A 57,671-nucleotide genomic window follows, 5' to 3' on the forward strand; every position below is an offset into this window, starting at 1 on the left:
TCCAGAGGCGGTGCGGGGCGCCATCCGTCCCGAGACCAGGGCCCTGTTCGTGGAGTCCCTCACCAACCCGCTCCTCAAGGTGGCAGATGTCGCGGCCCTCTCGGCGCTCTGCCGCGAGCGGGGGCTCCTTTGTATCGTGGACAACACCTTCCTCACTCCCTATCTCCTGCGGCCCCTGGATCTCGGGGCCGACGTCACGGTCTACAGCGGCACCAAGTACCTGTCAGGGCACAACGACACGGTGTCGGGGCTGGTCGCGGTCAGGGATCAGGTCCTGGCCGACCGGGTCTACTTTCTCCAGAATTCCGTGGGCGCAGTGCTGGGGCCCCAGGATGCGTGGCTCACCATCCGGGGGATGAAGACCCTGTCGGTGCGGCTGGACCGCCAGCAGGAAAACGCCGGCCGGATCGCCGAATGGCTGGCGCGGCATCCGCGGGTGCGGCGGGTCTTCTATCCGGGGCTGCCGGACCATCCGGGACACGAACTGCTGGCGCGCCAGGCCCGGGGCTTCGGCGCCATGATTGCCTTCGAGGTGGACGACAAGGCCCTGGTGGAGCGTGTGCTTCTCAATACGGAGCTGATATCCTTCGCGGAAAGTCTCGGCGGCGTTGAAACCCTGATCACCTTCCCCCAGGTCCAGACCCATGCGGACATCCCGCCGGCGGTCCGGGAGCGGCTCGGCATCAATGACGTGCTCCTGCGCCTTTCGGTGGGGATCGAAGATGCGGACGACCTCATCGCCGACCTGGACCAAGCGTTTGGAGGCGGAAGCCAGAGACCAGGGCCCGGAAACCGGTAAAGGCTTTCAAATCGCTTATCGAAAGGAGTCCTGTATGAAATTCGGCACCCGCATCATCCATACGGGCCGTGAGATCGATCCGACCACCGGAGCGCTCTCGGTTCCCATTTACCAGACGTCCACCTATCGGCAAGAATCGGTGGACCATTTCGGCAAGTACGATTACGCCCGCTCGGACAACCCCACCCGCGAGGCCCTGGAAGAGACCGTGGCCCAACTGGAGAACGGGACCCGCGGGTTCGCCTTCGCCTCGGGCATGGCCGCCATCTCCTCCACGCTACTCCTGTTTTCGCCCGGGGATCACCTGGTGGTCTGCGAGGATGTCTACGGCGGCACCTTCCGGGCGCTGACCCAGCTTTTCAGCCGGCTGGGGGTCGAGTCCACCTTCGTGGATGCCACGGACACGGCCGCCATTGAGGCGGCCTTCCGCCCGAACACCAAGGGCCTCTACCTGGAGACCCCCTCCAACCCCCTCATGAAAATCACCGACCTGGCCGCTGCGGCCCGCCTGGCCCGGGAGCGGGGGGCCATCACCCTGGTGGACAACACCTTTATGACCCCCTATCTGCAGCGGCCCCTGGACCTGGGCTGCGACGTGGTGCTCCACAGTGGTACCAAGTTCCTGAACGGCCACAGCGACGTGATCTGCGGCTTTGCCGTGGTAAGGGACCCGGAGTTGGGGCAGCGGATCAGGTTCATCCAGAACGCTTTCGGCGCTATCCTGGGCCCCCAGGATTCATGGCTCGTGCTGCGGGGCATCAAGACCCTGCGGGTCCGGATGGAGGAAAGCCAGGCCGGGGCGATCAATATTGCCGGCTGGCTGGCTGGGGAAAAGCGGGTGACCCGGGTCTTCTACCCCGGACTTCCCGGTCACCCGGGTCACGACATTCATGGCCGGCAGGCGTCGGGGCCCGGCGCGGTCCTGTCGTTCACCCTGGATACGGTCGAGACCACCCGCCGCCTGCTGGAGGGGATGCGTCTGGCCGCCTTTGCCGTGAGCCTCGGCGGGGTGGAAAGCATCATCTCCTATCCCGCCAGAATGTCCCATGCGGCCATGCCGCCGGCCGAGCGGGCCGCCCGGGGGATCGGCGATACCCTGGTACGGCTTTCCGTGGGGCTTGAGGATGCCGACGATCTCGTGGCCGAGATGGACCGCCTGATCAACGGCTGACAGAACTCTCCATCGACAGGGGAACTTGACGAAAGGACCGGCGTTTTTGTCTGGCATCAGTTTTTATCTATTTCCCACTCAACTTCCTGCGGGTTTCGCCGATATCTGTAACAAGGTGCACTGTGGTCCGCTCCCCCGTCCCTTATCACGCAGTGGGGCATCAGCCAGGTGAGCTTTCCTTGAAAGGACAGAGGCGGTAATGAAGATTCGGAGCACCCTCACGGCCGGCTGTTTTGGCTTTGCCCTGCTCACGGGGCTGGTCGGCTATTTCGGCGGCAGCGCCATCACCAGGATCAGCGGCGAGTTCGACGCGGTAACGCGGGATGGCCTGCCTGCCATCAAGACTCTCCACGACATCCGTTATGCGGGAGTGCGCATTGTCGCCTCCACCAGCGAGTTTGCGCTGGTGAGCATGGTCGGCCGGGACCGGGCCGCCCGCCAGCAGGCCGAGGAAGAAAAGGAGCTCCTGGAACAGGGAGCCGGCCTGTACCAGTCCGCGTTTTCCACCCTGAAAGACCTTTCCGAGCGTTTTGACCCCGAAGCACAGCAATATGTCCAGGAAATCGACCGGGCCGGCAAAGATCTCATGGCCCTCAGCGCCGAGTCCATGGAGACGGCGCGCCGCGCCGGCGCCCATTCGGCGATTCTGGAGGTAAAGGAGCGATTCGAGGCTTCGGAGAGACGCTTCCTCGACGTTGTCAACCGTGCCATCGCCCTCGAACGGCGGCAGCTCGCCATGCGCCAGCAGGAAGTCCACAACGCCATCACGTTTGCGCTGTTCACCCTCAGCGCGGCATCGGCAGTGGCGTTCGTCTTTGCCGTGGCTGGCGGCTCTTTGTCGGCGATATTGATTTCACGCCCCATAGCGCTTCTGCAGGAAGGGGTCGAGCGGGTCGGGCAGGGAGTCCTCGACACCCGCATCGACATCAGCAGCACCAACGAGATCGGCAGGCTTGCCAACGCCTTCAACCGCATGACCACGGAGCTCCGGACGGCCAAGGACGAAATCACCACGGCGCGCAACTACCTGGACAACGTGATCTGCTCCATGGTCGACGCCCTCCTGGTGGTGGATACCAACGGCACGGTCATGAACGTGAACCCCGCCCTCTGCGGCCTGCTCGGCTACCGGGAGAACGAGTTGATCGGCCGTTCCTTTTCGACCATCCTGGCCGACGGGGACCACGGACGGAGCATCATTGCCGAAATGGCCGAACAGGGTCAGGTTCCCGACCGGGAGCTCCTCTACCGGAGCCGCCAGGGGGATATGATCCCGGTGGTTCTGTCCGGCGGCGCCATGCGGAACCAGGACGGCGAGGTGTGCGGCATCGTCTGCATCGCCCACGACATGCGGGAGCGTAAGCGAAGCGAGGAGGAAATCCGGCGTCTCGCCTACTTTGATCCCCTCACCGGCCTGCCGAATCGGGCGCTGTTCCAGGACCGCGTCAGCCACGCCCTGGCCGTGGCCAGCCGGGAGGAGGGGACGGTGGCGCTGCTGTTCCTGGACCTGGACCGGTTCAAGGACGTCAACGACACCCTCGGCCACGCCATGGGTGACCTGCTCCTGACATCGGTGGCTGACCGGCTCAAGGCTCACGTGCGGGTCAGCGATACCCTGGCCAGGCTGGGCGACGACGAATTCGTGGTGATCCTGACCGGCGCGCGGGATGAGCGTGGGGCGAGCATCGTGGCCCAGTCGCTCCTGGACCTGCTCACCCCTCCCTTCGACCTGGAAGGGGAGGAGGTGTTCATCTCCACCAGCATCGGCATCGCCCTGTTCCCGTCCGACGGCGAGGACGGCAACGTCCTCCTTTCGCGGGCCGATATGGCGCTGCATGCCGCCAAGGACGCGGGCCGCAACGTCTATCGTTTCTACAGCGACGACATGAACCGCTCCGCCCAGGACCGGCGGGGTCTTGAGGACAGTCTGCGGCGCGCCCTGGCCAATGGGGAGTTCTATCTCGATTATCAGCCCCAGATCGATATGCATACCGGCGGGGTCTTCGGCGTCGAGGCGCTTCTGCGCTGGAATCACCCCGAGGATGGCCTCATCCCGCCCGGGCGCTTCATCCCCGCAGCCGAGGAGATGGGGTTCATCCGCCGCATCGGCGAGTGGGTCATGCGGGCTGCCTGCCTCCAGTGCCGTGCCTGGCAGGAGTCGGGCCTCCCTCCGGTCAGGGTGGCCGTGAACGTATCGGGGCACCAGTTCAACCAGCCCGGGTTCATCGACATGGTCGACCGGGTCCTGGAGGATACCGGCCTCGATCCCACCCTCCTGGAGCTGGAGTTGACCGAAAGCACCCTGCTCGAAGGCGCCCGGGACACCATCATGACCCTTATCGACCTGAAGGTGAGGGGAATTCATCTGGCCATCGACGACTTCGGCACCGGGTATTCGTCCCTCAGCTACCTGAAGCACTTTCCCATCGACCGGCTCAAGATCGACCGCTCCTTTGTCCGCGACATCGTCTCCGACCTGGACGACCGGGCCATCGTTGAGGCGATCATCGCCATGGCCCACAGCCTGGGGCTGCGGGTCCTGGCCGAAGGGGTCGAGCGGGAAGATGAGCTGGAGCTGTTGCGGGAGCGGGGATGCGACGAGGTGCAGGGGTATTACTTCGGCAGGCCCATGTCGGCCCGTGACGTGGAGGCGCGCCTGAGGGCGTCGTCGCCCGCGCGCGGGACCGCGCCCCTACGACTGATAGCCAGGGCCGAAGAGGGGTAGCACTCCTCGCAATACTGGCCGAGGTGCCATATCCGCCACTCATGTCACCTACAGTCGTCCCACGAACATGAACGTCCCCTGGGGTATTCCTGGTTATCGTAGACGACACCAGCGCCCCACCACATCTTCCATCCCCGCATGGTGTACATAGAGGGGTAGTAGTCGAAAAGCAAAGGCAGTTAAAGAAAAAACAAAACGCCGTGTGTGCCCTACTCAATTCCCCTAACATCACTAACACCTTTTCATAAATCAATTACCTTCCTTGTTCAATCAGGAAAACCCCTATACCCTGTGGCCGCGGGGCCGCGTTTCAGGCGATGGTTGACGGGAGTCGCTTCGATGGCTCTGATGGTTCGGGCTGCGAGAGATTGCAGAACCAGGATCATTATCGGAATAGCACGCAAAAGTTGGCTGATTGAGCATAATTAATGGTAAGTGTCCCTCCAGCCACGGCGTCAAAAAGAGACGTTTTTGCAAAAATGCAAAAACAACTGGATTTTTTTATGGTGTTTACATACTATTCTCCGTGACTCCGCACAGATGGAAGAGGTCCCATGCGTCGGTATCTGTTCAGCTTCATGACCAATCTAAAACTTCGCTGGAAGATGCTGGTGCTGGTGATGCCGCTGGTGATCATTCCCATTTTCGTGGTGGGCGGAGTGATCGGCTACATCTCCACCAAGCAGGCCTACCGGGGGATCACCCAGACCTCCCGGGACGACCTGGAGCACATGGCCAGCTTCACCATCGATCTCCTCAATTCCCACTACCAGCAGTTCCAGGTCTACAAGCAGGACAAGATGCGGACCGTGCACCTGGAACTGGCCACCCTCACCAATCTTTCCTACAACCTGGTCGAGGCCCAGGACCGCCAGTACCGGGCCGGCAAGGTCGATCTGCCCACCGCCAAGGAGGAGGCCCGCAAGGCCCTCAAGCGGGTCAGCGTCGGCATGACCGGGTATATCTACGCCATGACCACCAAGGGGCTGCTGGAAGTCCACGTGGCACGTGAAGGGGAGAACGTCTACGACGAGAAGGACGAGAACGGCCGCCCCTTTATCCGGATCATGTGCGAGAACGCGCTCAAGGCCAAGCCGGGTGAGGTGCTCTATATCGTCTACCCCTGGCGCAACGAGGTGCTGGGAGACAAGTACCCCCGCAAGAAGGTGGTGGCTTACCGATACTTCCCCCAGTGGGACTGGATCATCGCGTCGGGCGGCTATCTGGAGGAGACCTACGAGGATGTGGCCTTCGAGCGCCGCTCCTTTGCCGAGCTGAAGGAGAAGATCCGGAGCAAGAAGGTGGGGGAGACCGGCTACATCTTCTGCATGGACGATACGGGGACCTTTACCGTTCACCCCTCGGGCGAGGGGCAGAATTTCCTCAATGCCGTCGACTCCAGCGGCAACAAGTTCATCAAGGAGATGGTGGAGAAGAAGCGCGGGTGGATTCGCTACCCCTGGCGCAACAAGGGAGACGCGTCGCCGCGGATGAAGCTCGTGCGCTACGACTACTTCAAACCCTGGGGATGGATCGTGGCAGTCGGGTCCTACGAGGACGAGTTCTACCGGGAGGCCAACAAGATCCGGGGGCGCATCGTCACCACCATGACGCTGCTGACCATCCTCACCGGACTCGTGGCAACGGGGCTGGTTTTCCTCGCGGCCAAGGTGTTCACCGACCCCATCAACTACATGATCGACGTGATCAGAAAGGTCAAGAAGGGGCGGCTGGACGAGCAGATGGAAGTGGACACCGGCGACGAGTTGGGCGAGCTTGCCGGCGCCTTCAACCGGATGACCACCATCATCCGCCAGAACAAGGAGATGGAGGCGAGCCTGGCCCAGCAGGGGAAGATGGCGTCGCTCGGCGTCCTCTCCTCGGGCGTTGCCCATGAGATCAACAATCCCCTGGGGGTGATCCTCGGCTATGCCTCGTACCTGGAGTCGAAGATCACCGAAGGTGACCCGACCTACAAATATATCCACGAGATCAAGCGCGAGAGCAAGCGGTGCAAGAAGATCGTCCAGGATCTCCTCTCCTACGCCCGGACCCCCAAGCCTGCCCTGGAGTCCACCGACATCAATGACCTCCTGGGGCAGATCGTGGGGTTTGCCGCCAACCACACCGACATGCACCACGTGACCGTGGTCCGGGAGTTCGCGCCCGACCTGCCGCCGGTCATGGCCGACGGGGACCAGATCCGCCAGGTGGCCATCAACCTGATCCTCAATGCCGGCTCCGCCATGACCGCCGGCGGCGTCCTCACCGTCCGGACGTTCCTGGACCAGGAGCAGTACGTGAACATCGTGTTCAGCGACACCGGCTGCGGCATTCCCCGCGAGGACCAGGAGCGGATCTTCGAGCCGTTCTTCACCACCAAGACCAAGGGGACCGGCCTGGGGCTCGCCATTACGCGCCAGATCGTGGAGATGCACCACGGTCGCATCGCCATCGACAGCGAGGTGGGGCGCGGCACCGACGTCACCGTGCGCCTGCCCCTGGAGCCGGAAGAGCTGTAGCGTTCATTACCGTTGAGAGGTGCCGATCATGTCAGACAAAAAGCGCATCATGCTTATCGATAACGAAGAAGGGCTCTGCCGCATGATGGAGGCGGTGCTCGCCGACAGCGGCTATGCAGTGAAGGGGTATACCCGTTCCTTCGAGGCGGTGGAGGAGTTCAAGGCCGGCGACTGGGACCTGGTGGTGAGCGACATCAAGATGCCCGGCATGGACGGCCTCGAGGTGCTCCAGCGGATCAAGGCCAAGGATCCCCTCATCCCGGTCATCATGATCACCGCCTACGCCACGGTGGAGACCTCGATCCAGGCGCTCCGGCGGGGGGCCTACGACATGGTCACCAAGCCCTTCGAGCCCGAGGAGCTCCTCTACCGGGTCAAGAACGCCCTCAAGCACACCCAGCTTCTGGAAGAGAACCGGGAACTGCGGGAAGAGCTGGTGGGCAAGTTCCGCTTCGACAACATCATCGGCGCATCCACCGGACTCAAGGAGGTGCTGGACAAGGTGGAGAAGATCGCCATCCGCGATACGTCGGTCCTGATCACCGGCGAGTCCGGGACCGGCAAGGAACTCATCGCCCAGGCCATCCATTACAATTCGCTGCGCAAGGAAAAGAAGTTCGTGGCCATCAACTGCGGGGCGCTGCCCGAATCGCTGCTGGAGAGCGAGCTGTTCGGCTATCGCAAGGGGGCCTTTACCGGCGCCAAGGAGAACCGCCAGGGGCTCCTGGAGGCGGCCGACGGCGGCACGCTCTTTCTGGACGAGGCGGGCAACCTCCCCATGAACGTGCAGAAGACGCTGCTCCGCTTTCTCCAGGAGCAGGAGTTTCTGCGCATCGGCGACACCACCCCCACCAAGGTCGACGTGCGGATCATCTCCGCCACCAATGCCGAGCTGAAGGAGGCGGTCAAGAGCAGTGCCTTCCGCGAAGACCTCTACTACCGGCTCAACGTGCTGAATCTTCATCTGCCCCCCCTGCGGGAGCGGCGGGCCGACATCCCGCTGCTGGCGGCCCACTTCATCACGCTGCAGAACAAGAAATTCGGCACCGCCATCAAGGGGCTCGCCCCGGACGCCCTGGAGGCGGTCATGGAGTTCTCCTGGCCCGGGAACATCCGCCAGCTCAAGAACGTGATCGAGGCCTGCACCGCCATGGAAAACGGCGACTATCTCTCGCTTCCGGTCCTCTCCCAGTTCATCGAGATCCCCCTCCTCGCGGGCGGGGACGAGGAGGGCGTTGCCGGCGAGCTGGAAGAGAGCGACTACTCCCAGGCCCTGTCGCGCTTCGAGATCGACTATCTGAAGGGGCTCCTGCGCAAAAATCACGGCAACGTGGAGGCGGCAGCCCGCGATGCGGGGATGAACATGGCCACCATCTACCGCAAGCTCAAGAAGTACAATATCCGCCGTGAAGACTATGTCTGACGGCCCGTGGGGGCCCCTCGGGGGCGCTCTCCCCTGCCGGCCGCACGATGACGTTCACTCCGTTCTCACCGTTGAGACGGGTTTGCATTTCTGCAAAACCTTCTGCCGCGGCCGTTGCAGCCCTGCAATCCTTTACGCCGATAACCGGAACGCCCTGAAATCATGAGGTATTGCCGGGGCGTCCTCCGCCGGCGGCACCCCCCTGCCGTCTCCGTAACCTCCCCGGCGGTCCCGGTACCCTTGCACGAGTGCAAAAACGACGTTCTAGCCTGTTCCTCCCCAGCGCCTCCCATGGTTCCCATTGTCATAGATAACGTATTGAAAATACACACTTAAAAAAACAATAAAAGCCTATTCACGTAATTGGTATACAGGTTGCTCTAGGGATAGGCAGTTACTCCTTCATTGCATGGGACAGGGTCGGGGATGGTGACGACCAGATGATCCGGCTCTCATCCCATGCGCGTCAATCGGACCGGACACGGTTTAAGAGATAGAGGTATCCATGAAGGACGGAATAGTCTGCCCCTTCTACGGTAAGAGCGATGACATCTGCGATGTGGGCTGCGGGTACATCTCGCCCCACGACGTCAACATGATCATCAAGTTCTGCAGCTGCCGCTACCGCGAGTGCATGAAGTACCAGGAACTGGCCGAGCGGTTTCCCCACGACATCCTCACACCCGTCAAGTGTTGACCATACAAGGAGGAAGACACCATGCTGTACAACATGAGCCTGTATCTCCACGGACCGTACATTCTCTATGCCCTCACATTCGTTGCAGCGTTAACGGTTATATCGTTCGTAAAGGAGAAGAGAGATGAGCGAAAAAGAGCTTGAACTGCTGGCAAGGATCGAGGAGCTCGAGCGGCACACCTGGCGCAACAGCGCCATCCTTCGGGCGGTCGCCATGGTTGCTGGTACGGCCATGATCGGCATCATCGTCGCCTCCGGCGTGGTCGGCGGCGGTCACGGCAGCCACTGGACCGGCCCCGCGTGGAACACCATGTGGCTCTACGGCCTGTTCGCGGCCAATGCGGTGTCCATGTTCTGGACCACCCACAGGGATTAGGAGGAACACGCCATGCCAATGAGTATCAAGAACGCAATCCTGCTCTTCGTGGTGGTGACCCTCTGTGCCGCCTTCAGCATGAGAATCTTCCAGGGACTCGACGAGATGATGGGCGACCAGTACTGGGTGGTGGACGTCTCCCAGGGCGACCACGGCTGGTACGGCATGGGGCTGTTGCCCCACGTGGTGAAGATGCCCAAGGATGTCGTCAAGGCCCTCAACACCGATGCCGATCCGGCCAACAACGTGGAGATCTACGCCCAGGCGGGCGATTTCGCAGGCGATTCGGTCTACGGCATCTGTTTCGGGATTCCGCTCATCATGTTCCTGATCTGGTTCGCCTTCATCATAGGCTTCCCGGACCGGGTGGACCCCTATCTGTTGCCGCGCAAGATCTTCACCATCGCGGTGATCATCACCTGCTCGGTGGTGGTCAACCTCTTCCTGATGAGGATCACCGCCGACTTCGCCACCGACCCCATGGCGCGCATCGCCAACGTGGCGGGCAACCACGCCTCGCTCCTGTTCCACAACGCCGGCATCTGGTTCGCCATCCTCTTCTCGGCCCTGGGGACCCACAGCCACTCCATGCACGAGGTAGCCGCCCCTGACAGCCGCCAGTGGCAGACCCAGGCCAATGAGAAGTTCTCCTGGATGTTCATCCTGCTCGGCGCCGTGACCGTGCTGGAAGTTTCCCTGGTGAACAGCAAACTTGCCCTCCCCGACGCGGCGGTGGACTACTCGGTCTGGATCATCTGGGTGGTGATCTTCATGCGGATGTTCGGCTTCTCGCCCCGCTACTGGATCAAGCGTGGCCGCGGCATCTCCATCATGGTGGTCGGCACGGCGCTGACCCTGGGCGCCTTCTACCTGCTGGAGCGCGCCACCGGCACCCTGGGCGCCGGCTTCGCTTCGCCTGTCCTGGCCAAGGCCCTCGGTGTCGAAAACCAGAACATCGGGCTCTCGCTCATGATCTCCATCTACCTCATCTTCTGGATGGAGTTCGCCGCGGCAATCCGCATGAACGGGCCGGTTAAGAAGCCTGTGGAGCAGAAGATTCCCTAAGCAGGCTCACAAAAGCGTACTCCAAAGGCGACGGTCAAACCGTCGCCTTTTTTTATGGCTGCACTGTAGACCTGATGCCGATCAGCCGATATAACTACACTAGTAGACTCCATGTTAGATGCAGACGCGACAAGGGAGACGATTATGAACGGCTGCAAGATTCTCAGTGTTTCGTTTTCGGTGATGATGGCGCTGGTAGTGCCGGAACTGGCGTTGGCCGTCCCCGCCGAGCCCACTGTCCTCGATATGCAGCAGGAGGACGGCACAGCATTCAGGGCCCGCAAGTGGGGCGACGAGTCCCGGCACGGTTGGGAGACCGACTTCGGCCACACAATCGTGTTCGATGGCAAAAAACGCGGCTGGTACTATGCCGACCGGGCGCCCGATGGCGGGCTCATGAGTTCAGGGAGGGCCGTGGGGCGTGATGCTCCTCCCGCACATGTGCCCAAAAGGCTTCGGCCTCCTCGGGGGATCGTAAAGCAGCTCGACCGCGAAGGGCGGTTCGCGCCTCAACTCAAGTCGCCATCCGATGCAACGGCGCCTTTGCGTGTCGTTCAGGAGTCTGCGCTCCAGCCCGCACCGCCGTCGAGCGGCTCGACCAATCTCCCCGTTATCCTCGTGAACTTTTCCGACCGTACAACGACCAACACCCCTCAGGAATTCCAGTCGCTCCTGTTCGGGACCGGCACGTACAGCCTCAAGGATTACTATCAGGAGGTCTCATCCGGCAGCTTTACCCTTTCCCCCGGCCCGGCGGGTATCGTCGGCTGGGTCCAGGCGCCCAACACCCATGACTACTATGGCAGCAACAACGCCTCGGGTGACGACATGTGGCCGGGCGATCTGGTGTATGAAGCGGTCCAGGCCGCCGACGCAACGGTCAACTTCGCGAATTACGACGGGGACGGCGACTGCTACGTGGATGCGGTTGCCATCGTCCACCAGGGGACCGGCGAAGACCAGGCGGGAACTCCCGCCACCGACATCTGGTCTCACCGCTGGACCCTGAGCAGCGCCAAATCCTTTGAAAGAAGCAACTACGGCACCTATACCACCAACGACGCCTGCACGGCTAATCCGGGCACCATGGTGAAGATCAACGACTACATCATGCAGCCCGAGCGCTACGGTACGGGAATTGCCACGGTGGGCGTGTTTGCCCACGAGTTCGGCCACGTGATGGGTCTCCCTGACCTCTACGACACGGACGGTTCATCCGAAGGGGTGGGCGAGTGGAGCCTCATGGCCGCCGGCAGTTGGACCTACCTCTCGCGCCAGGGGGACCGTCCCTCCCACTTGGATCCCTGGAGCAAGTACAAGCTGGGGTGGGTGGCCCCCCAGAAGGTGACGTCGGCCCAGGCAGGGTTCAGCTTTGCCCCCGTGGAAACGACCGCCGCGGTGGTGCAGCTTCTTGAAGGCTCTCCCGCCAGCGGCACCGGTGAATATTTCCTGCTGGAAAACCGTCAGCAAACCGGCTTCGATGCCGGCATCCCCGCCTCGGGACTCGTTGTCTGGCACATCGACGAAAGCAAAGCCAACAACACCGGCGAGTGGTATCCCACCTGCGGGGCCCCCTGCACGTCCCACTACAAGGTCGCCCTGGTCCAGGCGGATGGCGCCTACCACCTGGAAAGGGAAATGAACCGCGGCGATGCGGGGGATCCGTTCCCGGGCACCTCCGGCGTGACGCTCCTCACCGCGGACACGGTGCCGAGCAGCCGGCTCTACAGCGGGGCCGATTCGGGCTTCTACCTCGATCTCATCCGGAGGTCGGGCTCCACCATGGTCGCGGACATCGGTTTCGGCACCTATGTGGACCGCACGGTTACCATCCTGTCCACCGGCTTCGAGTCCCTGGGCCAGAATCCGCCCGCCGGCTGGAGCCTGGTGGACAATGCAGGCACCAAAGCCCTGTGGCGCTTCGATAATCCGGCAACACGGGACAACGATACGGGGGGCAGCGGCGGCTTCGCCATTGCGGACAGCGACTATGCCGGCCCGGTTGCCATGGATACGGAGCTCCGGACGCCGCTCCTGGATCTGAGCGGATACGAGATAGTCACGCTGAAGTTTAAGACGTTATTCGACCATTACAGCAACGAGATCGCCTCCGTCGATGTGAGCACCAGCGGGAGCGCAGGACCCTGGCAGTCCCTCTGGAGCAGGAACGGGATCGATTACGGACCGGCCACTGAGGACATCGACCTTACCTCCCGTGCGGCGGGCAAGGCCAACGTCATGATCCGTTTCCGCTATTATGATGCCAACTATTCCTGGTTCTGGCAGGTGGACGATGTGACACTGACCGGCATCCCCCGCGCTCAGCATCAGCTCGCCGTGACCGTCAACGGCAGCGGTACGGTAGCCAGCTCGCCTGCGGGGATTTCCTGCCCGGAGTCCACCTGCAGCGCGTTGTTCTACGACGGTCTCCCGGTGACGCTGACGGCCACGCCCGCCGCGGATTACCTCTTTTCCGGCTGGTCGGGGGCCTGTGCCGGCACCGATCCCTGCGTGGTCACCTTGAGCGGCGCTACGGCCGTGACGGCTACCTTCGTGCCGAACACCCACAGTCTGAACGTGACGGTTTCCGGCAACGGACAGGGAACCGTCACCAGCGTTCCCGCCGGAATCGCCTGCGCGTCGGGCACCTGCAACGGAGCCTTTAATGCGGGAAGCCAGGTGGAGCTCATCGCCACGCCGTCCGCGGGGTCGCTCTTCGCGGGCTGGTCGGGCGACTGCACCGGCACCGGTGCCTGCACTCCGACCATGGCCACCGACCGGAACGTCGGTGCCGCGTTTGACCCCGCACCAACGGTTGAGCTCACCATTGGCGCCGCCACGACACTCCACACGACCCTGGCGGCAGCCATGGCCGCCGTTGCCGATGGTTCTGCCGCCGCCATCAAGGCCAGGGCCATGGAGTTCCCGGAGAGCCTGGCCATCACCGGCGGGAAATCCATCGTATTCTACGGCGGATACGCCGAAGGCTTCGGCGGCGTTGCCGGGTACTCGGTCCTGCGCGGAACGGTTACTGTCGGGGTGGGTTCGCTCACGGTGGGCAATCTGACGGTTCGGTAACCTTGGCCCTCTCCCGGTTTTCCGCGGGAGAGGGCCAAGCGGTTCTGCGGATGGTCCAGGTTGTCTCTCATCTTTCCTTCACCACGAACATTGACAAACACGCGCCGCGACAACTACAGTATCCGGAGACGCTCCCTTCGACGGAGCCCCGGAGGTTGTACCCATGCAAACGAGAACGAGGATAACCCTCGGCCTGGTGGTTGCCATACTCTGCCTCACCATCGGCGTGGCCGCCGGATGGCGCTACTACAACCCTGCTGCTGACCAGGCCGGTGCCGAGCACCTGAGGCTGTTCCGCGAGGTCGTCACGATCGTGCGGAACAGTTACGTGGAGGAGGTGGGCGGGAAAAAGCTGCTGGAAGGGGCCATCAACGGCATGCTCGCCTCGCTGGACCCCCACAGCTCGTATCTCCCGCCGGAACCCTTCACCGAGATGAAGACCGAGATATCGGGATCCTTCGGCGGCCTCGGCATCGAGATCTCCATGCGTGACAGCAAGCTGACCGTGGTCGCCCCCATCGAGGATACGCCCGCCTGGCGGGCCGGCATCCAGTCGGGCGACCACATCTGGAAGATCGACGATACTCCCACCCGTGGCCTCACCATCACCCAGGCGGTCAAGCGGATGAGGGGCGAGGCGGGGACGCAGGTTTCCCTCTCGGTCCTCCGGCAGGGGAACGGAAAGCCGCTCGTGTTTCCCCTGGTGCGGGACATCATCAAAACCAGGAGCCTCAAGTCACGGACCCTGGAGCCGGGTTACGGCTATGTCAGGATAAGCCAGTTCCAGGAGCGGACCGGAGATGACTTTGTCGCCGCCCTTGCCAAGCTGCGGTCAGAGAACGGCGGTTCCCTCAAGGGGCTGGTGCTCGATCTGCGGAATAACCCCGGCGGCCTCCTGGATGCCGCAGTGGCGGTGGCGGGGCGCTTCGTGGGCGAGCGTCTCGACAACGGCCTCATCGTCTACACCGAAGGCCGGGAACACTTTGCCAAGCGGAGCTACAGCGCCACCATCGGCGAGAAAGAGCCGCGCTACCCCGTTGTCGTCCTCATCAACGGCGGCAGCGCCAGCGCGTCGGAGATCGTGGCCGGGGCTCTCCAGGACCACGGCCGCGCCGTGATCATGGGAACCACCAGTTTCGGCAAGGGCTCGGTTCAGACAGTGGTCCCCCTCAAGGATGGCGCCGGCCTCAAGCTGACCACGGCCCGCTACTACACCCCCAAGGGGCGTTCGATTCAGGCACGGGGCATCGAGCCCGACATCGTCGTGGAACGGGCCGAGTTCAAGGAGTTGCCGGACAAGGGCGGGGCCGGGTTCCTCGAAAAGGATCTGGACAATCATCTGTCAGGGGCGGAAACGGACAATGGGGAAAAGACCCCCGGTCCGGACGCCACGAAGGCCCCGGCCGCGCCAGCGACTCCCGAGCACGAGGCCGACAGGGATTACCAGCTTCGCCGGGCCCTTGAACTGCTCAAGGGGTGGGATGCCATGCGCAAGGTTGCCGCTGCGAAGCGCTAGGCTGTTTGACAGGAATAGTGATGCAGTTACCGAAACGGGGCGTACTCATGGGAGTCGCCCCGTTTTTCGTTGCCGGAGCCGGGGCGCAACCCCTTCCCCACGGAATGGCCGGCTACTCTGATTTGGGCCGATCCTGCCGGATTTCCGTTAAATGTTCCGCCGGATTCGCCGATAAGCTCGATAACGGCCCGACACGGGCACTGCACCACGCCTCGGGGGTAAGAATGAACAGCAAACGATATAGCTCAAACCCGCGACCTGCCGCACGCGTCATCCGGTCGCTTGCCGTGCTGGCTCTGCTGGCGGGCCTGCCGGTCGGGGCCGAAGCCGGGCCGGCCCTTCCGGTCATGGTCAGGGATATCAACACCGCATCGGCACCCGTCTCGTCCAACCCCTCCGGCATGACGGCCAATGGCGGCATCCTCTTCTTCAGTGCCGGCGACGGCGCCAATGGCCCGGAACTCTGGAAGAGCGACGGCACCGCGGAAGGAACGGCGCTCGTCAAAGATATCAATGCCGGGCCCGGGCCGGGCACGCCCCAGTATTTCTCCGTCATGAACGGGATCACCTATTTCTCCGCCATGGACAGCTTCCGCGGCGTGGAACTCTGGAAAAGCGACGGAACGGCCGCGGGGACGGTCCTGGTGAAGGATATCTACCAGGGGGGCGAATCATCCAATCCACTGGAGCTGACAACGGTGGGGGAAACGCTTTTCTTCTCCGCCGAGCATCCCGTCTATGGCAGGGAGCTCTGGAAGAGCGACGGCACCGCCGGGGGAACCGTCCTCGTGGCCGATATCGCGGCAGAGGCAAGTTCGACGCCCCAGTGGCTGAGGGCGGTCAACGGTACGCTCTTCTTCGCGGCCGACGATGGTCTCCATGGCCGGGAGCTCTGGAAGAGCGACGGGACGCCGGAAGGCACGGTGATGGTCAAGGATATCAACCCCTTCGGCGGGTCCGATCCGGGCGAGATGGCGGTGTACGGCGGCATCCTCTACTTTACCGCCGATGATGGTGAAAATGGCCATGAGCTCTGGAGGAGCGACGGCACCGCCGAAGGGACCTATCTGGTCGCCGATATAGCCCCCGGCGAAGAGAGTTCCTACCCCTTCGAGCCGGTGGGCATCAATGGCCTGCTCTATTTTACGGCCAATGACGGCTACACCGGGTACGAACTCTGGCAGAGCGACGGCACCCCCGAGGGGACGACGCTGGTGAAGGATATCAATCCTGACGGCGAAGACTCAATGCCCTGGGGCATCGTGGGCATGGACAGGTACGTCTACTTCGCGGCCGACGACGGCGTGAACGGGTATGAACTCTGGCGCACCGACGGCACCATGGGGGGGACGGAGATGGTTGCCGACATCCAGCCCGGGGTGGGCGGTTCCATGTACAGCTCTCCCCGGTTGGTGAACGGCATGCTCCTCTTTGCCGCCGACGACGGTGAGCACGGCATCGAGATATGGAAAAGCGACGGCACCGCCGAGGGCACCCTCATGGTCAGGGATATCATCCCGGACGCCATGTCGTGGCCATCCGAGCTCATGGTGCACAACGATACACTCTACTTCGCAGCCGACGACGGCGTAAACGGCACGGAGCTCTGGAAGAGTGACGGAACGGCCGAGGGCACGGTGCTGGTGCGGAACATCGCACCCGAGACAGGAGGCAGTCTCCCCTACCAACTGGCCGCGATGGGGAACACGGTATTCTTTGCCGCGGCCGCTGCCGATCTTGACTTCGATGTCTGGAAGAGCGACGGCACCGCGGACGGCACGGTGCTCGTCAAGGAGATCAATCCCGAGGGGTCGGCCTATCTGGACCGGCTGACGGTCGTTGGTGACACCCTCTACTTCCTGGCCGAGGACAACTATGGGGAGGCGAGCCATGGCATCGAGCTCTGGAAGAGCGACGGCACCGCCGAAGGCACCGGGATGGTCACGGACATCAACCCCGGGCCCCAGGGGATATTCTTCCCCGGCAACCCCAATTATCCCTTCTCCATGGCCGCCGTCGGCACTACGGTGTATTTTCCCGGCTTTACCGCTGACAATGGCCATGAGCTCTGGAAGAGCGACGGTACCGCCGAAGGGACGGTCCTGGTGAAGGATATCAACCCCGTCTTCGATTTCTCCTCATTTCCCGACAGTCTTACCGCCATGAACGGAGCGGTCTATTTCGTGGCCGATGACGGGACACATGGCGCCGAGCTCTGGAAGAGCGACGGTACCGCCGACGGCACCCGGATGGTCAGGGACATCTATCCGGACGGCATCGGCTCCAGCCCCCTCTCGCTCACGGTCATGAACAATGTCCTCTATTTCAGCGCCGCCGGTGACGAAACCAGTGGCTACGGCCTCTGGAAGAGCGACGGCACCGCCGATGGGACCATTTTCGTAAAGGACACTTCTCCCTTCAATCACTCGCGTCTTCCGGCCTCCCTGACCCCCGTGAACGGCACCCTCTTTTTCGCCGCCCATGACGAAAGCGCCGGATTCGAACTCTGGAAAAGCGACGGTACCACTGCCGGCACCGTGCTAGTGGCCGACATCATGCCGGGGGAAGGTTCATCCAACCTGCGCTTGCTGACCGGCGTGAACGGCACCCTGTTCTGTGTGGCCGACGACGGAGTGCACGGCGAGGAACTCTGGAAAAGCGACGGAACACCCGAGGGGACGGTGATGGTGAAGGATATCTTCCCGGGGGAGGGGGGGGCGGGCATCACCTGGATCAAGGTGGTGAACGGGATGCTCTACTTCGCGGCCGACAACGGCGTGAACGGCCTTGAACTCTGGCAGAGCGACGGTACTGCCGAGGGGACGGTGCTGGTCATGGACATCCTGGCCGGTCAGGGGAGCTCGTCCCCTTCGTATCCGGTGGTGGCGGGCACTACGCTCTATTTCGCCGCCACTGACGGAAGCCACGGCGTCGAGCTCTGGAAGTTTTCTCCCGATCCGCCCGATGGGGATCTGACGGGCAACGGGGTGCTGGATATCGTGGATGTGCTGCGCGCCCTGCGGATTGTGGCCGGCATTGCGGAGCCCACGGTGGCCGACTTCATCCGCGGCGATGTGGCTCCCCTCGACGGAAATGGCCGGCCCGCCCCGGACGGCGTGATAGACATGGACGACGTGCTGGTCGTCCTGCGCAGGATGCTGGGCGTCGTGTCGTGGTGACGGCAGGATAATCGGCCGTTCCGCGGCAATGGCTGGTCCACTGCGCCCGGCGGTCACTCGACCGTCGAGCGCAGTTTTTTCTTCATCCCCTTCAGCTTCTTTTCCGTCAGCCGCTTTTCCCTGGCGCCCTTGGGCACCGTGGTGGCGATCCGCTTCTTTGCCTTACGCTCGCGCTTTTCCAGCGCAACCCGCAAACGCTCCATGGCCTTCTCCCGATTCTGCGTCTGCGAGCGGTTTTCGCTGGCCTGGACCACGATGCCGGTGGGAAGGTGGCGGATGCGCACCGCCGAATCGGTGGTGTTGCGGTGCTGCCCGCCGGGCCCCGAGGCACGATAGTACTCCACCTTGATATCCGTTTCCCTGATGTCCACTGCCATCGTAACGTCCCTCCCTTGATTCCGGCTACCAGGGTAGCACGAACAACGCAGGATTTACCACCAGTCGCGACCACGCGGCCCGCCTGGAAAAAAATCAGGTCGGGAGACTTGTGTCTAAACGATGTTTTATGTATCTTTACTAAGCAACCGATATGGTTGCCCGGGGCACGGACGCCCCGGGCACCGGTTGCAGCGCAGGGGAACGGCTCCCCGCGCGCCACAACCGAAACAGCTCTGAACATGCATGTCTGAGCAATGGCGGGGCCCGGTATGCCAGGGACGGCACAACTGAACCGAAATATACCCGCCGCCGGCGCCTATGCCGACGGTCTGGAGCATATGGAGGACGAACTCCGGTGGCTCGACCTCCTCATCCGTTACCGGCTCGACGGCCGGAACAGGAGAGGAGCCGACCCCTTCGGGCAGTTGCGGGGGCTCGTCCTCTCGGACGACGAGATCAACGGTCTGCTTTCGGGCGATGCCGGAGGAACTCCCGGAGCTTCGCCTGAGCGTGGCGGTGAACTGGCCGACCTGGCGGCCAAGGTTGCGGACCGCCGCTCTGCCACACTCCGAATGGGGACAGCCCTCCCCCTTGCCGATCTTTCCCGCACGTTTCACCTTTCCCCCTTTGAGGAGAAGTGCCTCCTCATCTGCCTTGCCCCCGAACTGGACCTGAAGTACGAAAAGCTCTTCGCCTATCTCCACGATGACGTGACGCGCCAACGGCCCAGCATCGGGCTGATCCTCGACCTCCTCTGCACCTCCTTCCGGGAGCGGGTGGCTGCCCGCACCGTCTTCGATCCCCGGGCTCCGCTGGCAAAGTACCGTCTCGTACAGTTCATTCATGATCCCCCGGACGGATCCGTTTCCTTTCCCTCGCGCCAACTCATGCTCAATGATCGGATTGCCGGTTACGTGCTGGGGCACGCCCAGCCGGACCCGCACCTGGCCGACGCGGTCCGCCTGGTCCGGCCCAACGCCGGCGGCACGGTATCGCCGGTCGAAGATCGTAACCGGGAACGGGCCCGGCATCTGGTCCATGCCCACCTTGCGGCGCACGCTCCGGAGGAGAGCCGTCTGGTGCTGTTCTGCCGTGGTCCCCGGGGAGCGGGGAAGCGGGAACTGGTCGAGACCCTGTGCCGCGACCTCGGCCTGTGGCTCCTGGTGGCCGATGTGGAGCGGATGCTGGCCGGAAGCCTTCCCTTCGGGGAAATGGCGTGGCTGCTTGGCCGCGAGGCCGCCCTTCAGCCGGCCGTCCTCTGCCTGGAGGGGATGGATGCGCTCCTGGCGGGGGACAATGACCATACCTCGGAACTCACGTCGCTCATGGACGCTATCCGGACCTTCTGCCGCGTCACGTTTGTCTGTTCCGGCCGCCCCTGGCGTCCCCGGGACCGGCATCCCTCCGACGTGTTCATTGAACTGGATTTTCCCCTTCCGGACGAAAGCACGCGGAAACGCCTGTGGGAGGAGGGCCTGCGCGGCGACCCCCTTGCGGCCGGCATGGGCGCGGCAGACGTCCTGGCCGGCACGTTCCGTTTCACCCCCGGCCAGATCCGCCAGGCACTGGCCGATGCCCGTGATCTGGCCGTCTGGCACGGAGGGAACGAGGGGGCCGGGTGGAGCGAAGCCGACCTGCTTCACGCCGCCTGCCGCGCCCGATCCCACACCAGCCTGGGCACCCTGGCGCGGCGGATCGAGCCCGTTCATACCCTGGACGACATCGTGCTTCCTGCCCTCCAGATGGCCCAGTTGCGGGAGATCTGCGCCCAGGTCCGCTACCGGCACCTGGTCTTCGGCCAGTGGGGATTCGACCGGAAGCTCTCCTCGGGCAAGGGGCTCACGGCGCTCTTCACGGGGCCTCCCGGCACGGGCAAGACCATGGCCGCCGCGGTGGTTGCCCGCGAACTGGGGCTGGAGCTCTACCGGATCGATCTCTCCCAGGTGGTGAGCAAGTACATCGGCGAGACGGAGAAGAACCTGGAGCGCATCTTCGCCGGGGCGGAGACCGCCGGCGCCATCCTGTTCTTCGACGAGGCCGACGCCCTGTTCGGCAGGCGCTCCGAGGTGAAGGACGCCCACGACCGTTATGCCAATATCGAAATCGGCTACCTGCTCCAGCGGATGGAGGAGTACAGCGGCATTTCCATCCTGGCCACGAACCTCCGCCAGAATCTGGACGAGGCCTTCACCCGGCGCATCCGGATCGTGGTGGAGTTCCCGTTCCCCGACGAGGAATACCGCGAAATGATCTGGCAGCGCATCTTCCCGCCGGAGCTTCCCGTGGGGGACGATGTGGACCTGGGATTCCTGGCCCGCCGGTTCAGACTCTCCGGGGGAGACATCAGGAACGTGGCGCTGGGCGCGGTCTTTTACGCGGCCGAGGAGGGGCGGCCCCTTGCCATGGCGCACCTGGTCCGTGCCTTGGGCAGGGAGCTGCGCAAGACGGGAAAACCGTGCACCCGGGAAGAATTCGGAGACTACCTGGAGATGCTGGCGTGACAGGGATGGAGCCATGAGCGACTACACGGTGATTGCCGATATCGGGGCCACGCTGATCGGGCTGCTGCGGGAGAGCATGGGCGACCTGCTGTCAGCCGACGCCATCGCGCTTCTCTCTCCGGCGGAGCTTGAAGGGCAGGACATCCGCCTGACCCTCTTCCTCTATGCCGTGAGCGAGAATCCGCACCTGAAAAACGCCCCGGCCCCGCCGGCTCCGCCGGGCATCCGCCGGGCGCCGCCGCTCCAGGTGGACCTTTCCTACCTGCTCACGGCCCACGGCTCTCGGCTCATCACCGACCGGACCGAGCGATCCCTGGAGGAGCAGCGGATCCTGGGGCGGGCCATGCGGGTGCTCTACGACAATTCCCTGCTGGCGGGATCGGTCCTGAAGGGTGGTCTGGCCGGATCCACGGCCCAGTTCCGGATAAATCTCCAGCCCTTGTCTCTGGACGACCTGTCCAAGATCTGGACCGCCCTGCCCAACAACGCCCTCAAGGCATCGGCAGGGTACCAAGTGTCCCCGGTGGCCATTGATTCCACCCGGTCCACCAGCGGGAAGCCCGTGGTGGAGCGGACCCTGGAGTACTACCAGAAAGGGGCCGGATCATGACCGAAGCAGTGATGCTCCAGCCGCCCGACCGGTCCGTGAGCCGCCTTGCCTTCGCGGTGCGGCTTGTGGATGACTTCGCGCCGGAGCGGGAGCCTCCGGCCGGGGTAACGGTGACGCTCACGGGAGGCGGAACCCAGGGCGTTCGCAACCCCGGCGGGTGGCATCTCTTCATGGATCTGCCGGCGGGAACGTACCGGGTGAGCGCCCGGTCAGAGCTCTACCTGGCGGAGGATAAGGAGATCGACACCGCGCTGCTGGATCCCGGCCTGCCAGTGGTGGAACTGCTGCTTAAGCCGTCCGCTGCCTACCCATTCCCGCCCGGAACCACGCTGGTCCGTTGCGTGGTGAGGAACGAAGCGGACCTGGGCGTGCCGGATGCCCGGGTGGAGGCGGTTCCCTGGATGCCCGCACCATCGGTGAAGGGGCGGGTGCGGCAGGGGGGCGCCCAGGCGGGCCAGCCGACCATCCGCCTTGAGCACCTGTCGGGAGAACTGGCCGCGGGCGACATGCTGCTGGTCAGGGAAGGAGACCCCTCCCGTCAGGAGATCGTCCGGATCACGGCGCCTCTGCCGTCCAACGCCTCCCAGCCGTTCAACCTGGCGGCGCCGCTCCGTTTCGGCCATGCCGCGGGCACCCCGGTCCACCTTCTGGCGGCTGCAGCTCCCTCCACCACCTCCACGGCCGGCACCGGGGAATTCGTTGTCTATCAGAGGAACGCGTCCGCCCGGCTGTTCGTAATCAGGCTCAGTACGAGCGCTGCGGGATACCGGCCGGACGAGCGGGATCTGGAGATCGTCGAGGGTACGACCCAGTCCGTGGGAGTGATCAGCCTGCAACAGCTCTGATCCTGAATCCGGCACTGTTCAACTGCCGAATAGAGGCTGATTGATCATAGGGGAACACACTGAAAGGAGGAATGCGCGATGCCCGAATATCTGTCGCCCGGAGTGTACGTTGAGGAGTTCGAAATCGGCGCCAAGCCCATCGAGGGGGTGAGTACCAGCACGGCGGGCTTCCTGGGGGAAACGGAGCGGGGGCCCACGGTGCCGCGTCTGGTAACCAGCTGGCTGGAGTACCAGCGGGTCTTCGGGAGCTACCTGGGGTCGGACAAGTACCTTCCCTACACGGTCCAGGGGTTCTTTGACAACGGCGGGAAGCGCTGCTATGTGGGGCGGGTCGTCAAGGCGGGGGATGCGGCCGCCACGGCGGCCACCGTGAAGCTTGCGGCCGGCTCGGCCAACGCCCTCACCGTCACAGCCATCGGCGAAGGGGCCTGGGGCAACAGGGTGGCCGTGAAGGTGAGCCCCGGGAGCCTGTCGGGGTTCAGGCTGAGCGTCTATTACTGGAAATCAGCCCCCACCGCCCTGTTCGACCCGGACTACGACCAGAAGGCGAACCCTCGCCCAACGGCGGTGGAGATCTACGACAACCTGTCGGTGGACGAGGCGTCTCCCGACTACTACGACAAACGGGTGAACGCGGTTTCCAGTCTGGTACGGCTCGGCAGGCAGGCCGGCGACACGGGGGGGGCCCCCGACGCCAAGGCAGGGCATATGGGTACGGCCCAGTCCGGCGCCGCTTCCACCATCACCCTGGCCAGCACCGCTTCGGCCACCGATGACGCCTACAACGGCATGCAGGTTTGGATCGCCGACAAGACCGGCAAGGGGCAGGTCCGCACCATCTCCGACTACGTGGGCTCGACGCGGGTGGCCACGGTGAGCGCCGCCTGGACGACCCAGCCCGACAGCACGTCGGTTTACTACGTTTCGTCCGTCGCCTCGCTTGCAGGAGGGGGTGACGTGCTGGCCCAGCAGGGTACGGCCCAGGCCGGGGCCGCCTCCACCATCACCCTGGCCGCCGGCGCTTCGGCCGTGAACAATGCCTACAACGGCATGGCCGTCGAGATCCTTTCCGGCACCGGGCTGGGGCAGAAACGAACCATCTCCGGGTACGTGGGCTCGACGCGGGTGGCCACGGTGAGCGTCGCCTGGACGACCCAACCCGACGCCACGTCGGTCTACCGGATCACCCCGGCGCTCATCCTCTCCGACTACGAGCGGGGCGATACGGATTCCCCCGGTAACCGCAAGGGACTCACCGGATTCAAGGAGATCGATGACATCTCCCTTGTCTATGCTCCCAACGCCCAAGGGGTTGCCGGACTGCCCGGCTCCCTCATCACCCACTGTGAGAACCTGAAGGACCGGTTCGCCATCATCGACGCGGCCCAGGGCTCCACCGTCTCGAACCTCTCGCCCCGCGACACCAACGAAACCAAGTACGGCGCCTTCTACTATCCGTGGCTCAAGGTCATTGATCCCGAGGCGGGGGTGCAGCGCCTGGTGCCGCCCGGCGGCCACGTGGCGGGGATCTACGCCCGCAGCGACACCGAGCGGGGGGTGCACAAGGCCCCGGCCAACGAGAAGGTGAACGGCGCCGTGGATCTGGAGTTCCCCATCACCAAGGGGGAGCAGGACGTGCTGAACCCCCGCGGAGTCAACGTGATCCGCGCCTTCCCCGGCAGGGGGATCCGCGTCTGGGGCGCCCGCACCCTCTCCAGCGACCCGCTCTGGAAGTACGTGAACGTTCGGCGACTCTTCATCTTCCTGGAGGAGTCCATCGACGAGGGGACCCAATGGGTGGTGTTCGAACCCAATGACATCCCGCTCTGGGCCCGGGTCAGGCAGACCATCGTCCAGTTCCTGACCGGGGTATGGCGCACCGGCGCCCTGGCCGGAGCCACCCCGGAAGAGGCGTTTTTCGTCAAGTGCGACCGGACCACCATGACCCAGGACGACATCGACAACGGCCGGCTGATCTGCGTGATCGGCGTGGCTCCGGTTAAGCCGGCGGAATTCGTGATCTTCCGCATCGCCCAGTGGACCGCCGGGGCCAAGGGGTAGGGCGGCGCCGAACTAACACTATCTCAAGGGGGATGACCATATGGCCGGCAGAAAAGATCCATACCGGAATTTCAGATTTCTCGTGGAGATCGACGGCATCGTTCAGGCCGGATTCAGCGAGGTGACAGTGCCCGATACCTCCACCGACGTGGTGGAGTACCGGGAGGGGAGTGAGGAGCCGCGCCTGCGCAAGCTCTCGGGACTCAACAAGTTCGGCAACGTGACCCTGAAATGGGGCACTACCGATTCGCTGGAGTTCTTCAACTGGCGCAAGCTCGTCATGCAGGGAAAGATGAAGGACGCACGCAAGAACATGGCCGTGATCCTCATGGACGAGGAGGGGAATCCTGCGGCACGGTGGGAGTTCGAGAACGCCTGGCCGAACAAGTATGATCCGGCCGACCTCAATGCCAAGGGGAACGACGTGGCCATCGAGAGCGTGGAGATCGTCCACGAGGGAATGAAGCGCGTGAGCTGATTAATGAGAAAGGTGGATGACCATGGCGTTTCAGACCGAATTTGAATTCACCCTTCCCAAGGGGTACGTGGACGGCGAGGGGAACCTTCACCGTCAGGGGATCATGAGGCTCGCCACCGCGGCCGACGAGGTCCTCCCCCTGAAAGACCCCCGGGTCCAGCAGAATCCGGCCTACCTGACCGTGATCCTGCTCTCCCGGGTCATGGTCAAGCTGGGGAGCCTGCCGGAGGTGAATCCCCGCATCGTGGAAGGGCTCTTTGTTTCCGACCTGTCATATTTGCAGGAGTTCTACCGGCAGATCAACGACGGCGGCGCTGCCCAGGTTAAGGCCGTCTGCCCCCGTTGCGAGCACGCCTTCACCATGGAGCTCGCCCCGGGGGAATAGCGGGCTACCCCCTCGACCGCATCTACGAGGAGGTAGCCTTCATCGCCTATTACCTGCACTGGCCCCATGACGAGATCATGGGGATGGAGCATCGGGACCGGCGCCGGTGGTGCGAGGAGATATCGCGGATCAACCGGTCCGCCAACGCCGATGCCACGAGCATCGCTGATCTGTAGCGGAACGACCCGGGTCCCGGAGGTGCCGGACGGCCCGCGGCGCGGGAAAGGATGTGCCCATGGCGCTCGACAACAGAAAAGACCCCTACGGCGCCTTTCGCTTTCTGGTGGAACTGGAAGGGCTGGTGGTGGGCGGTTTCGCCGAGGTCTCCGGACTTCAGGCCGAAACCGAGGTGGAGGAGTACCGGGAAGGTGGGGTCAATGAGCATCCCCACAAGTTGCGGAAGATCACCCGTTATCCCAACCTGGTGCTCAGGCGGGGGATCACCGACTGCCGGGTTCTCTGGGAATGGTACCGGGACGTGATCGCCGGTACGGTGTCCCGCCGGAATGGTGCGGTGATTCTCATGGATCGGGAGGGAAATCCCGCCTGGCGCATGGAGTTCTCCGGTGCCTTTCCGGTCAAGTGGGAAGGGCCGGAACTGAAGGCCGACGGCAATACCACGGCCATTGAGAAGGTGGAACTGGTGCACAACGGGCTGAAGGTGGAGTGACCCATGACCCTTGCCGAGCGGATCAGGGACAGATGCCGCTGGCGGAGAGCGATCGGCTGCCGCGGCTGCCCCGGTACGGTTTCGCTGCTGACGCCCGAGCGGCTGCTGGGCCGTTACCTGCGGGGGCCCATGACGCTTACGCCGGTGCCGCTGGTGCATCCGGGGCGGACCGGGCGCCTGGACCTGAGTCTGTCGCTCCGGTTCTTCTGGCAGACGAATGGTTCTCTGGTCATGGGACGGCCCACAGGAGAGCTGTCGGTTTCCAGTGTGTTGCGACACGGCGGAACAGCGATGGCGCCAGCGGGCCCGGTTGAACAGGGGCCGGGTGCATCGGCCGCCGGCAGGGGGAGTGATACGGCAGCCCGCCTTGTCCATTCTGCCGGCGGGCTGCCCCGTTACCTTGACGGGGAGATCCTACGCACCATCCTCGGCAGGTTTGAAGACGTGAGGGGACGGGATCGGAACCCGGGACGGCGGGAAGATGGCCGGAACCACCGGCATGATGGGGATTCATTCTCACGGGCGGTGCCGGTGGGGAGGGTTACGATGTCGATGTCCGGCCGGGGCGGGATCCTGCCGGATCCCCGTCGTGAACAGTTCGCTGAGGGGAACGGTTCCCCGCATCAGGCCGTCCGCATGATGCGGCGTACACCCGCCGGAGTAGCCGCAATTCAGCCCCTGGGAGAAAAGAGCCACACCAGTGGGCATCATCCGGCAGTCGTGTCGGTGCGGTCTTTCCCCGCCGGGCAGCGGTTGCCGGCGCCACGGACCCGGCTGATTGGCACGGTCCGGCCCCTCGGTGGCCTTGCTGCCGTGGGAGAGCGCAGTGGCTCCGCAGGGGTTCCGGCAAGAGTCGGTACGGCCTCCCTGCCGGAGAGGGGGACGGTTGCCGGTTCGGCTGCCCTGGATCACCGCCGGCGGGGGATGGTGTCTCCGGTGCCCGCCGACACTCTGGAGAAAGAGCTTACCCTGACCCACGCGGTGGCCGGCCCCGTGAGCCGGTCGGCCCACGTCTCCCGCCCTCCGGCAGCCGTGCCGGCTAACGCTGTGCCCTTTGCCGGGCCGGTGGCGGCGGAGACGGGGCGGGTGGCGCGGGCACCGGCTGCCGCGGTGGATGTGAATCGGCTGGCCGACGAGGTCTGCCGGGTGATCGAACGGAGACTCGTCACCGAACGGGAACGGCGGGGACGATGAGGGGAGGTGCGGGGCATGGCCCTTGAGAAGGCGAAGCTCGTGAACGCCGACACCGGTGAGGAGGTGGCGGTCCTGTTCAATCCCACCGAATACGCGGTGGAAAAGGGTAACCAGTACGCGGAGATCGCCATCCCGGGGTTGGAGGCTCCGTTGCTCCAGTTCAGCCGGGGCACTGCCCGTACCCTGACCATGGATCTCTTTCTCGATACCTCTGAGACGGGGCAGGATGTGCGGATCCACACCAAGCGGATCACCTCGTTCCTCGACATCGATCCCGAGACCCATGCCCCGCCCGTCTGCCGCTTCGTTTGGGGCGGAGGCGAGAGCTTCACCGGCGTGCTGGAGCGGGCCACCCAGCGGTTCACCATGTTTCTGGCCGACGGGACCCCCGTGCGGGCCACGGTGGGGGTGGCGCTGAAGGAGTTCCGGACCGGCCTCAACCGGGAAAAGCCGCTCCAGTCGCCGGATCGTACCAAAGTAAGAACCATGGGGGAGGGGGACAGCCTCTGGCTTCTGGCGGCCCGGGAATACGGGGACCCGGCCCAGTGGCGGTTCATCGCCCGGGAGAGCGGCATCGTCAATCCCCGGCGGGTGAAGGCCGGCACCGACCTGGTCATTCCCCCCATCGAGTGAGCCATGGCCGACGAAACGATCAGTCTCGATTACTATGCGCCCCGCTTCCGGGTTGAGATCGACGGCGAGACGATCCCCCAGGACGGGATCGTGAGCGTGGAGGTGGACGAAACCCTCGATGCTCCGGCCATGGTGTCGCTGGCCTTCAACGAGACCCTCGACCCCCGGAGCCAGACCTTTACCTGGCTCGATAACCCGAAGCTGGTGCCCGGTGCGGAGGTGAAGGTCTTTCTCGGCTATACGGGGCGGGCGGTGCCGGCGCCAAAGCCCCTCTTCGAGGGGAGACTCCATACCCTGACCCCCGCGTTCCAGAATTCGGGCGTCCCCTCGCTCATGGTGCAGGGGTATGACCATTCCCACGGTCTCCAGAAGGTCAAGAGCCACTTCTCCCGGACCAATGCCCGGGCCAGTGACGCCGCCTCCGAGATCGCCCGGTTGAACGGCCTCGACGCCTCGGGGGTGGAGGCAACCGCTACGGTCCATCCGAGCATCCGGCAGGGGGAGGACGAGGTGGACCTGGAGTTCCTGCGGCGCCTGGCGCGGGACCTGGGGTTCGAGGTGTTTGTCCGGGGCAAGGCCCTCATGTTCCGTACCCCGACGGACGGGGAAACGGAACTGCTCACTTTCCAGTGGGGCCGCACCCTCGTCAGCTTCACCCCCCGCCTGTCCACCTCCGCCCAGGTGAGCGAGGTGCGGGTCAGGGGGTGGAATCCGGCCACCAAGGAGCGTATCGAGGGGAAGGCTACGGCTGCCGATCTGAAGGGGCTTGCCGGCGGTGTGAGCGGCGCGGAACAGGCAGGGGCAGGGGGGGAGCCGGTGGTTCGCAGCATCGAGGACCGGCCCGTGTTTTCCCGGGAAGAGGCCGACGCCCTGGCCCGCGCCGAGCTCAATCGCCTCAATGACGGCTTCATCACCGGCACGGGGGAGACCATCGGGATGCCGGAGCTCAGGCCGGGGATTACCGTGGCCATCCAGGGGATCGGCACGCGGTTCAGCGGCAGGTACTACGTGAAGGGGGCGCGGCACAGCCTGGGGGATTCGGGCTACCGGACCACTTTCGAAGTGAGGAGGAACGCCCTTGGGTCTCTATGATCTGCTCGACGCGGAAGGCAAGGACGACCAGAAGGGGAAATCACCGGGCGTAGCGGTGGGTGTCGTCGCCGACAACCAGGATCCGGAGGGGATGGGGCGGGTCAAGGTGCGGTTTCCCTGGAAGGACGATGCCGACGAGAGCACCTGGGCCCGGGTGGTAACCCCCATGGCCGGCAAGGGGCGCGGCCTCTGGTTTCTCCCCGAGGTGGGGGACGAGGTGCTCGTGGCCTTCGACCACGGCGACGTGCAGCATCCCTACGTGCTCGGCAGCCTCTGGAACGGCACCGATACCCCGCCGGGGGACAACGGCGACGGCAACAACAATATCCGCAAGATCACCTCCCGCAGCGGCCACGAACTGGTCTTCGACGACACGTCCGGGGCGGAAAAGGTGGTGATCAGGACCAAGGCGGGGCACTCCATCACCCTGGACGATGCGGGCGGCGGCGAGAAGATCGAGATCAAGGACAAGAGCGGTTCCAACAAGCTGGTGATCGATTCGGCCCAGAACAGCATCGGCATCGAGAGCTCCATGAAGCTCACGATCAAGGGGCAGATGGTGGAGATCCAGTCGGACGCCAACATGACCCTCAAGGCCGGGGCCGTTATGACCATCCAGGGGTCCATGGTGAAGATCAACTGACATCCTTCTCGGTGTCGGGGGAGATGGGGCGGGAGCCCCGCCGCCTCCCTGGAACCAGTGGTGGCTGTGTGATCGAACAAAACGTCTGAAGGAGATTTTCATGCCGATGGCGGCACGGACAGGAGACATGACATCCCACGGCACTCCCCTGGGGCCGGGGCCCGGCTGCGCCACGGTGCTCATCGGCGGCATGCCGGCCTGGCGGGCGGGGAGCGACTTTCACGCCTGCCCGCTCATGAATCCGGGGCCGTCGCCCCACGTGGGGGGGACAGTGGCGGCGGGAAGCGCCACGGTTTTCATCGGCGGCCTGCCGGCGGCTCGGCAGGGGGATTCCATCGTGGAGTCGGGGCCGCCCAACAACATCACCCTGGGGTGTCCCACGGTGATGATCGGATAGGGAGGGCGCAGTGACCAAGACCAGAGAATTCCTGGGCACGGGATGGAAGTTCCCGGTGACGGCTGGTGCGGATGGCAGCATGATCCTTTCCTCGGCCGAAGAGGACATCGCGGAGTCGATCCGCATCATCCTCGGCACGGCCCGGGGAGAGCGGGTCATGCGCCCCGATTTCGGCTGCGGCATCCACGACCGCGTCTTCTCGGTGATCAACACCACCACCCTGGGACTGATCGAGAACGAGGTGAAGGAGGCCCTTATCCTGTGGGAACCCCGGATCGAGCTGTTGGCCGTGACAGCCTCACCCCGGGAGGCGGCCGAGGGACGGCTCCTGATCGATATCGAATACCGGGTGCGGAGCACCAACACCCGGTTCAACCTGGTGTACCCGTTCTATCTGAAGGAAAGCGCGTGACATCGAGGTGCGAACTGCCATGAATGCCGATCTCCCTTTGATAGACGGCCGTACGGCCGCGGATGTGGTCGAGAAGATTCGCGCCACCGCGCCATTCTATGTGCCCGAGTGGAGCGGCGGTGTCGACGGCGATGCGGGAAGTGCCCTGGCCGGCGTCTTCGGCAACATGGTGGTGGAGGTGCTCCAGCGGCTCAACCGTGTGCCCGAGCGCCATCTGGCCGCGTTTCTGGATGTGCTGGGGATGCGGCTCCTGCCGCCCCGGCCGGCCGAAACCGTGGTGGTCTTCACCCTGGCCAAGGATGCGGACCGAAGCGCCCTCGTCGTCGCCGGTACCCAGGTCATGGCGGAAAAGACCGCGGACCACCCGGAACTCCTCTTCGAAACCGACGAGAACGTGCTGGCCGTGCCGAGCAGGATCGCGGCCCTCTACAGCACCATCCCCGATACGGCGGGCGGGAGGGAGAAGGTCTTCGGCCACACGGAGGCGTGGACCGCGGCAAGCTCTTTTACGATCTTCCACGGCACCGAGAACCTCCAGGAGCATGCCCTCTATCTGCGGCAGACCGGGCTCTTCACCGTGCGGAGCGGCGTGGAGATCCACCTGTCCGGCGTGCCGCGGGCGCTGGCCGACCAGGTTGCCTGGAGCTACACCGATGCCGACGGCCGGGAGACGCTGTTCGAGGCGAGATTCGATGGTGCCGTCGGCAGGCTCATTCTCTCCACCGGGGCCGGTCGGCCGGAGCTGGGCCGGTGCGTGGTGAACGGCATCGACGGCATCTGGCTCAAGGGGGTGCCGAAGGTAGGTGCCGACGGCACGACTGCCCTGGCGCGGGTCAAGGACGCCGTGCTCCGCACCGTGGTGGGGGTCGGCACCAGGTCGCTTCCCACCGCGGTGATTCACCCTGACGTGGCTTTTGCCGGCGATGTTCCCCAGGACCTCACCGTGACTGCCGGTGGCGATTTCATCCGGAACCTCCTTCCCTTCGGCGACAAGCCCATGCCACTGGCCGCCTTCCACCTGGCAAGCCGGGAGGTCTTCTCCAAGAGGGGGGCCAGGATTACCCTCCGCATTACCTGCGCCACGGACCTTGACGTGCCCATCGAACGGGTCCAGGGGATCGGCGCCGTCTTCTCGGCCCGGCTCAGGGGAGCGGGCATCGCCACGGCCGGTGAACTCCTGTCCCGGTCCGACGCCCAGGTTGCCGGGATAATCCGGGCTCCCGGCAGCGCTCGCCCGGCTTCCTCCTACCTGCTCCGGGCCAGGAATATCCGCGAAGCCACGGCCAAGGCCTATTACGACAAGGCCGGAGTGGTCAGCTACCGGTCAGGCCGTGCTGCCGCGCCGGGGCCGGGCCTGTCATGGGAGTACTGGAACGGGACCGGCTGGTGTGCCATCAGCGACGTGGCCGACAGCACCGGCGGCCTCCTGGCCACGGGCGAGGTGACCTTCACCTGCCCTGCCGACATGGCGGAGGTGGAAGTGAGCGGCCAGCGGAACTGGTGGATCCGGGTCCGGCTCTCTTCCGGCGATTATGGCCGGGAGTTCGAGATCGTGAACGGCCAGGCCGTGGCGGCCGGCTTCACCCCGCCGCGCCTGGGGCGCATCACCCTCTCCTGGGACGGCACCGATCCCTCGGCCATGGGTGAGCCCGATTCTATCCTGACGCGCAATAATCTGGAGTGGGACGACGGTCTTGCCGTGCTGCGCACGGGCGCGATCTTCCGGCCGTTCCGCCCCCTGGCCGACCTGCGCCCCGCCTTCTACGCGGGGTTCGACCGCCCCTTGGCCAAGGGGCCCATTGGCCTCTACCTGGACCTGGCCGAGATCGATTATGCCCGCGACTTCAGGCCCAGAGTGCAGTGGGAAGTCTACGACGCCGGAGCGTGCCAGTGGCTGAGGCTCGATGCAGAGGACGGCACAGCCGGCCTCACCCGCGCCGGCATCGTCCGTATCGTGGTGCCCGAAGGGGGCGTTCCGGCCCCGCTCTTCGGCACGCGGCTCCACTGGCTCCGGGCGGTGCTCGTGGCAGGGGAGTACGCCCCCACGGCCCTCGGCGCCGGTCTTCCCTACCGGATGCGCCGCGGCTACCTGAACATCCCCCGCATCATCGGCAAACCGGCCCACCTGAGGGGGATCACCCTCAATCCGGCCCGGTGGCGGTCGTGGCGGCAGCTTCCCTCCAACAGCCCCCCCATTGCCCGGGGCATCTACCTCAATGCCGCCCGGGCCCTGCAGCTCACCTCCGTGAGGAACGAGCGGCCGGGATCGGGGAACGGGCTGCCGGACCAGAGCTTCACCCTTGCCCGAAAGCCGGTTTTTGACGACCAGGTTTGGGTCAACGAGTTCGGGCTCATTTCCGCCGCAGAGCTGGATCGCCTCGCCGCAGACGCTCCCGGCCGGATCAGCAGGGTGACTGACCGGGAAGGACGGGTGAACGAAGTCTGGGTGCGGTGGGAGGGACGCGACGACCTCCTGGCCTCGGGGCCGCTAGACCGGCACTACGGCATCGACCGGAGCAGCGGTATCGTTTCCTTTGGCAACGGGAAAAGGGGCCGGGTGCTGCCTGCCGGAACGAACAACGTCCGGGTCAGCTACCGCACCGGCGGAGGTGTTGCCGGCAACCTCGGCGGGGGGGCGATTGCCCGCATGCGGACCGGCATCCCGCTGGTGGACAAGGTCGTCAACCCCGGCCCCTCCGGAGGCGGCGTCGAGGGTGAGGATATCTCCGCCCTCTACCGGCGGGGCCCCCATAGCCTGCGACGCCGCGACCGGGCCGTTACCGTTGAGGACTACGAGAGCCTGATCAGGGAGCTGTTTCCCGGTATGGCCCTGGTCAAGTGCCTCCCCGTGTGCGATGACCGGGGCATGACCCGCACGGGATGGCTGACGGTGATCATCGTGCCGCGCACGGCCGATGACCGGCCCATCCCATCGGCGGCACTGCGCCGGCGGGTGGAGGAAAGTATCGCCGGTCACGGCGCCAACGTGGTGACCGCCCCCTGCCATGCAGTGGTGACCCGGCCGTCCTACGTGCGGGTGTCGGTTGATGCCGCCCTGGTGCCCCGTAGTCTCGACCTGGCCCCCATGGTGGAGACGGCGGCCCTTGCCGCTCTCGGGCGGTTCCTCCATCCCCTGACCGGCGGGTGGGACGGCGGAGGGTGGCCCTTTGGCCGCCTGGTCTGCCATTCGGACCTCTACCGCTTGCTGGAGGAGGTCGAGGGGGTTGATCGGGTGGCGAGCATGGCGGTAACGGCCGTCGATGAAATGGGACGACGGATGGAACTTGGCGAGGCGGATGAGTCGACGCGGCCGGTGGACCCCTATCTGCTCGTTTCCAGCGGAGACCATCGGGTCGCGGCACGGGCCGGCGACGCGTAGCACCATGCGGGAGTGAGAGCGTTATGCCCATAGTACCGATACCGGATCTTGACGACAAACGATACGCCGACCTGGTGCGGGAGGCAGTGGCGAGCCTTGCGGTGCGCGCACCGGCGTGGACCGACCACAACGCATCGGACCCGGGGATCACGGTGGTGGAGCTCTTCGCCTGGCTGGCGGAGATGCAGATCTACGGCCTCAACTGCCTTACCCCCGACCACTACCGGACCTTCCTCCGTCTCGTGGGTATCCGGCCGGTTCCGGCAGTGCCCGCCACCGTGGCCCTGAGCCTCTCGTCCACCGCCGGCCGCGAGTTGCTGATCCCGCGAGGTACACGACTCACGGCCGAGGCGGGAGGGGAACCCCTCCCCTTCGAGACGACGGACGACCTGTTTCTGCTGAACAACCGGATCGCTGCCGTCATCAGCGCCTGGGGTGGCGGCTTCCGCAATGTCACCGATGCCAATGCCCGCGATGCCCTCTTTTTCCCCGCCTTCGGCGAGCAGCCGGCACCGGGGGGCACGCTCCTCATCGCCTTTGAGCGGATGCTTCCGGCAGGGCGGGAGGTGCGCCTCGCCATCGATCTCTACGAAGCAGACCTGCCTCCCGTTGGTGCTCACCGGGACGAACCGGCCGCCGTCGTACCCCCGGTGGATCTGGTCTGGGAGTATTCCACGGATACCGGTTACCGTCGGCTCGATCTGCTGGAGGACGGCACCACCGGCTTGACCCGCTCCGGACAGATTCTCTTTTCAGTGCCTGCCGACATGACGGCGACCACCTCGCCTTACCTGCCGGCAACGGTGCCCGCACCGCGCTATCCCATGATCCGCTGTCGCCTGCCGGAAGAGATCACCGCCGTGCCGCTGCCTTCCGAGGGTCTGTCGGCATGCCGCCGCGCCGCCGCCCGGCAGGGGGCGGGCTTCTACGAGATACCGCCGCGCATCGACTCCATCCGCCTCAATACGGTGACGGCGCGCCAGGCGGTATCGGTGGTGGACGAGATCCTTGTCTCCTCATCCGGCGCCGACTGGGGCAATGGCATGCCGGGACAGGTAGTTCCCCTTGCCCGGCGGCCGGCCATGGAGGGGAGCCTCAGGGTCAGGGTCCTGACCGGCACGGACTGGGAAGAGTGGGCCGAACGCGACAACCTGGACGCCTCGGGTCCCATGGATCGGCATTTCGTGCTCGATCCGGCGGGCGGTACCATCCTTTTCGGTGATGGCCGCAACGGGCGTGTCCTGCCGGAGGGGGCTCGGGTGCGGGCCGACTATCTGTCAGGCGGGGGCGCGGCGGGAAACCTGAGGCCCCTGGCGTCGTGGCGCTTCGATGATCCCCTGCTGGCAGACCTTGCCGCGCGCAATGACGCGTCCGCCAGCGGCGGCAGAGACGCCGAGCCGCTCGAGGAGGCCATTGCCCGCGCTCCCCTGGAACTGCGGGAGGTGGACCGGGCCATAACCTCCGATGATTTCGAGTATCTGGCGCTGAATACCCCCGGTCTCCGGGTGGCCCGCGCCCGGGCGCTTCCCCTCTGGGAGCCGGAAGCGCCGGAGGATCGTCCTGTGCCGGCCACGGTGACCGTGGTCGTGGTGCCCTGGTCCTTTACCCCGCGGCCGTATCCCGGCCCACGGTTCCTGCGCGCGGTGTGCGACCACCTGGACCGCCACCGGCTGGTGACGACCCGCGTCAGGGTGATTCCTCCCCTCTACGCGCAGGTGACGGTCAGAACACGGGTCAGCGCCGGCGAAGGGGTACGTCCCGAGGAGTTGCGGGCGCGGGTGGCCGAGCGGCTTCTGGCGTTTCTTCACCCATTGAAGGGGGGCGAGGACGGGACGGGGTGGCCTTTTGGCAGAGGGGTCTACCGTTCGGAGATCATTGCAGCCATCAGGGAGGTGAGCGGTGTGGAATGCGTGCTGGAGACGACGCTTTCGGGCGATACGTGCACGCGGGCCGACGGCGAGGGCAATCTGATGATAGACCGGGACGCCCTGGTCTATTCCGAACGGCACGAGGTGGACGTGACTGCCCGCTCCGGCCGGTGCACCGTCACGTACTGACACGGGAGACACGGCGTGGAAGACAACGAGTACACCATAATCCATGTGGCGAGCGGCGAGGCATGGGCCGCCGGGGCAGCCACCAACGGCCTGGTGGCCGTGGGAGACGGCGGACTGGCACTGGCCGGCGAGATGGTGCACGGACTCGACCGCCGTCTGGGGCTCGCGGGACGCATCCGCCCCGACGCCCTGGTGGCTGATCTCTGCGGAACGCTGATCATGCTGGCCGGCGAGCGCTTCTATCGTCTGGACCCCATGTCCGGCCGACTGGAGCGGATACCCTGCCTCGGCGGCAGGGGGAGCAGGGCAGGGGAACTGAGTGGACCCCGGGCCATGGCTCTGGGGAGCCGCAATCTCTACGTGGCCGATACGGACAACAACCGGGTCTGCGTCTTTGCCACGGTTAACTGGCAGGTGCGCCGGTTTATCGGAGCCGAGAACCCGGCGGGCGGAACCGGACCGGGGACGTTCGATCACCCCCTGGATCTGGCGGTGGACCCCTGCGACAACCTCTATGTGCTCGATGCCGGCAACCGGCGCATCCAGCGTTTCGATCACCATGGCGAATCCGTACCCCATGTGCCCCCCTTCGGCGCCGACCGGCTGAAGCAGCCGGTGGCACTGGCGCTGGGCCCGGCCCCCTCCCCGGCCGGCGGGAGGGCCTTGGTCCACTGCCTCGACACGGGGCTCAACGCCATCGTTACCTTTGACGACCAGGGTCGGTTCCTGGGCACCGTCGGCCTGGACGACCTCGGCTTCGAGCCTGCCGGTCTGGCGGTGGACGCCGACGGCAAATGGTACGTCTCTGATCGGGAGCGGTTCATGTATGCCGTCAGGTCGGCAGGTGACTGGAGCCCCCTGGAGGAGTACGAAGGGAAGGCCCTGCGGCTGTTTTCCGGTCCCGGCGGGGAGTTCTACGCCCTGGAGGATGGGGAGGTGGCCCGTCTCACCCGTCGCCGGCGCTATCCGCCGGCAGGCTCGTGGACCGGCAGCGGCCCGGTAACGGGCATCTACACCTCCCGTTCATACGATACCGGCGACGGCCGACTCCTCTGGCACCGGGTGACCCTGGACGCGACGGTCCCCCCCAAGACCCAGGTGAGGCTTTCCTACTTCATCTACGAAACCGGCCGCGATCCGTCGCTTCTGCCGGCTGACGGCGAGTGGCTAAGCTTCCCGTCAAATCCGGCCGACGCCCTTTTTGAGCGGAAGGAGGGGCGGTATCTGCGGGTGCGCCTGGAGCTGGTCTCCGAAGACCGGCATGCCACCCCCACGGTGGCGAGCCTCCGTCTCCAGTTTCCCAAACAATCGTATCTCCGCTACCTTCCGGCCGTCTTCCAGGACGACGAGCGGGGGCGTGATTTCCTGGAGCGGTTTCTTTCCCTGTTCGAGAGCGTCCTTTACGACCTGGAGCGCGAAATATTCACGACCCGGCGCTATGCCGACCCCTGGGCCGTGCCGGCCGGCTTCCTCCCCTGGCTCGCCTCGTGGCTGGCGCTTCCCGATGCGGACCAGTGGCTCGAAGATGGCGGGGCACGGCTGCGCACCCTGATCGCCCGGGCCAATGAGCTGTACCGCTTTAGGGGTACCCGCGGTGGACTGGCGGAACTCATCACTCTTTACACCGGCAAGGAACCGTGGATTGTGGAGGCGTTCCAGCTGGACTGCATCCGGGGCCGGAGCGAGTGGCGCGAAACCATGAGACTCTTCGGGGAAGATCCCTACCACTTCACGGTTCTCCTTCAGCCGGGCGGCTCGGGGAGGATCGAGACCGTGAAGCGGATCGTGGCGCGCGAGCGCCCGGCCCATACCTGCGCCACGGTGGTAGCCCTGGAGCCCCTGTTCAGGCTGGGGGGGCACACTTATCTGGAGGTCAATACCAACCTGAACCAGCCCCTCTTTGCCCTGGAGACCTCCTCGTCGCTCGCCCGGCAGACCTATCTGGCCGACGGCGAGAAGGCGGGACAGACGCAGGTCCGGGCGCGACAGGGTGTGGATACATTGTTTGAGTGAACCTGAAACCGGCAGGCGACGTAAGCCGTTGGAACGAGCGGGCCCCGGAACAGCGGAGCCAGGCCGTTTGAACGGAGAGGGTCATGTTGCCTGACGAACGGATACATAAAAGGAGGACGCCATGTCGAACGACCGCACCCTGAGCCCATTCCAGAGAAACCTCTATTTTTACGGCAAGCTGATGACAGTCCGGGACTTCGAGATGGAGCAGTCCTACCTGAACGGCAAGCGCCACCTGATCAACAGGATGGTGCTCGGCACAGGAGCGGTCTGCGGCCTGGAGGTGACCGCCTCCTGGGACGAGTCGAAAAAGACCGTCACGCTCAGTGTCGGCGAAGGGGTGGCCATCGACTGTGCCGGCCGGGAGATCGTGGTGGACAGGCCCTCCTCCGTCACCTTCGAGCCGGCCCCGGATGTCACGGCCTACTGTCTCTGGCTGAGCCGGGAGGACTGCCGCATGGAGCCGGCTCCGGCCCCCATGGCCGACAGCGGCAACGCCTGCGGCGAAACCTGCTGCTACAGCCGGGTGCGGGAGGATTTTTCCCTGGCCGTGCAGAAATGGGATGGCCCGGTCCCGTCGGTTGACGACGCCTGGTCCGGCCTCTTCACCACGGACACGACCGCCGGCCGGGCGGACATCCGGGCGCTGTTGAAGGCCCACTTCGATCGCATCCTGGCCGGCTGCCCTGCCTGCGGGGAGCCCTGCCGGGTGCCGCTGGCCCTGGTGATCCGCAAGGGAGGGGTCTGGAGCGGCACCCCGGACATCATCCAGAACATCGTCGTGCACACCAATCCCGAACTCTTCGAGATGATCCGCCGCCACCTGACCGACCTGGGCAATCCCCACATGACCACCGCGGCCCAGGTGGGAGCGCTGAAGAGCGTGGACGGGGTCGAGAGCCCGGGCGGCAACGTGGACCTGGTGGCGGCAAACGCCGTCCAGATCACGCCCAACACCACCGCCAGGACCATCACGATCGGCGAGAGCCATTCGGGGGTCACCGGCAACCCCCACAACACCCGGCACGAGCAGACCGGTCCGGCCTGTGTCGACCCCGCCAGTGACGATACCACCTGCGATAAGCACGTCTCCAACGCCAATGCCATGCGCTGGAACCGCTCCCTGGCAGGGCTCACCGTGAACGGCGGCAGCCTTGTCGTCAATCCCGGCGCAGCCATCGACCTGGCAGCCGGACAGAATGTGACCCTGGCCGCCGATCCCGCCGGCAAGAAGATCACCATCAGCGCCGCAGGCGGCGGAGGGGCCTCGGCCCGAACGGGGCGGATCTCCATCACGACCAATTCCGACGGCGTGGGCACGGCGCGGGTCACCTCCGGGTTCGACGATAATCTCTTCTGCGTGCAGGTGGGCATAGATTACGGCGAGCACGTGGAATACGGTCCGGTCCTCCGCTATGCCGGCCAGACGGCGTTCATCACGGTGCGGGTGCTGAGATACCAGGACGTCGGAAGCTTCGACATCATGTTCTCCGCACCGGGGGTCGGCCAGCGCACGCTGTCCCTGCGCTGGGTAGCCATCCCGGCCGTTGCCGCTGCGGAGCCGACAATAACCGTGACATCTCCAACCGTTACGGTTACGTCGCCCACGTTCACCCTGACGCAGCCGACCTTCACCCTGACGCGGCCCACGTTTACCCTGACCCAGCCGACCTTCACCATAACCGCGCCGACGCTCACGGTGCCCACTATCCCTACCATGACCATTCCGAGCGTAACCATTCATGGCCCGATCATGAGCGGTCCCGGAACAGTGGAAGCCCCCACGGTGATCGTTCCCCCCGGCAAGGGCACGCAGGCTCCGCACCTGACGGACGTGAAGGGGATCGGGCCGGCCATGGCCGGGAAACTGACGGCAGCCGGCATCTCGACCATTGCCGATCTTGCGGCCGCCTCCGTCGATGACGTGGCAACCGCCCTGGGCGGCGATCCCAAACGGGCGCGAGGCTTCATCGACGCGGCCAGGAAACTGGCGAAGAAGCGATGAACGTTGTATTCGTCCACCCTTCCTATCCGAACCAGTTCACCGGGATAGCCAACGCTCTTTCCCGGAAAAGGGGGTGGGAGTGTGCCTTTCTGGTGGATCGGGCGTTCACCCGGCAGATCCGCCGGGACAAGCCGCCCGTCGCCTACTACGGGTACGGGGAGGAGGCATCGCCCCTGTCGGGGACCTACTACACCCGCTGCATCGAGGAGGGGGCGCGCCGGGGCAAGGCCATCGTGGAGGCCCTGGCGCACATCCATGCCTCCACCGGCATCGACGCCGTGGTGGGGCATGCATCTTTCGGGGCAACCCTGTTCGTTCGGGAGATTCTCGCTATCCCGGTGGTCTCCTATGTGGAGCTGCCCGGATACCATCCGGCCTTCTGCCGGGATGAATTCCCGGGCCGGTATCCCCAGAGCCTCATGGACGTGGCCCTGCGCTCTCTTATCCATTCCAGCGTGATCCATTCGGATCTCTGCGTGGTTCCCTCCGCCTACGCCCGCGACCTGTTTCCACCCGAGCTGCGCAGCAAGGTACGGGTCCGGATGGAGGGATTTGCCCTGCCTCCACCGGCAGGTGACCGGGAGGCCCTGCGGCGTGAACTGGGCATAACCGGGGACGGGCCGGTCATCGGCTTTGCGGGCAGGACCCTGGAGGCGGTGCGGGGCTTCGACGTGTTTGTCCGGGCCGCCGGCAGGATTCGAGCCGTCCGTCCCGACGCACACTTTCTCGTCGTCGGCGATGAGGCGAGCATCTACGGCAACGAAGCATCCTACCTGGGGGATTCCTCGTTCAAGCGGCACGCTCTGCGGCAGGAGGGGATGGCGGATGAGGAGTTCATCTTCCGGCCCTTTGTCCCTTACGACCAGTTCGTCCGCTACCTCCAGGCCATGGATGTCATCCTGTTTCCCTTGTTCGAGGGGGCGGCCAACTGGGGACTGTTCGAGGCCATGGCCGCCGGCGTGCCGGTGATTGCCTCCCGGCGCTGCTTTATCCCCGAGGTGATCGAGGATGGGTGCGACGGGATCCTGCTGGATGCCGCTGACGCGGACGGGTTCGCGGCCGCGTCCCTGGCACTGCTGGAAGACAGTACCCGCGCCGAGGCCATGCGCCGGGCCGGCCGGCAGAAAATTGCCCGATCGTTCTCCATGGAGCGGGCTGCGAGCGGTTATGCCGCCATTATCCGCGAGGCGGTACGCCGTCACGGCAGCGGAGCACGAAACCCTTGCCGTGGGCGACAACGGGTCATCTGGCCTGCGGCATGACCGGTCCGTCGCCGTTGTACTCTCCAATCCTGGGCTCTCCCCGCGGGAGCAACCAGTAGCCGGGGACATCCATGACTTCTCAGAAAGCCGGACCGAAACCGATCAACACAGCCAGGCGCCCGGAGCGACCCGCTCCGGTTTCGTCGCCGGCACGCCCCGGCACGCCTGCCGGCCCGGTCCGTCAGCTCCAGCAGACCATCGGTAATCGTCGAACCGGAGAGGTGCTCAAGGCTGCGACCGCAGCCGATGCCACGGGGGAGACCGCCCCCGGCATCATGGAGCTGAAGGGGATGCCCACCTTTGTGCCGCCCCCGCCCATTGCCGACTTCCTGAAGGAACGCACGCGAGGGAACGTCAATGTCCGGTTCGGCAGCCTCGCGGCCGGTCCGCTGGAGGTCCGCCGGGCCGGGGAACGCTACTCCGTGCAGGAGCAGGCAATCCCCCTGACTCACCCACTGTTCACGGGTGCTCTCGCCCCCTCTCTCATTGTGGCGGTCGGCGACGGCGGAAAGATCAGGGGCCGGGTGGGCTTTGACGGGGAGAAGGGGGATCTTGCCGCCCTGATCAGGAAGACTCCCGACCTGGTGGGGCTCGGCGCCCTGGACCTGAGCCGGCTCGGCTCAGCGATCAATACCCTGGAGAACGGTGCCCTCCACCTGGGAATCAAGGGTACGCAGATCCGGATGGGAGGGGCGTTTACCGGTACCCTCACCCTTGAGGCGGTCAACGAGGCGATCACCTTCGAAGGGAGCGCGGCGGTGACCGTGCGGGGACTCGCTTCGGGCAGCCTGGAGTTGAAACGGTCCACCGAAGGGATCGTCACCGGTATGGCCACGGTGGGGCTCACCCTGCCCAAGGGGTTCTCCGGCAACGTGGCAGTGGGCTGGGACGGCCGGGCCATTACGGGTGAGGGTAAGGTCGGCTACACGGGGGAGAAGTTTTCCGGCGAGGTCCTCCTTCGTCTCATGGAAAAGGGGGCGGCGGCCCGACTCGAAGCAGCCGGCACGGCCCGGGAGGGAACACCTGCACCGGCGGCCACAGTTGGCCCGCGTAGCGACAAGGTCGACTACGTGGTCTTCGGCGAGGGGGACCTTACCTTTGCCTTTACCGACTGGCTGAACGGAACAGCCCACGTCATCGTTGATCCCCGGGGAAACCTCACCGTAATCGGCAAGATCACTCCCCAGAAGGAATTCATCCTCTTTCCCCAGAAGGACTTCAACAAGGACCTCTTCAAGGTGGAGGCCCGGGCCTCCTATGGCATTCCCGTGGTGGGAAACATCTTCATCTTTGCCAACGTGGGGATGGGTGCCTTTGCCAAGCTCGGTCCGGCCAAGTTCTACAATATCGTGGTGGAGGGGACCTACTCCACCGATCCGAAAAAGGCTCAGAACTTCACTGTCCAGGGGAGTCTCAATATCTCCGCCGCGGCCGGTCTCCGGCTCCGGGGCGAGGCCGGTGCCGGCCTCGAAATCCTGTCCCACGACATCAAGGCCGGGGCCGGCGTCAACGCCCTGGCCGGGATCAGGGGGTACGCCGAGGCGACACCCGTCATCGGCTACCGGGAAAAAGGTGCCGAAGGAGAGGATAAAAAGGGGGAGTTCTTCATCCGGGGCGACATGGAGATCGCGGCCCAGCCGTTCCTGGGTCTGTCGGGCGACCTTTTCGTGGAGATCGACGCCCCGTGGTGGTCCCCTGTGCCCGACAAGCGGTGGACCTGGCCCCTGGTGGGGAAGGAATGGCCCATGGGCGGCAGTTTCGGCGTAGGCGCCACGGTGGATTACGTCTTCGGCTCCGGCCAGGCACCTTCTGTCGAGTTCAAGCCGGTGGAGTTTTCCGCTGAGAAGTTCATGACCGATCTCTACAGCGACAAGGCCACGGGAGGTTCCGGCGACAAGGGGGAGAAAAAGGGGGCGTGGAAGGAAAAGAATACCAGGGCGGCGGAGCCACCGCCAAAGCAGGCGAAGAAGGGGGCGGCCCAGGAGGGAGAGGCGCCGAAGCAATCTCCGGCAAAGGCCAGGGTTACGCCTGGAGGACCCAAAAAAGCCAAAAAGCCTACCGACCCCAACGCCCGGACCGCCGATGGCAAAACGGTCCGGCAGTACCAGGCGGAGGCAGAAAAAAGGGGAAAGAAGCCGGGAACGAAGGAGCCGGAAAAGAAGGCCGACAAGCCTGCAACCGACGTTGCCGCGCGCATGGGGCGGGTAAAGACGGCCCTGGATCAGGCCTTGGCCTATGCGGAAAAGACCGGGATCGGCCTCGACGAGCTCAATACCGTCTTGAAATCGATCCGTCGCCGCAAGGAGTACGGCCTCAAGGACCTCAAGGCCCGGGACGGCGGCGAGAACTGGATCGTGGCGGCTACCCTCAATCCCACCCAGGATCTCAAGACGGTCAAGAAAAAGGGGAAAGCTGCCGGGGCAGGGGACCTCTACCATGAAAAGCCGTTCCCCATCCCTTCATGCAAGGAGCACGCAGGGGCGGGCGCAAAGCACAAGACCCTCTATACGGGACGGGCCAAGGCCGATAAGCTTTTTCATGAAAAAAGGGACCGCAAAACAGGTCAGGTCGGCAAGTGGGAATCCTGGGCGAGGCAGAACCTGAGCGAGCCCCTCAGGAAGAAGGCCGCCGATCTCGGCATGAGCGACCGGGATATCGTTCGCCCCCGCTTCAATCGGGCCGGCGAGAAGATGACGTTCCACATCGATCACATTGTTGAGTACCAGCTCCAGGGGGACGACGAGACCGAAAACTACTGGATGCTCCGGGGGTCTGAAAACAGCAGCTCGGGCTCCACGCTCAAGGCAGCCATCGCGGCGGTCCGCGCGGAGAGCGACAAGAAGCGTAAAGAGGATGGCCAACCTGCCACGGCCAGGATATTCTTCAAAAATCCGGTTCTGGATGGAAACGCCGAAGATACCATCTACTGGAGGAAGTCGGAGATCAAGAAGGGCGATCACATCGCAGCGTACGAGAAACACCGCGACAGTTTGAAGAAACAGTTGAAGGAGTAATCGGCCGGAGAGATTACCCCACCCGGAACATGGTCACTTCGGCCTCGGCCATGACCCGTCCGTCCAGTTCGACCCACCCCTTCACATCCACCAGGCGGCGCCGCTCGCCCGTCACCTGGCCGATTACCGTTATCTCTGATCCGGTGGGTACCGGTTCGCGGTAGCGGAGGCGCAGTTCGCTGGTCACTATCTGGAGTCCGCTCGCCATGCAGGCTTGCGCGCAGATCTCGTCCAGCAGGGCCGAGATGATGCCGCCGTGGGTCACCCCCTGCCATCCCTGGAAGACCTCCGGGATTCGAACGCGCGTCTCGGCGCGCCGCTGGTGAGGGTCGGTGACGAATTCCGCCTTGAGTCCGATGGGGTTGTCCTTGCCGCAGATGAAGCAGCGGCCGTCGTCGATGACTTGCATGGTTCCTGATCCTTTGTCTGCGTCCGTCCGGCGCCCCGGCACACGGGCCCGCTACCATTGACCGATACGCGCAAAAACGCCCCCGGCCGCAGGAGGCCGGGGGCGTGGTGGGCTTCAGTGCTTACAGACCCAGTTGCTTGAAGAAGTCGTTCCCCTTGTCGTCCACAAGGATGAAGGCCGGGAAGTTTTCCACTTCAATCTTCCAGACCGCTTCCATCCCCAGTTCAGGGAAGTCGATGCACTCCACCTTCTTGATGTTCTCCTCGGCCAGAACCGCGGCCGGGCCGCCGATGGAGCCCAGGTAGAACCCGCCGTACTTCTGGCAGGCATCGGTCACCTGCTGGCTGCGGTTCCCCTTGGCGATCATGATCATGGATGCGCCCTTGGACTGGAGGAGATCGACGTAGGAGTCCATCCGGCCGGCGGTGGTGGGGCCGAAGGAGCCGGAGGGCTTGCCGGCCGGGGTCTTGGCCGGTCCCGCGTAGTAGATCGGGTGGTTGAGCAGGTACTCGGGCACCGGCTTGCCGGCGTCGATGATCTCCTTGAACTTGGCGTGGGCGATGTCGCGGCCCACCACGATGGTACCGTTCAGGAGCAGCGGCGTTGCAACCGGGTACTTGCTGAGCTCGGCGAGGATTTCCTTCATGGGGCGGTTCAGGTCGATCTTGACGCCGTGCTCGTGCTTGCCGCGGTACTGCTCGGGGATGAGGCGGCCCGGATTGCGGTCGAGCTCTTCCACGAAGAGGCCGTCCCTGGTGATCTTCGCCTTGATGTTGCGGTCGGCGGAGCAGGAGACCGCCATCCCCACGGGGCAGGAAGCGCCGTGGCGCGGAAGCCGGATGACCCGGACGTCGTGGGCGAAGTACTTGCCGCCGAACTGGGCGCCGATGCCGAGCTTGTAGGCGGCCTGGAGCAGCTTCTCCTCCAGCTCCACATCGCGGAACGCCTGGCCGTGCTCATTCCCCTGGGTGGGGAGCGCGTCCAGGTACTTGGCCGAGGCAAGCTTGACGGTCTTCATGCACTGGTCGGCGGAGCAGCCGCCCACGACCACGGCGATGTGGTAGGGCGGGCAGGCGGCGGTGCCCAGGTACTTCATCTTGTCCACGAGGAACTTTTCAAGCTTCTCGGGGGTGAGCAGCGCCTTGGTCTCCTGGAAAAGCATGGTCTTGTTGGCGGAGCCCCCGCCTTTGGCCATGAAGAGGAACTTGTAGGCATCGCCGTCCACGGCCTGGATCTCGACCTGGGCCGGGAGGTTCGTGCCGGTGTTGATCTCGTCGTACATGTTGAGGGCAACGGTCTGGGAGTAGCGGAGGTTCTCCTCGGTGTAGGTCTTGTAGACCCCCTTGGAGAGATACTCCTCGTCCTTGCCGCCGGTCCAGACCTGCTGGCCCTTCTTGGCGATGACGGTGGCGGTGCCGGTGTCCTGGCAGATGGGAAGCTCGAAGTTGGCGGAGATCTCGGCGTTGCGCAGGAAGGCGAGGGCCACGCCCTTGTCGTTCATGGACGCTTCCGGGTCGCGCAGGATCTTCGCTACTGCCTCGTTGTGCTCGGGGCGCAGCAGGAAGGATACATCGCGCATCGCCTCGTTGGCGAGGATGGACAGCGCCTCGGGGCAGACCCGCAGCACTTCCTTGCCGGCGAACTGCTCGACCGTGACGTGCTTCTCGGATCCCTCGATCTTGCGGTACTTCGTCTCATCTTTGCCGAGGGGGAAAGGGTCCTGGTAGACGAACGGCTTGGTGGACATCGCGTGCTCTCCTTTCGATCATGGGCTGACGGCCGGGAATGCAGGGTCGGGCGGGAATCGTCATGCGCCCCGGGCCATGTGGTCCGCGTAAGTGTATACAGTATACGGCGGGATTTTATTGAAAAATTCTCAGTTTGTCGAGCAAGAAAGTGCAAGGGAGTAAAATGCGGAATTTTTCATGAAACAATTAAATGTTTTTTCAGATGTGACGATAAGGTTTCCCAGGAGATCGACGCCCTGCCCGCGAAACAGGGGGCGCTGAGCCGCGGTTGCAGCGGACTGATTTCCTGATATCGTTATCACGTTGTGATGGTGCCGCAATACACGGCTGGTATTGTGATGTAATGCGGTGAAAACAACATGCCCATGGGGAGGATGAGAGTGATGAACATGCAGCAAGTCAAAGAGATTGCCAAGCAGCGGGGGATCAAGGCCGGCTCCATGAAAAAGGCGGAACTCGTCCGGGCGATCCAGTCGGATGAAGGGAACGACGCGTGTTACGGGACCGGCCGCGCCGACTCGTGCGGCCAGGACGGCTGTCTCTGGCGCGACGACTGTAACTGACCGTCCGCCCGTTGCGTCCCGGCCGAGCCGGCGCAGCCGGTGGTGCTCATTTCTGGCAGAGGGGGCAGAACCAGGTGGAGCGGTTGCCGAGCCGGGTCCGGGCGATGGGAGTGCCGCAGGCCGTGCAGACTTTGCCGGTTCGCCCGTAGACGGCCAGATCGATGCGGAAATACCCCGAAGGGACCTCGGCCGCGATGAATTCGTGGAGGGTGGCGTTTCCTTCGGCAATGGCGTCGCGCAGCACATCCTCGACGGCGGTTGCCAACGTGGCGCAGTCTTCCTCAGAGAGTGACCCCGCGGCGCGTTCGGGATGGATGCGCGCCCGGAACAGGGCTTCGTTGGCGTAGATGTTCCCCACGCCGACCACGATCCGGTTGTCCATGAGCAGAAGCTTGATGGCGGTATTCCGCTTCCGGCTGCGCGCGAAGAGATAGCTCCCATTGAACAGGGGTGGGAAGGGCTCCGGCCCCAGTTGTGCCAGCAGCGGGTGGGCAAGGGGGTCGCTGCCGGTCCAGAGGACGAGTCCGAATTTGCGCGGATCCCTGAAGCGGAGGGTGCGGCCGTCGTCCAGGACCAGGTCCAGGTGGTCGTACTTTCCCGGCGGACTGCCGGCCGGAGCGACCCGGAGCGTGCCGGTCATCCCCAGGTGGATGATGGCCGTGCCGTCGCCGCAGCGCAAGAGGAGATACTTGGCCCGACGCTCCACCCCCTCGATGACCTTGCCGGTGAGCCGCTCGCCCAACTCGGGGGGGATCGGCAACCGCAGCTTGGCTGCCCGGGCCGTGACCGCCGTCACCCGCCGTCCGGTCACATGGGGCGCTATCCCCCGCAGGGTTGTCTCCACTTCCGGCAACTCCGGCATGTACCCTCCCGTTGCTTCGCATTATTCCGGCGCGCCGCCGGCCCGGTCAAAACGGTTGACCCGGACCGGCGGCGCGGGGTATAGTACCCCTTCCTCCGACTCACATCCAGCGTTTCTTCCCAAGGCAGGTCATGTCCGCGGTCGATCTGAGAAAAGTTCCCCCCCAGAGCATTGAGGCCGAGATGTCGATTCTCGGCGGCGTGCTCCTCGATAACGAGGCGATCAACCGCTGTCTGGAGTTGATCGAGGCCGACGATTTCTATCGCGAGTCCCACCGCAAGATATTCAGGGCCATGATCGACCTGTCCAACCGGAGCGAGCCCTGCGACCTGATCACCCTCACGGACATGCTCAAGCGCAAGGGAGAGCTGGATGAGGTGGGGGGCGGCGCCTATCTCGCCACCCTGGTGGACTATGTCCCCACTGCCGCCAACATCGCCTACTACTGCCGGATCGTGAAGGAAAAGTCGGTCACCAGGCGCCTCATCACCGCCGCCACCGACATCGTCACCCGCGGCTATGACGAGGAGACCACGGTGGACGAGCTTCTGGACGGCGCCCAGAAGACCATCTTCGAGATTTCCGAGAACAAGCTCCGCCCCGCCTTCACCCCGGTGGGCACCATCCTCAAGGATACCTTCAAAAGGATCGAGACCCTCTACGAAAAGAAAGAGCACGTAACCGGCGTTCCCACCGGGTTCTACGATCTGGACAAGATGACTGCCGGTTTCCAGCCGGGCGATCTCATCATCATTGCCGGCCGTCCCTCCATGGGCAAGACGGCCTTTTCCCTCAATATCGCCCAGTATGCCGCGGCCCATGCCGATTCGCCCCTGCCCGTGGCCGTGTTCTCCCTGGAGATGAGCAAGGAATCCCTGGTCATGCGTCTGCTCTGCTCCGAGTCGCGAGTGGATGCCAGCCGCCTGCGGACCGGCCACCTGGTGGACACCGACTGGCACAAGCTGACCCACGGGGCCGACAAGCTTGCCAAGGCCCGGCTCTACATCGACGATACCCCGGCCATTCCGGTGCTGGAGATGCGGGCCAAGGCCCGGCGTCTCAAGGCGGAGAACGGCCTCGGCATGATCGTGGTGGACTATCTCCAGCTCATGCGCGGCTCCAGCCAGGAGTCACGCCAGCAGGAGATCTCGGAAATCTCCCGCTCCCTCAAGGCCCTGGCCAAGGAGCTGGAGGTGCCGGTGGTGGCGCTCTCCCAGCTCAACCGGAGCCTGGAAAGCCGCACCGACAAGCGCCCCATGATGAGTGACCTGCGGGAATCGGGGGCCATCGAGCAGGACGCCGACGTGATCATGTTCGTGTATCGCGACGCCGTCTACTGCGATGATTGCAAGAAGCGCGACGGCTCCTGCACCAAGGGGCACGAGAAGGACGCCGAGATCATCATCGGCAAGCAGCGTAACGGCCCCATAGGCTCCGTCAACCTGCTGTTCAACGGCGAATTCACCAAGTTCGAGAATCTGGAGAAGCATCATGACTACTAACATTCATCCGACCGCCCACATAAGCCCCTCCGCCACCATTGCCGCCGGCGTGGAAATCGGCCCCAACGTCATCGTGGGGGACCACTCCTCCATCGGCGCCGGCACCAGGGTGATGGCCAACGCCGTCATCGGCCCCTGGACGCAGATCGGCGAGAACAACACTATCCACTACGGTGCCATCGTCGGCCACGATCCCCAGGACTTCGGCTACAAGGGGGAGGAGAGCTGGACCATCATCGGCAACGGCAACATGATTCGCGAGCACGTCACCATTCACCGGGGGAACCGTCCCGGCACCAAAACGGTGGTCGGCGACAACAACCTCTTGATGGTAAACTCCCACGTGGGGCACAACTGCGTGCTCGGCAACAACATCATCCTGGTCAACGGCGTGCTGCTGGCAGGCCACGTGGTGGTGGAGGACCGGGCCATCATCTCCGGCAACAGCGTTGTGCACCAGTTCTGCCGCATCGGTACCTTTGCCATGATGCGGGGGCTGTCCCGCACGTCCCGCGACGTGCCTCCCTTCTGCATCATGGACGACACCCATACGGTGAAGGCCCTGAACCTGGTGGGCCTCAAGCGCAACGGTTTCGACCAGTCCCGCGTCCGGGCGCTCAAAAATGCCTTCAAGCTCCTGTTCCTCTCGGGTCTCAACATGCAGAACGCCCTGGCAGAGGTGGAGCGCTCCCTCCACATCACCGACGATGTCCGCTACCTCATTGACTTCATCAAGTCGGCCAAGCGCGGCGTCTGTTTCGGTCGCGGCCTGATCGTGGATGTGGAGGATAAGGAGTAGCGTGCCGCCCGCTCTGCAGCCCGGCTCATCCTCCGGAACCGGCCGGCCCCGGTGGCCGGCCGTCAGTACCATTACGAATCGAGGAATCAATCATGACCACATACACTCCGCTCCGTGACGTTCCCGCCGCTGCCGGCTATGGCCCCGGCGATGTTTTCGTCCTCTTCGGCGAGCTGTTCGGCCGCGGCTACGCCAACGGCATCGTTGACGAGGCCCGGAAGGCCGGCATGACCATTGTCGGCGCCACGGTGGGCCGCCGCGACAACAACGGGCCGGTGCGCCCCCTTACTGCCGAAGAGTTGGCCGAAGCCGAGGCGAACCTGGGGGGAAAGATCATTAATGTCCCGCTGGAAGCCGGTTTCGATCTGGAGCCTGCCGGCGATGGGCTCACCCCGGTCGACCGGCTCAAGGGGGTGAAGCCCGAGACCGTAGCCACAACCGCCCTTGACATGGCCGCCATCGAAGAGTCGCGCCGGAAGGGGCTCGCCCGCTTCCGGAGCAACCTGGCCGAGTTCGCGCGGGAACTCGACGGGCTCGTCCCGGCGGGGGCCAATCTCCTGATCGTGCACACCATGGCCGGTGGCATTCCCCGCGCCCGGACCCTCATGCCGCTTCTCAACCGCGTGTTCAAGGGCCAGGGAGACCGCTTCCTCCCCTCGGAGCTCTTTTGGAACTCCGACGTGGGGCGGCTGTGCAGCCTGTCCTTCGACGAGGTGACCGCCGACACCTTCGGTGCCCTTGTGGATGCCACCGCTCCGCTGCGGGCGCGGGCGGAAGGCGCCGGCGCCAGGGTTTCCTACGCAGCCTACGGCTACCATGGCTGCGAGGTGCTCGTCGGCGGCGAGTACCGGTGGCAATCCTACACCCCCTATCTGCAGGGGTGGGCCAAGATCCGCCTTGAGGAATGGGCCTGCCGGGCCTGGCAGCAGGGTGTCAAGGCCACGGTCTACAATTCGCCGGAGATCCAGACGAATTCCAGCGCCCTGTTCCTCGGGGTGGAACTTTCCCTGTATCCGCTGCTGGACGCCCTTGTGCGGGAAGGTGGCTCCTCCGCGGCAGCCGGCATCCGCGCCGCGTGCCAGGCGCTGCTCAAGGAAGGGGAAACCATGGACGCCGTGTTGGCCCAGGCCGATGCCTACCTTGCTTCGCCGGTTCTGGCATCCTTCGGCAAGCTGGAAGAGTGGCCCCGCCATAACACGCCGGAGCAGGCCGCCCTGATGCTCACCGCGTCGGACGCGCTCATGGCCATGAACGCCGATCCCAGGAGCATCGTCTGCGCAGAGCTTTCCAAGTCGGTCTTCCAGGCGGTGGGGCGCCTCATGTTCGATCATTCCTGGGTGCCCCAGGCTCCGGTGCTGTGGCTCAATCACGACGTGATTGCACGGAGGCTTGCCGCCTGATCGCGACCTTTTTCGTCATCGGACGACGGAAAAGGTCACCGCACGGTCGTTTCGATTCGTCGCGCGCTCTCTTTAATGGTGGGTTTCAAAAGGGGAACAGTAGCGTTACTTGGGTGGTATGCGGTTTGCATTACACATGCAAACCGCATATTGTTGATACACGACAATACTAAACCATCCGCGAGGGTGGGACGGAAAGCCCACAGGGTCTCTCTGAGACAGCCGGGATGCCGAAATGTCAGCACGACGACGTTCGGCCCCGGCTTGTTCTTTATCCGGTGCCGGAAGGAGACGAGCAATGGGAGTTTTTCGGGAGTATTGTCGCAGATGGGGCACGGCCGTTGGTGCGGCCGTACTGTTCGTTGTGGCTGTTGCGGCGACGCCGGTACTGGCGGACTCGATTCCCGCCTACCTCGCATCGGCCGCCGGCCATGATTCATCGGCCATCGTTTCTTCCCCTCCCGCCTCACCCGTCTCCCGATCTGATGCCACCTTTTTCAGCATATCAGCCAGCCCCGCCGGCGATGTGACGCTCAACTGCGGCGGCGTTCCCATCGAAATCGGCTACGCTGACCTGGCACCCCATGACGAAATCCGCGAGCAGAGCCAGCGGATTTCCCGGCAGTTGGACCCGCTCATCAACGGGTTCTCCGTCAAGGTAACCTTCCTCTTTTAACCCATTCTCCCGTTCTGGTGCCCCCTCGTCCTACCCTCCTGGGAGAGGGGGCTTTTTTATTCCCCGAATCCGTGATGCCGGGAAGCCCGGCGCATTCAACAATAAAAAAAGGCCGTCCCCTTCGGACGGCCCATGGGTGGCGTGCGATAGCGATCCGCTAGCGCACCAGTTTCGACAGTTTCTTGAACTCATCGGTGCCGGCCACGCGGAGGAGCTGGAACAGGGCCGTTTCAGTGGATGTGATGACCGCGCCGGCGTCCCGCGCCACTTCCATGCCCACGAACCAGTTTTCCTTGCGGCGGCTCATGATGGCATCCCGCACCAGGTGGACGTGGTAGCCCCGCTCCAGGAGCTCGATAACCGTCTGGAGCACGCAGACATGGGTTTCCATGCCGGTGATGATGACCTGCTTGCGTCCCAGTGCCGCGAGACGGTTCAGGAACGCTTCGTCGCCGCAGCAACTGAAGGTCATCTTCTCGCAGGCGTCTCCCCCGATCTTCTCCTTCAGGACCGGAAGGGTGCAGCCGAGGCCTTTCGCATACTGTTCAGTGGCAACCACCGGCATGCCGAGCTCCTGGGCGGCCTCCAGCAGAATGCCGGTATTCTTCGTGAGGCGTTCCAGAACCTCCGGGTCCATGGCCGCGCAGAGCTTTTCCTGCACGTCGATGACCACGAGCACTGCCTGCTGCCGGTCGAGGAAGAATTTCTCCATAATTTTCATCAGATGCTTCCTCCTTTCAGTCTTTTCTCAGTTCGATCCCCAGCTCCTGGATCTTCTTGCGCAGCGTATTGCGGTTGATGCCGAGGATCTCCGCCCCTTTCACCTGGTTGCCCCGGGTCTTTTCCAGGACGAAGCGGATGAGGGGGCGCTCGACCTGCTTGAGGACAAGGTTGTAGATATCCCCGCTCTCCATTTTGTCCAGCTTGGTAAGGCTCGCCCGCAGCTTCATGTCCACCAGTGCCTCCAGGGAGAGATCGTCCGCCGCGGGTGCTTCGCCTGCTGCCTGGCGGGAACACAACCCCGGGAAGTCGGAGGTGATGAGGAGCGGATCCGACGAGAGGATCACCGCCCGCTTGATGGTGTTCTCCAATTCCCGCACATTGCCCGGCCAGTTGTGGGTGGTGAGGAGCGCCATGGCTTCGGGGGAGCATTTCTTTGATGAAACCTCCAGTTCCGCGCAGGCGTTCTGGAGGAAATACGCCACCAGGAGGGGCACGTCTTCCTTTCGCTCCCTCAGCGGCACCAGTTGGATCGGCACCACGTTGAGCCGGTAGAAGAGGTCCTCCCGGAACTGCTTCTTGCGGACCAGTTCCTCCAGGTTCTGGTTGGTGGCCGCCACGATCCGCACGTCCACTGCGATGTTCTGGCTGCCGCCGGTGCGGGTCACTTCCTTCTCCTGGAGCACCCGCAGGATCTTGGCCTGGAGGTCGAGGGGCATGTCGCCGATCTCGTCAAGAAAGATGGTGCCGCCGTTGGCCTGCTCGAACTTGCCCAGCTTGCGCTCGACCGCGCCGGTGAACGCCCCCTTTTCGAAACCGAAGAGTTCGCTTTCCAGCAGTTCTTTGGGAATGGCGGCGCAGTTGAGGGCGATGAACGGCTTGCCGATTCGCTTGGAGTTGAAGTGGATGGCCCGGGCGATGAGCTCCTTGCCGGTTCCCGACTCCCCCTGGACGAGAACGGTCACGTCGCTGGGGGCAACCTTGCCGATGGTCTTGTAGACCTCCCGCATGGCAGGAGAATTGCCGATGACGGTTTTCTCCAGGTGGTAGCGCTCTTTCAGCTCTTCCCGCAGGATGGTCATCTGGGAGGTGATCTCCCGGGCCTTGTTCACCTTTTCGATGATGGCATCGATCACGTCCAGGTCAAAGGGCTTGGTTATGTAGTCGTAGGCCCCCCGCTTCATGGCTTCCACGGCGTTTTTCATGCTCGCCTCGGCGGTCATGATCACCATGAGGAGATCGTGCTTGAGCTCCCGCACCTTGTCGAGCAGTTCCAGCCCGGTGAACCCGGGCATCTTGATGTCCAGGATGGCCAGGTCGTACTCGTTGGACTGGACCAGGCGCAAAGCTTCCTCCCCGTCGCGGGCGAGGTCCACGGTGAATCCCTTTTTGCGCAGGGCCTTCGAGAGGACCCAGCGCATGCTCTCTTCGTCGTCGGCAACCAATATGCGGTTCAGTACCATTGCAGACCTCGAACTGTGGATATGGGGGTGAACATGCAAGGGAACGTTCCCGGCTACTGAATCAGAGGGAGCATCACCGTGAAGGTGGTGCCCTTGCCGGGGGCCGATTCCACCTTGATCATCCCCCGATGCTCAGTCACGATTTTCTGGCAGATGGCCAGCCCCAGACCCGTTCCCTTGGCTTTGGTGGTGAAAAAGGGGGTGAAGAGCTGTCCAAGTCGCTCCGGCGGGATGCCGGGGCCGTTGTCGGCCACGTCGATGGCCACCATCCGCGAACGCCGCTCACCCTTCTGGGTCATGGAGTAGTCGGATATCACCCGGCTGGCGACCCGGACGCAACCGTCGTCACCCACGGCTTCGACCGCATTCCTCACGAGGTTCAGGAAGAGCTGGGTCAGCATTCCCTCGTCGGCAAGTATGGGCGGGATGCTGGGATCGAACTGCTGCTGGAAGGCGACGTTCTTCCCTTCGGTCGAGCGCTTCTGGAGCGTGAGGATGTCGCCGATGACCTTGTGGAGGTTCACCTTGCCCAGTTGCAGCCCCCGGGGCGAGGCAAGGGCCAGCAGTTCCTCGACGATCCGATTGACCCGCTCCACCTCCTTGAGCATGATCCGGACGTTGTCGCGCAGCTCGCTGTCGGCGGGCAGCTCCAGCTCCAGGAGCTGGGCCGCTCCCTTGATGCCCCCCAGGGGGTTTTTGATCTCGTGGGCCAGCCCCGCTGCCAGGGTCCCCAGGGTTGAGAGCCGGTCGGCGTTGCGGACGGCATTTTCCAGTTCCCGAATGCTGGTGATGTCGCGCACCACCAGGATAGTCCCGATGGTTTCGCCATGGGGGAGCATGAGGGGGAAGGTGGTTGCCGAAACCGGCGTCAGTTGTTTCAGTTTCCGGATGACGATGTTTTCGTGGTCGGATATGGTCATGCCGCTGGCAGCGGTCTTGCCGACCATTTCCCGCAGTACCGACTCCCGATGGAAGACCAGGTCAAAGCGATGTCCCAGGGCCTGCCGTCGCGAAATGCCGGTGATCTCCTCCGCAGCGGGGTTCATGAGGGCGATCCGTCCGTCCAGGTCGATGACGATGACGCCGTCGCCGACACTGTCGATCACGGTGCCAATGAATTCCTCTTTCTTTTCTTCGGGGGTCATGGCGCCTCCGCGGCCGTGAAAAAGCGGCTCACCGCCTCCATCAGGGCGCCATTGCCCTCAATCTCGTTGATTTCCTTCCGGAACTGCGCCGCACCGGGGAGTCCGTGGGAGTACCAGCCCAGGTGCTTGCGCATCTCCCGCGCGGCTACCCGTTCGCCGGCCATTTCCATGAACAGGGCCAGATGCCTCCGGGCCACTGCCAATCGTTCGGCCGGGGAGGCGACCGACGGCTCGCGGCCGGCCATCAGGTCCAGGGCCTGCCTGAAGATCCACGGATTTCCCAATGCGCCGCGGGCGATCATGATCCCGTCGCAGCCGGTCCGGTCGAGCATGGCGGCCACGTCGGCCGCGCTGAACAGGTCGCCGCTGCCGATGACCGGTATGGCGACGGCCCGCTTCAGTTCGGCGAGCTTCGTCCAGTCGGCCGTGCCTTCGAACATCTGCGCCCTGCTCCGGGGATGGAGCGTAACGGCATCGCATCCCTCCTCCTCGGCAATCCGGGCTATCTGGAGAAAATTGGCGTCTTCGCAGCTCCACCCGCTCCTGATCTTCACGGTCAGCGGCAGCCGCGTGGCCCGCCGGACGGCCCTGACAAGGGCCCGCACCTTGTCCGGCTCTCGCATGAGGGCGCTCCCGGCGCCGGTCCCCACCACCTTCTTCACGGGGCATCCCATGTTGATGTCGATGAGGTCCCCGTATTCCTCCACCATGGCCGCCACCCGGCCCATGACGTCCGGATCGTCGCCGAAAAGCTGGATGCCGAGGGGGCGATCTTCAGGCACGCTCCGCAGGAGCTCGAAGCTCTTTTTGCCTTCCCGGACGAGTCCGTTCACACTCACCATCTCGGTGAAGCAAAGACCTGCCCCCTGCTCGCGGGCCAGAAGGCGGAAGGGAAGGTTGGTTATCCCGGCCATGGGGGCGAGGATGAGGTTGTTTCCCAGGGTCAGGGAGCCTATGGCAAGAGAACGGATCATGTGTTGACGGTTGTATGAGCCTGTTGCTTAAAATTTAGGCATGGTAGCATGGGGCAGGAAAAACGCAAGCATTTTTTTGGTGTTGCGCCGGCGTCGCCGAGGGGGCAGCCCTCCGGCGTGATTGACTTTTAAGGGGGTGAGGGGTACCCTGCGACGGGAATGAGATCGCTCAACAGCGCCCAGGGAGCGGAAGATGGAAATTTTCGGCGGCATGATGGTTATGATGGCGATTCTCGGCCTGTTCGTGGTGGCCGTCTGGCTGGTGCTCCCCTTTGCGGTCTTTGCGGTCAAGGCGAAGATGGAACGGGCGCTGGATCTTCTCGAGTCGGTGGAGCAGCGCCTCGGCCGCGTGGAAGAACGTCTTGCGCGGCTGGAAGAAGCGCGTGGCGCCCGCGAGCCGGCGAGTGCCACCCCTGCCGCCCCGCCGGAGGAGACTGGGCAGGAATCCGTCCGCCCCTGATCGCTGCCTCACATCTTCTGCTCACGCCATTTGAATGCCCCTCCACAGCCCCGCCGCGCCTGCGGCACCACCCGGGCAGCCCTGCCATATCCGTCGTAACATCCGGGCACTCCCTGTTACGAGTGGCCCCTGGCCGTTGCCCGCCGCGGTTCTCCTTACCGCTCCTTTAGGCGACCTCCCAGAGCGCCCCGGGCGTGGTGCCGCCGCCCCTGCCCATCACCCGCTTGACGTACCTGCCGAAGCACTCGACCACGGCCGGATCGAACTGGCTGCCGGCGCCGGCGCGAAGCTCTTCCAGGGCTTCCGGGAGGGTGCAGGCTTGTTTATAGGGCCGCTCCGACACCATGGCGTCGAAGGAGTCAGCCACCGC

The 57,671-nt window shown here is 64.4% G+C and carries 45 protein-coding genes, 1 pseudogene and 1 riboswitch (2 of these 47 running past the window's edge); of the genes and pseudogenes, 37 read left to right on the plus strand and 9 right to left on the minus strand.

Annotation, left to right across the window (positions count from 1 at the left end; translation table 11 throughout):
• The 11 genes from AC6CDK_RS01905 to AC6CDK_RS01955 all read left to right on the plus strand — a co-directional run.
• Positions 1-799: the 3' portion of a trans-sulfuration enzyme family protein gene (locus AC6CDK_RS01905; RefSeq protein WP_192905090.1), read on the plus strand. Its footprint begins 368 nt before the window's first position; 799 of the gene's 1,167 nt are visible here — the last part of the coding sequence; its start codon lies beyond the left edge, outside the window; it ends in the stop codon at positions 797-799.
• A gap of 34 nt (positions 800-833) precedes the next feature.
• Complete coding sequence (locus AC6CDK_RS01910) at positions 834-1,970, plus strand: trans-sulfuration enzyme family protein (protein WP_039645994.1); 1,137 nt, start codon at positions 834-836, stop codon at positions 1,968-1,970.
• A gap of 199 nt (positions 1,971-2,169) precedes the next feature.
• Positions 2,170-4,695 (plus strand): EAL domain-containing protein, encoded by a 2,526-nt coding sequence (locus AC6CDK_RS01915; RefSeq protein WP_066357744.1) that lies wholly within the window; start codon positions 2,170-2,172, stop codon positions 4,693-4,695.
• Positions 4,696-5,249: 554 nt separating this feature from the next.
• Positions 5,250-7,217 (plus strand): sensor histidine kinase, encoded by a 1,968-nt coding sequence (locus AC6CDK_RS01920; RefSeq protein ID WP_039645991.1) that lies wholly within the window; start codon positions 5,250-5,252, stop codon positions 7,215-7,217.
• A gap of 28 nt (positions 7,218-7,245) precedes the next feature.
• Entirely contained in the window at positions 7,246-8,640 is a 1,395-nt protein-coding gene (locus AC6CDK_RS01925) for a sigma-54-dependent transcriptional regulator (RefSeq protein ID WP_192905091.1), read from the plus strand.
• A 505-nt stretch (positions 8,641-9,145) separates the two neighbouring features.
• Positions 9,146-9,337 (plus strand): hypothetical protein, encoded by a 192-nt coding sequence (locus AC6CDK_RS01930; RefSeq protein ID WP_010941632.1) that lies wholly within the window; start codon positions 9,146-9,148, stop codon positions 9,335-9,337.
• Positions 9,338-9,461: 124 nt separating this feature from the next.
• Complete coding sequence (locus tag AC6CDK_RS01935; protein WP_192905092.1) at positions 9,462-9,713, plus strand: hypothetical protein; 252 nt, start codon at positions 9,462-9,464, stop codon at positions 9,711-9,713.
• A 12-nt stretch (positions 9,714-9,725) separates the two neighbouring features.
• Positions 9,726-10,778: a hypothetical protein gene (locus AC6CDK_RS01940; RefSeq protein ID WP_192905093.1), complete on the plus strand. Its 1,053-nt coding sequence runs from the start codon at positions 9,726-9,728 to the stop codon at positions 10,776-10,778.
• Between the two features lie 144 nt (positions 10,779-10,922).
• Positions 10,923-13,856: a M6 family metalloprotease domain-containing protein gene (locus AC6CDK_RS01945; RefSeq protein WP_192905094.1), complete on the plus strand. Its 2,934-nt coding sequence runs from the start codon at positions 10,923-10,925 to the stop codon at positions 13,854-13,856.
• A gap of 163 nt (positions 13,857-14,019) precedes the next feature.
• A complete protein-coding gene (locus tag AC6CDK_RS01950) occupies positions 14,020-15,372 on the plus strand; it encodes a S41 family peptidase (protein WP_039645983.1) in 1,353 nt (450 codons plus the stop codon).
• A 224-nt stretch (positions 15,373-15,596) separates the two neighbouring features.
• Complete coding sequence (locus AC6CDK_RS01955) at positions 15,597-18,551, plus strand: ELWxxDGT repeat protein (RefSeq protein WP_192905095.1); 2,955 nt, start codon at positions 15,597-15,599, stop codon at positions 18,549-18,551.
• Between the two features lie 53 nt (positions 18,552-18,604).
• Here the strand turns inward: AC6CDK_RS01955 and AC6CDK_RS01960 are convergent.
• Positions 18,605-18,922: pseudogene (locus tag AC6CDK_RS01960) on the minus strand (peptide chain release factor family protein); the annotation flags it as partial.
• A gap of 276 nt (positions 18,923-19,198) precedes the next feature.
• Between AC6CDK_RS01960 and AC6CDK_RS01965 the strand changes: the two are divergent.
• The 20 genes from AC6CDK_RS01965 to AC6CDK_RS02060 all read left to right on the plus strand — a co-directional run bounded on the left by AC6CDK_RS01965 (position 19,199) and on the right by AC6CDK_RS02060 (position 44,580).
• Complete coding sequence (locus AC6CDK_RS01965; RefSeq protein WP_192905096.1) at positions 19,199-21,430, plus strand: ATP-binding protein; 2,232 nt, start codon at positions 19,199-19,201, stop codon at positions 21,428-21,430.
• A 13-nt stretch (positions 21,431-21,443) separates the two neighbouring features.
• Positions 21,444-22,040 (plus strand): Pvc16 family protein, encoded by a 597-nt coding sequence (locus AC6CDK_RS01970; RefSeq protein WP_039645974.1) that lies wholly within the window; start codon positions 21,444-21,446, stop codon positions 22,038-22,040.
• The gene (locus AC6CDK_RS01975) at positions 22,037-22,885 is read left to right on the plus strand and encodes a hypothetical protein (protein WP_192905097.1); all 849 of its coding nucleotides are present in this window, start codon (positions 22,037-22,039) and stop codon (positions 22,883-22,885) included. Before AC6CDK_RS01970 ends, AC6CDK_RS01975 begins: the two co-directional genes overlap by 4 nt.
• Positions 22,886-22,963: 78 nt before the next feature.
• On the plus strand, positions 22,964-24,946 hold the full coding sequence (locus AC6CDK_RS01980) for a phage tail sheath family protein (RefSeq protein WP_192905098.1): 1,983 nt from the start codon (positions 22,964-22,966) through the stop codon (positions 24,944-24,946).
• A 40-nt stretch (positions 24,947-24,986) separates the two neighbouring features.
• Positions 24,987-25,424 (plus strand): phage tail protein, encoded by a 438-nt coding sequence (locus AC6CDK_RS01985; protein WP_010941643.1) that lies wholly within the window; start codon positions 24,987-24,989, stop codon positions 25,422-25,424.
• A gap of 22 nt (positions 25,425-25,446) precedes the next feature.
• On the plus strand, positions 25,447-25,809 hold the full coding sequence (locus AC6CDK_RS01990; RefSeq protein WP_010941644.1) for a hypothetical protein: 363 nt from the start codon (positions 25,447-25,449) through the stop codon (positions 25,807-25,809).
• Positions 25,767-25,985, plus strand: a complete 219-nt coding sequence (locus tag AC6CDK_RS01995; RefSeq protein WP_226048215.1) for a DUF6760 family protein — start codon at positions 25,767-25,769, stop codon at positions 25,983-25,985. The genes AC6CDK_RS01990 and AC6CDK_RS01995 overlap by 43 nt, the downstream gene beginning before the upstream one ends.
• A gap of 59 nt (positions 25,986-26,044) precedes the next feature.
• The gene (locus tag AC6CDK_RS02000) at positions 26,045-26,479 is read left to right on the plus strand and encodes a phage tail protein (protein WP_039645969.1); all 435 of its coding nucleotides are present in this window, start codon (positions 26,045-26,047) and stop codon (positions 26,477-26,479) included.
• A gap of 3 nt (positions 26,480-26,482) precedes the next feature.
• Positions 26,483-27,673, plus strand: coding sequence for a hypothetical protein (locus tag AC6CDK_RS02005; protein WP_066357735.1), 1,191 nt, complete (start codon positions 26,483-26,485; stop codon positions 27,671-27,673).
• Between the two features lie 15 nt (positions 27,674-27,688).
• A complete protein-coding gene (locus AC6CDK_RS02010; protein WP_039645965.1) occupies positions 27,689-28,306 on the plus strand; it encodes a CIS tube protein in 618 nt (205 codons plus the stop codon).
• A 3-nt stretch (positions 28,307-28,309) separates the two neighbouring features.
• Positions 28,310-29,398, plus strand: coding sequence for a phage late control D family protein (locus AC6CDK_RS02015; protein WP_066357733.1), 1,089 nt, complete (start codon positions 28,310-28,312; stop codon positions 29,396-29,398).
• Complete coding sequence (locus AC6CDK_RS02020; RefSeq protein ID WP_039645961.1) at positions 29,385-30,041, plus strand: phage baseplate assembly protein V; 657 nt, start codon at positions 29,385-29,387, stop codon at positions 30,039-30,041. The genes AC6CDK_RS02015 and AC6CDK_RS02020 overlap by 14 nt, the downstream gene beginning before the upstream one ends.
• Positions 30,042-30,141: 100 nt before the next feature.
• Positions 30,142-30,438: a PAAR domain-containing protein gene (locus AC6CDK_RS02025; protein ID WP_066357731.1), complete on the plus strand. Its 297-nt coding sequence runs from the start codon at positions 30,142-30,144 to the stop codon at positions 30,436-30,438.
• Between the two features lie 10 nt (positions 30,439-30,448).
• Positions 30,449-30,850: a GPW/gp25 family protein gene (locus AC6CDK_RS02030; protein WP_066357729.1), complete on the plus strand. Its 402-nt coding sequence runs from the start codon at positions 30,449-30,451 to the stop codon at positions 30,848-30,850.
• Positions 30,851-30,869: 19 nt separating this feature from the next.
• Positions 30,870-34,229: a putative baseplate assembly protein gene (locus tag AC6CDK_RS02035; RefSeq protein WP_192905099.1), complete on the plus strand. Its 3,360-nt coding sequence runs from the start codon at positions 30,870-30,872 to the stop codon at positions 34,227-34,229.
• Positions 34,230-34,252: 23 nt separating this feature from the next.
• Positions 34,253-36,286, plus strand: coding sequence for a putative baseplate assembly protein (locus tag AC6CDK_RS02040; protein ID WP_192905100.1), 2,034 nt, complete (start codon positions 34,253-34,255; stop codon positions 36,284-36,286).
• A 15-nt stretch (positions 36,287-36,301) separates the two neighbouring features.
• Complete coding sequence (locus tag AC6CDK_RS02045; protein WP_192905101.1) at positions 36,302-38,299, plus strand: phage tail protein; 1,998 nt, start codon at positions 36,302-36,304, stop codon at positions 38,297-38,299.
• A gap of 121 nt (positions 38,300-38,420) precedes the next feature.
• A complete protein-coding gene (locus AC6CDK_RS02050) occupies positions 38,421-40,304 on the plus strand; it encodes a helix-hairpin-helix domain-containing protein (RefSeq protein ID WP_192905102.1) in 1,884 nt (627 codons plus the stop codon).
• On the plus strand, positions 40,301-41,566 hold the full coding sequence (locus tag AC6CDK_RS02055; RefSeq protein WP_192905103.1) for a glycosyltransferase: 1,266 nt from the start codon (positions 40,301-40,303) through the stop codon (positions 41,564-41,566). The genes AC6CDK_RS02050 and AC6CDK_RS02055 overlap by 4 nt, the downstream gene beginning before the upstream one ends.
• 71 nt (positions 41,567-41,637) lie before the next feature.
• The gene (locus AC6CDK_RS02060) at positions 41,638-44,580 is read left to right on the plus strand and encodes a hypothetical protein (protein ID WP_192905104.1); all 2,943 of its coding nucleotides are present in this window, start codon (positions 41,638-41,640) and stop codon (positions 44,578-44,580) included.
• Between the two features lie 13 nt (positions 44,581-44,593).
• On the opposite strand, the gene AC6CDK_RS02065 is transcribed toward AC6CDK_RS02060, so the two are convergent.
• Both AC6CDK_RS02065 and AC6CDK_RS02070 read right to left on the minus strand, forming a co-directional pair.
• Positions 44,594-44,989: a PaaI family thioesterase gene (locus AC6CDK_RS02065; protein WP_039645944.1), complete on the minus strand. Its 396-nt coding sequence runs from the start codon at positions 44,987-44,989 to the stop codon at positions 44,594-44,596.
• A gap of 121 nt (positions 44,990-45,110) precedes the next feature.
• The gene (locus tag AC6CDK_RS02070) at positions 45,111-46,736 is read right to left on the minus strand and encodes a fumarate hydratase (protein ID WP_192905105.1); all 1,626 of its coding nucleotides are present in this window, start codon (positions 46,734-46,736) and stop codon (positions 45,111-45,113) included.
• Positions 46,737-47,120: 384 nt separating this feature from the next.
• Between AC6CDK_RS02070 and AC6CDK_RS02075 the strand changes: the two genes are divergently transcribed.
• The gene (locus tag AC6CDK_RS02075; protein ID WP_039645940.1) at positions 47,121-47,300 is read left to right on the plus strand and encodes an SAP domain-containing protein; all 180 of its coding nucleotides are present in this window, start codon (positions 47,121-47,123) and stop codon (positions 47,298-47,300) included.
• A 46-nt stretch (positions 47,301-47,346) separates the two neighbouring features.
• On the opposite strand, the gene mutM is transcribed toward AC6CDK_RS02075, so the two are convergent.
• Positions 47,347-48,162, minus strand: a complete 816-nt coding sequence (gene mutM / locus AC6CDK_RS02080; RefSeq protein ID WP_192905106.1) for a bifunctional DNA-formamidopyrimidine glycosylase/DNA-(apurinic or apyrimidinic site) lyase — start codon at positions 48,160-48,162, stop codon at positions 47,347-47,349.
• A 131-nt stretch (positions 48,163-48,293) separates the two neighbouring features.
• Here mutM and dnaB point away from each other — a divergent pair, with 131 nt between their 5' ends.
• From dnaB to AC6CDK_RS02100, 4 genes are all read left to right on the plus strand, one after another.
• Entirely contained in the window at positions 48,294-49,664 is a 1,371-nt protein-coding gene (gene dnaB / locus AC6CDK_RS02085) for a replicative DNA helicase (protein ID WP_066357723.1), read from the plus strand.
• A complete protein-coding gene (gene lpxA, locus AC6CDK_RS02090; RefSeq protein ID WP_039645934.1) occupies positions 49,654-50,463 on the plus strand; it encodes an acyl-ACP--UDP-N-acetylglucosamine O-acyltransferase in 810 nt (269 codons plus the stop codon). The genes dnaB and lpxA overlap by 11 nt, the downstream gene beginning before the upstream one ends.
• 92 nt (positions 50,464-50,555) lie before the next feature.
• A complete protein-coding gene (locus AC6CDK_RS02095) occupies positions 50,556-51,863 on the plus strand; it encodes an enoyl ACP reductase FabMG family protein (RefSeq protein WP_192905107.1) in 1,308 nt (435 codons plus the stop codon).
• Between the two features lie 158 nt (positions 51,864-52,021).
• Positions 52,022-52,098, plus strand: a riboswitch (cyclic di-GMP riboswitch).
• 63 nt (positions 52,099-52,161) lie between these two features.
• The gene (locus AC6CDK_RS02100) at positions 52,162-52,539 is read left to right on the plus strand and encodes a hypothetical protein (RefSeq protein ID WP_192905108.1); all 378 of its coding nucleotides are present in this window, start codon (positions 52,162-52,164) and stop codon (positions 52,537-52,539) included.
• 157 nt (positions 52,540-52,696) lie between these two features.
• On the opposite strand, the gene AC6CDK_RS02105 is transcribed toward AC6CDK_RS02100, so the two are convergent.
• Genes AC6CDK_RS02105 through dusB form a run of 4 tightly spaced genes read right to left on the minus strand, consistent with a single transcriptional unit; the run spans position 52,697 to position 56,841 of the window.
• Complete coding sequence (locus tag AC6CDK_RS02105; protein WP_192905109.1) at positions 52,697-53,260, minus strand: hydrolase; 564 nt, start codon at positions 53,258-53,260, stop codon at positions 52,697-52,699.
• Between the two features lie 16 nt (positions 53,261-53,276).
• Entirely contained in the window at positions 53,277-54,722 is a 1,446-nt protein-coding gene (gene gnfM / locus AC6CDK_RS02110; protein ID WP_039645924.1) for a nitrogen fixation sigma-54 dependent transcriptional regulator GnfM, read from the minus strand.
• 53 nt (positions 54,723-54,775) lie between these two features.
• The gene (locus tag AC6CDK_RS02115) at positions 54,776-55,867 is read right to left on the minus strand and encodes a two-component system sensor histidine kinase NtrB (RefSeq protein ID WP_039645922.1); all 1,092 of its coding nucleotides are present in this window, start codon (positions 55,865-55,867) and stop codon (positions 54,776-54,778) included.
• On the minus strand, positions 55,864-56,841 hold the full coding sequence (gene dusB / locus AC6CDK_RS02120) for a tRNA dihydrouridine synthase DusB (RefSeq protein WP_192905110.1): 978 nt from the start codon (positions 56,839-56,841) through the stop codon (positions 55,864-55,866). Before dusB ends, AC6CDK_RS02115 begins: the two co-directional genes overlap by 4 nt.
• Before the next feature lie 193 nt (positions 56,842-57,034).
• Between dusB and AC6CDK_RS02125 the strand changes: the two genes are divergently transcribed.
• Positions 57,035-57,301, plus strand: coding sequence for a hypothetical protein (locus AC6CDK_RS02125; protein ID WP_039645918.1), 267 nt, complete (start codon positions 57,035-57,037; stop codon positions 57,299-57,301).
• Positions 57,302-57,467: 166 nt separating this feature from the next.
• Here the strand turns inward: AC6CDK_RS02125 and AC6CDK_RS02130 are convergent, their stop codons facing one another.
• Positions 57,468-57,671: the 3' portion of an HD domain-containing phosphohydrolase gene (locus tag AC6CDK_RS02130; protein WP_039645916.1), read on the minus strand. It continues 1,449 nt past the right edge of the window; only the last 204 of its 1,653 coding nucleotides appear in the window; its start codon lies off the right edge, out of view; the stop codon is at positions 57,468-57,470.

Source organism: Geobacter sp. PheSNFMC (assembly GCF_059620965.1).

Excerpts from the sequence above, each read along its gene's own strand:
- AC6CDK_RS01910 (WP_039645994.1), top strand. The coding sequence starts at position 834 with ATGAAATTCGGCACCCGCATCATCCATACGGGCCGTGAGATCGATCCG.
- AC6CDK_RS01915 (WP_066357744.1), top strand. The coding sequence starts at position 2,170 with ATGAAGATTCGGAGCACCCTCACGGCCGGCTGTTTTGGCTTTGCCCTG.
- AC6CDK_RS01920 (WP_039645991.1), top strand. The coding sequence starts at position 5,250 with ATGCGTCGGTATCTGTTCAGCTTCATGACCAATCTAAAACTTCGCTGG.
- AC6CDK_RS01925 (WP_192905091.1), top strand. The coding sequence starts at position 7,246 with ATGTCAGACAAAAAGCGCATCATGCTTATCGATAACGAAGAAGGGCTC.
- AC6CDK_RS01930 (WP_010941632.1), top strand. The coding sequence starts at position 9,146 with ATGAAGGACGGAATAGTCTGCCCCTTCTACGGTAAGAGCGATGACATC.
- AC6CDK_RS01935 (WP_192905092.1), top strand. The coding sequence starts at position 9,462 with ATGAGCGAAAAAGAGCTTGAACTGCTGGCAAGGATCGAGGAGCTCGAG.
- AC6CDK_RS01940 (WP_192905093.1), top strand. The coding sequence starts at position 9,726 with ATGCCAATGAGTATCAAGAACGCAATCCTGCTCTTCGTGGTGGTGACC.
- AC6CDK_RS01945 (WP_192905094.1), top strand. The coding sequence starts at position 10,923 with ATGAACGGCTGCAAGATTCTCAGTGTTTCGTTTTCGGTGATGATGGCG.
- AC6CDK_RS01950 (WP_039645983.1), top strand. The coding sequence starts at position 14,020 with ATGCAAACGAGAACGAGGATAACCCTCGGCCTGGTGGTTGCCATACTC.
- AC6CDK_RS01955 (WP_192905095.1), top strand. The coding sequence starts at position 15,597 with ATGAACAGCAAACGATATAGCTCAAACCCGCGACCTGCCGCACGCGTC.
- AC6CDK_RS01965 (WP_192905096.1), top strand. The coding sequence starts at position 19,199 with ATGCCAGGGACGGCACAACTGAACCGAAATATACCCGCCGCCGGCGCC.
- AC6CDK_RS01970 (WP_039645974.1), top strand. The coding sequence starts at position 21,444 with ATGAGCGACTACACGGTGATTGCCGATATCGGGGCCACGCTGATCGGG.
- AC6CDK_RS01975 (WP_192905097.1), top strand. The coding sequence starts at position 22,037 with ATGACCGAAGCAGTGATGCTCCAGCCGCCCGACCGGTCCGTGAGCCGC.
- AC6CDK_RS01980 (WP_192905098.1), top strand. The coding sequence starts at position 22,964 with ATGCCCGAATATCTGTCGCCCGGAGTGTACGTTGAGGAGTTCGAAATC.
- AC6CDK_RS01985 (WP_010941643.1), top strand. The coding sequence starts at position 24,987 with ATGGCCGGCAGAAAAGATCCATACCGGAATTTCAGATTTCTCGTGGAG.
- AC6CDK_RS01990 (WP_010941644.1), top strand. The coding sequence starts at position 25,447 with ATGGCGTTTCAGACCGAATTTGAATTCACCCTTCCCAAGGGGTACGTG.
- AC6CDK_RS02000 (WP_039645969.1), top strand. The coding sequence starts at position 26,045 with ATGGCGCTCGACAACAGAAAAGACCCCTACGGCGCCTTTCGCTTTCTG.
- AC6CDK_RS02005 (WP_066357735.1), top strand. The coding sequence starts at position 26,483 with ATGACCCTTGCCGAGCGGATCAGGGACAGATGCCGCTGGCGGAGAGCG.
- AC6CDK_RS02010 (WP_039645965.1), top strand. The coding sequence starts at position 27,689 with ATGGCCCTTGAGAAGGCGAAGCTCGTGAACGCCGACACCGGTGAGGAG.
- AC6CDK_RS02015 (WP_066357733.1), top strand. The coding sequence starts at position 28,310 with ATGGCCGACGAAACGATCAGTCTCGATTACTATGCGCCCCGCTTCCGG.
- AC6CDK_RS02025 (WP_066357731.1), top strand. The coding sequence starts at position 30,142 with ATGCCGATGGCGGCACGGACAGGAGACATGACATCCCACGGCACTCCC.
- AC6CDK_RS02035 (WP_192905099.1), top strand. The coding sequence starts at position 30,870 with ATGAATGCCGATCTCCCTTTGATAGACGGCCGTACGGCCGCGGATGTG.
- AC6CDK_RS02040 (WP_192905100.1), top strand. The coding sequence starts at position 34,253 with ATGCCCATAGTACCGATACCGGATCTTGACGACAAACGATACGCCGAC.
- AC6CDK_RS02050 (WP_192905102.1), top strand. The coding sequence starts at position 38,421 with ATGTCGAACGACCGCACCCTGAGCCCATTCCAGAGAAACCTCTATTTT.
- AC6CDK_RS02055 (WP_192905103.1), top strand. The coding sequence starts at position 40,301 with ATGAACGTTGTATTCGTCCACCCTTCCTATCCGAACCAGTTCACCGGG.
- AC6CDK_RS02060 (WP_192905104.1), top strand. The coding sequence starts at position 41,638 with ATGACTTCTCAGAAAGCCGGACCGAAACCGATCAACACAGCCAGGCGC.
- AC6CDK_RS02065 (WP_039645944.1), bottom strand. The coding sequence starts at position 44,989 with ATGCAAGTCATCGACGACGGCCGCTGCTTCATCTGCGGCAAGGACAAC.
- AC6CDK_RS02070 (WP_192905105.1), bottom strand. The coding sequence starts at position 46,736 with ATGTCCACCAAGCCGTTCGTCTACCAGGACCCTTTCCCCCTCGGCAAA.
- AC6CDK_RS02075 (WP_039645940.1), top strand. The coding sequence starts at position 47,121 with ATGAACATGCAGCAAGTCAAAGAGATTGCCAAGCAGCGGGGGATCAAG.
- mutM (WP_192905106.1), bottom strand. The coding sequence starts at position 48,162 with ATGCCGGAGTTGCCGGAAGTGGAGACAACCCTGCGGGGGATAGCGCCC.
- dnaB (WP_066357723.1), top strand. The coding sequence starts at position 48,294 with ATGTCCGCGGTCGATCTGAGAAAAGTTCCCCCCCAGAGCATTGAGGCC.
- lpxA (WP_039645934.1), top strand. The coding sequence starts at position 49,654 with ATGACTACTAACATTCATCCGACCGCCCACATAAGCCCCTCCGCCACC.
- AC6CDK_RS02095 (WP_192905107.1), top strand. The coding sequence starts at position 50,556 with ATGACCACATACACTCCGCTCCGTGACGTTCCCGCCGCTGCCGGCTAT.
- AC6CDK_RS02100 (WP_192905108.1), top strand. The coding sequence starts at position 52,162 with ATGGGAGTTTTTCGGGAGTATTGTCGCAGATGGGGCACGGCCGTTGGT.
- AC6CDK_RS02105 (WP_192905109.1), bottom strand. The coding sequence starts at position 53,260 with ATGAAAATTATGGAGAAATTCTTCCTCGACCGGCAGCAGGCAGTGCTC.
- gnfM (WP_039645924.1), bottom strand. The coding sequence starts at position 54,722 with ATGGTACTGAACCGCATATTGGTTGCCGACGACGAAGAGAGCATGCGC.
- AC6CDK_RS02115 (WP_039645922.1), bottom strand. The coding sequence starts at position 55,867 with ATGACCCCCGAAGAAAAGAAAGAGGAATTCATTGGCACCGTGATCGAC.
- dusB (WP_192905110.1), bottom strand. The coding sequence starts at position 56,841 with ATGATCCGTTCTCTTGCCATAGGCTCCCTGACCCTGGGAAACAACCTC.
- AC6CDK_RS02125 (WP_039645918.1), top strand. The coding sequence starts at position 57,035 with ATGGAAATTTTCGGCGGCATGATGGTTATGATGGCGATTCTCGGCCTG.